General features: G+C 47.4%; 53 protein-coding genes and 2 tRNA genes (1 of these 55 running past the window's edge). 37 read left to right on the forward strand and 18 right to left on the reverse strand.

Features of this window, described 5'->3' with window-relative positions; all coding sequences use genetic code 11:
- Nucleotides 1–93: 93 nt before the first annotated feature.
- The 10 genes from xseA to VLX91_12885 all read left to right on the forward strand — a co-directional run bounded on the left by xseA (nt 94) and on the right by VLX91_12885 (nt 9,017).
- Nucleotides 94–1,383, forward strand: coding sequence for an exodeoxyribonuclease VII large subunit (gene xseA, locus VLX91_12840; GenBank protein ID HUI31092.1), 1,290 nt, complete (start codon nt 94–96; stop codon nt 1,381–1,383).
- A complete protein-coding gene (xseB, locus tag VLX91_12845) occupies nt 1,340–1,606 on the forward strand; it encodes an exodeoxyribonuclease VII small subunit (GenBank protein HUI31093.1) in 267 nt (88 codons plus the stop codon). Before xseA ends, xseB begins: the two co-directional genes overlap by 44 nt.
- Nucleotides 1,607–1,639: 33 nt before the next feature.
- Nucleotides 1,640–3,547, forward strand: a complete 1,908-nt coding sequence (gene dxs / locus VLX91_12850) for a 1-deoxy-D-xylulose-5-phosphate synthase (GenBank protein ID HUI31094.1) — start codon at nt 1,640–1,642, stop codon at nt 3,545–3,547.
- Between the two features lie 3 nt (nt 3,548–3,550).
- The gene (locus tag VLX91_12855; GenBank protein HUI31095.1) at nt 3,551–4,585 is read left to right on the forward strand and encodes a Gfo/Idh/MocA family oxidoreductase; all 1,035 of its coding nucleotides are present in this window, start codon (nt 3,551–3,553) and stop codon (nt 4,583–4,585) included.
- On the forward strand, nt 4,585–5,442 hold the full coding sequence (locus VLX91_12860; protein HUI31096.1) for an SAM-dependent chlorinase/fluorinase: 858 nt from the start codon (nt 4,585–4,587) through the stop codon (nt 5,440–5,442). The genes VLX91_12855 and VLX91_12860 overlap by 1 nt, the downstream gene beginning before the upstream one ends.
- A gap of 83 nt (nt 5,443–5,525) precedes the next feature.
- Complete coding sequence (gene ribD, locus VLX91_12865; GenBank protein HUI31097.1) at nt 5,526–6,641, forward strand: bifunctional diaminohydroxyphosphoribosylaminopyrimidine deaminase/5-amino-6-(5-phosphoribosylamino)uracil reductase RibD; 1,116 nt, start codon at nt 5,526–5,528, stop codon at nt 6,639–6,641.
- 33 nt (nt 6,642–6,674) lie between these two features.
- A complete protein-coding gene (locus tag VLX91_12870; GenBank protein ID HUI31098.1) occupies nt 6,675–7,265 on the forward strand; it encodes a riboflavin synthase in 591 nt (196 codons plus the stop codon).
- A gap of 1 nt (nt 7,266) precedes the next feature.
- Nucleotides 7,267–8,013: a hypothetical protein gene (locus VLX91_12875; GenBank protein ID HUI31099.1), complete on the forward strand. Its 747-nt coding sequence runs from the start codon at nt 7,267–7,269 to the stop codon at nt 8,011–8,013.
- 14 nt (nt 8,014–8,027) lie between these two features.
- Nucleotides 8,028–8,600, forward strand: coding sequence for a peroxiredoxin (locus VLX91_12880; protein HUI31100.1), 573 nt, complete (start codon nt 8,028–8,030; stop codon nt 8,598–8,600).
- 93 nt (nt 8,601–8,693) lie between these two features.
- On the forward strand, nt 8,694–9,017 hold the full coding sequence (locus VLX91_12885; protein HUI31101.1) for a DUF971 domain-containing protein: 324 nt from the start codon (nt 8,694–8,696) through the stop codon (nt 9,015–9,017).
- A 46-nt stretch (nt 9,018–9,063) separates the two neighbouring features.
- Here VLX91_12885 and VLX91_12890 read toward each other — a convergent pair whose 3' ends face one another.
- Entirely contained in the window at nt 9,064–10,602 is a 1,539-nt protein-coding gene (locus VLX91_12890) for a Do family serine endopeptidase (GenBank protein ID HUI31102.1), read from the reverse strand.
- A gap of 234 nt (nt 10,603–10,836) precedes the next feature.
- Between VLX91_12890 and atpD the strand changes: the two genes are divergently transcribed.
- The 8 genes from atpD to VLX91_12930 all read left to right on the forward strand — a co-directional run bounded on the left by atpD (nt 10,837) and on the right by VLX91_12930 (nt 18,646).
- A complete protein-coding gene (atpD, locus tag VLX91_12895; GenBank protein ID HUI31103.1) occupies nt 10,837–12,246 on the forward strand; it encodes a F0F1 ATP synthase subunit beta in 1,410 nt (469 codons plus the stop codon).
- A gap of 11 nt (nt 12,247–12,257) precedes the next feature.
- Complete coding sequence (locus VLX91_12900) at nt 12,258–12,719, forward strand: F0F1 ATP synthase subunit epsilon (GenBank protein HUI31104.1); 462 nt, start codon at nt 12,258–12,260, stop codon at nt 12,717–12,719.
- Nucleotides 12,720–12,854: 135 nt separating this feature from the next.
- Nucleotides 12,855–14,597 carry a tetratricopeptide repeat protein gene (locus VLX91_12905; protein HUI31105.1) on the forward strand — a complete coding sequence of 581 codons (1,743 nt, stop codon included), beginning with the start codon at nt 12,855–12,857 and terminating at the stop codon, nt 14,595–14,597.
- A 20-nt stretch (nt 14,598–14,617) separates the two neighbouring features.
- Nucleotides 14,618–15,352 carry a DUF4292 domain-containing protein gene (locus VLX91_12910; protein HUI31106.1) on the forward strand — a complete coding sequence of 245 codons (735 nt, stop codon included), beginning with the start codon at nt 14,618–14,620 and terminating at the stop codon, nt 15,350–15,352.
- Nucleotides 15,353–15,389: 37 nt separating this feature from the next.
- Entirely contained in the window at nt 15,390–16,562 is a 1,173-nt protein-coding gene (locus VLX91_12915) for a peptidoglycan DD-metalloendopeptidase family protein (protein ID HUI31107.1), read from the forward strand.
- Nucleotides 16,544–17,863, forward strand: a complete 1,320-nt coding sequence (locus VLX91_12920; protein HUI31108.1) for a glycosyltransferase N-terminal domain-containing protein — start codon at nt 16,544–16,546, stop codon at nt 17,861–17,863. The genes VLX91_12915 and VLX91_12920 overlap by 19 nt, the downstream gene beginning before the upstream one ends.
- 40 nt (nt 17,864–17,903) lie before the next feature.
- Nucleotides 17,904–18,326 (forward strand): hypothetical protein, encoded by a 423-nt coding sequence (locus VLX91_12925; protein HUI31109.1) that lies wholly within the window; start codon nt 17,904–17,906, stop codon nt 18,324–18,326.
- 8 nt (nt 18,327–18,334) lie between these two features.
- Entirely contained in the window at nt 18,335–18,646 is a 312-nt protein-coding gene (locus VLX91_12930; protein ID HUI31110.1) for a hotdog domain-containing protein, read from the forward strand.
- Nucleotides 18,647–18,690: 44 nt separating this feature from the next.
- On the opposite strand, the gene hemW is transcribed toward VLX91_12930, so the two are convergent.
- From hemW to lepA, 4 genes are all read right to left on the reverse strand, one after another.
- Nucleotides 18,691–19,890: a radical SAM family heme chaperone HemW gene (gene hemW, locus VLX91_12935; protein HUI31111.1), complete on the reverse strand. Its 1,200-nt coding sequence runs from the start codon at nt 19,888–19,890 to the stop codon at nt 18,691–18,693.
- Nucleotides 19,860–20,741: a signal peptidase I gene (gene lepB, locus VLX91_12940; protein HUI31112.1), complete on the reverse strand. Its 882-nt coding sequence runs from the start codon at nt 20,739–20,741 to the stop codon at nt 19,860–19,862. Before lepB (VLX91_12940) ends, hemW begins: the two co-directional genes overlap by 31 nt.
- Nucleotides 20,742–20,760: 19 nt before the next feature.
- Nucleotides 20,761–21,681 (reverse strand): signal peptidase I, encoded by a 921-nt coding sequence (lepB, locus tag VLX91_12945; protein ID HUI31113.1) that lies wholly within the window; start codon nt 21,679–21,681, stop codon nt 20,761–20,763.
- A gap of 82 nt (nt 21,682–21,763) precedes the next feature.
- The gene (gene lepA, locus VLX91_12950) at nt 21,764–23,575 is read right to left on the reverse strand and encodes a translation elongation factor 4 (GenBank protein ID HUI31114.1); all 1,812 of its coding nucleotides are present in this window, start codon (nt 23,573–23,575) and stop codon (nt 21,764–21,766) included.
- 399 nt (nt 23,576–23,974) lie between these two features.
- On the opposite strand from lepA, the gene VLX91_12955 reads away from it, so the two are divergent.
- From VLX91_12955 to VLX91_12980, 6 genes are all read left to right on the forward strand, one after another.
- Nucleotides 23,975–24,652 carry a DUF4850 domain-containing protein gene (locus VLX91_12955; GenBank protein ID HUI31115.1) on the forward strand — a complete coding sequence of 226 codons (678 nt, stop codon included), beginning with the start codon at nt 23,975–23,977 and terminating at the stop codon, nt 24,650–24,652.
- A 161-nt stretch (nt 24,653–24,813) separates the two neighbouring features.
- A complete protein-coding gene (locus tag VLX91_12960; GenBank protein HUI31116.1) occupies nt 24,814–25,272 on the forward strand; it encodes a hypothetical protein in 459 nt (152 codons plus the stop codon).
- A gap of 23 nt (nt 25,273–25,295) precedes the next feature.
- The gene (locus VLX91_12965; protein HUI31117.1) at nt 25,296–25,418 is read left to right on the forward strand and encodes a hypothetical protein; all 123 of its coding nucleotides are present in this window, start codon (nt 25,296–25,298) and stop codon (nt 25,416–25,418) included.
- A complete protein-coding gene (locus tag VLX91_12970; GenBank protein HUI31118.1) occupies nt 25,408–26,127 on the forward strand; it encodes an SIMPL domain-containing protein in 720 nt (239 codons plus the stop codon). The genes VLX91_12965 and VLX91_12970 overlap by 11 nt, the downstream gene beginning before the upstream one ends.
- A gap of 177 nt (nt 26,128–26,304) precedes the next feature.
- The gene (locus VLX91_12975; GenBank protein HUI31119.1) at nt 26,305–28,125 is read left to right on the forward strand and encodes a tetratricopeptide repeat protein; all 1,821 of its coding nucleotides are present in this window, start codon (nt 26,305–26,307) and stop codon (nt 28,123–28,125) included.
- Between the two features lie 296 nt (nt 28,126–28,421).
- A complete protein-coding gene (locus VLX91_12980) occupies nt 28,422–29,078 on the forward strand; it encodes a hypothetical protein (protein ID HUI31120.1) in 657 nt (218 codons plus the stop codon).
- Between the two features lie 162 nt (nt 29,079–29,240).
- On the opposite strand, the gene VLX91_12985 is transcribed toward VLX91_12980, so the two are convergent.
- From VLX91_12985 to VLX91_13025, 9 genes are all read right to left on the reverse strand, one after another.
- Nucleotides 29,241–31,652, reverse strand: coding sequence for a cytochrome c-type biogenesis CcmF C-terminal domain-containing protein (locus tag VLX91_12985; GenBank protein ID HUI31121.1), 2,412 nt, complete (start codon nt 31,650–31,652; stop codon nt 29,241–29,243).
- A 24-nt stretch (nt 31,653–31,676) separates the two neighbouring features.
- Nucleotides 31,677–32,084 carry a cytochrome c maturation protein CcmE gene (locus VLX91_12990; protein HUI31122.1) on the reverse strand — a complete coding sequence of 136 codons (408 nt, stop codon included), beginning with the start codon at nt 32,082–32,084 and terminating at the stop codon, nt 31,677–31,679.
- Nucleotides 32,081–32,266, reverse strand: a complete 186-nt coding sequence (locus tag VLX91_12995; GenBank protein HUI31123.1) for a CcmD family protein — start codon at nt 32,264–32,266, stop codon at nt 32,081–32,083. The genes VLX91_12990 and VLX91_12995 overlap by 4 nt, the downstream gene beginning before the upstream one ends.
- Nucleotides 32,267–32,935, reverse strand: coding sequence for a cytochrome c biogenesis protein CcsA (ccsA, locus tag VLX91_13000; GenBank protein ID HUI31124.1), 669 nt, complete (start codon nt 32,933–32,935; stop codon nt 32,267–32,269).
- Nucleotides 32,936–32,946: 11 nt separating this feature from the next.
- Nucleotides 32,947–33,609 carry a heme exporter protein CcmB gene (locus VLX91_13005; GenBank protein ID HUI31125.1) on the reverse strand — a complete coding sequence of 221 codons (663 nt, stop codon included), beginning with the start codon at nt 33,607–33,609 and terminating at the stop codon, nt 32,947–32,949.
- Nucleotides 33,610–33,742: 133 nt separating this feature from the next.
- Complete coding sequence (locus VLX91_13010; GenBank protein ID HUI31126.1) at nt 33,743–34,006, reverse strand: GIY-YIG nuclease family protein; 264 nt, start codon at nt 34,004–34,006, stop codon at nt 33,743–33,745.
- 132 nt (nt 34,007–34,138) lie between these two features.
- Entirely contained in the window at nt 34,139–34,423 is a 285-nt protein-coding gene (locus VLX91_13015; GenBank protein HUI31127.1) for a GIY-YIG nuclease family protein, read from the reverse strand.
- 19 nt (nt 34,424–34,442) lie between these two features.
- A tRNA-Ser gene (locus VLX91_13020) sits at nt 34,443–34,529 on the reverse strand.
- Between the two features lie 47 nt (nt 34,530–34,576).
- Nucleotides 34,577–34,663: transfer RNA gene (locus VLX91_13025), tRNA-Ser, on the reverse strand.
- Between the two features lie 128 nt (nt 34,664–34,791).
- Between VLX91_13025 and VLX91_13030 the strand changes: the two genes are divergently transcribed.
- Entirely contained in the window at nt 34,792–36,255 is a 1,464-nt protein-coding gene (locus tag VLX91_13030) for a tetratricopeptide repeat protein (protein HUI31128.1), read from the forward strand.
- Nucleotides 36,227–37,135, forward strand: coding sequence for a shikimate dehydrogenase (gene aroE / locus VLX91_13035; GenBank protein HUI31129.1), 909 nt, complete (start codon nt 36,227–36,229; stop codon nt 37,133–37,135). The genes VLX91_13030 and aroE overlap by 29 nt, the downstream gene beginning before the upstream one ends.
- On the opposite strand, the gene VLX91_13040 is transcribed toward aroE, so the two are convergent.
- Nucleotides 37,129–37,476, reverse strand: a complete 348-nt coding sequence (locus VLX91_13040; protein HUI31130.1) for a hypothetical protein — start codon at nt 37,474–37,476, stop codon at nt 37,129–37,131. The genes aroE and VLX91_13040 overlap by 7 nt on opposite strands.
- Nucleotides 37,433–40,330: an excinuclease ABC subunit UvrA gene (gene uvrA, locus VLX91_13045; protein ID HUI31131.1), complete on the reverse strand. Its 2,898-nt coding sequence runs from the start codon at nt 40,328–40,330 to the stop codon at nt 37,433–37,435. Before uvrA ends, VLX91_13040 begins: the two co-directional genes overlap by 44 nt.
- A gap of 200 nt (nt 40,331–40,530) precedes the next feature.
- On the opposite strand from uvrA, the gene VLX91_13050 reads away from it, so the two are divergent.
- Together VLX91_13050 and VLX91_13055 are read left to right on the forward strand one after the other, a co-directional pair.
- A complete protein-coding gene (locus VLX91_13050) occupies nt 40,531–41,442 on the forward strand; it encodes a hypothetical protein (GenBank protein HUI31132.1) in 912 nt (303 codons plus the stop codon).
- The gene (locus VLX91_13055) at nt 41,443–43,098 is read left to right on the forward strand and encodes an exonuclease domain-containing protein (GenBank protein ID HUI31133.1); all 1,656 of its coding nucleotides are present in this window, start codon (nt 41,443–41,445) and stop codon (nt 43,096–43,098) included.
- A gap of 16 nt (nt 43,099–43,114) precedes the next feature.
- Here the strand turns inward: VLX91_13055 and VLX91_13060 are convergent, their stop codons facing one another.
- Complete coding sequence (locus tag VLX91_13060) at nt 43,115–43,900, reverse strand: tetratricopeptide repeat protein (GenBank protein ID HUI31134.1); 786 nt, start codon at nt 43,898–43,900, stop codon at nt 43,115–43,117.
- Nucleotides 43,901–44,084: 184 nt separating this feature from the next.
- On the opposite strand from VLX91_13060, the gene VLX91_13065 reads away from it, so the two are divergent.
- The 7 genes from VLX91_13065 (at nt 44,085) to purM (ending at nt 54,499) form a co-directional block, all read left to right on the forward strand.
- Nucleotides 44,085–47,612 (forward strand): alpha-amylase family glycosyl hydrolase, encoded by a 3,528-nt coding sequence (locus VLX91_13065; GenBank protein HUI31135.1) that lies wholly within the window; start codon nt 44,085–44,087, stop codon nt 47,610–47,612.
- The gene (locus VLX91_13070) at nt 47,612–49,426 is read left to right on the forward strand and encodes a sodium:solute symporter family protein (protein ID HUI31136.1); all 1,815 of its coding nucleotides are present in this window, start codon (nt 47,612–47,614) and stop codon (nt 49,424–49,426) included. Before VLX91_13065 ends, VLX91_13070 begins: the two co-directional genes overlap by 1 nt.
- A gap of 251 nt (nt 49,427–49,677) precedes the next feature.
- On the forward strand, nt 49,678–50,328 hold the full coding sequence (gene pdxH / locus VLX91_13075; GenBank protein ID HUI31137.1) for a pyridoxamine 5'-phosphate oxidase: 651 nt from the start codon (nt 49,678–49,680) through the stop codon (nt 50,326–50,328).
- Between the two features lie 205 nt (nt 50,329–50,533).
- A complete protein-coding gene (locus VLX91_13080) occupies nt 50,534–51,811 on the forward strand; it encodes a hemolysin family protein (protein ID HUI31138.1) in 1,278 nt (425 codons plus the stop codon).
- Nucleotides 51,804–52,358 (forward strand): shikimate kinase, encoded by a 555-nt coding sequence (locus VLX91_13085; GenBank protein HUI31139.1) that lies wholly within the window; start codon nt 51,804–51,806, stop codon nt 52,356–52,358. The genes VLX91_13080 and VLX91_13085 overlap by 8 nt, the downstream gene beginning before the upstream one ends.
- Nucleotides 52,355–53,440 carry a 3-dehydroquinate synthase gene (gene aroB, locus VLX91_13090; protein ID HUI31140.1) on the forward strand — a complete coding sequence of 362 codons (1,086 nt, stop codon included), beginning with the start codon at nt 52,355–52,357 and terminating at the stop codon, nt 53,438–53,440. The genes VLX91_13085 and aroB overlap by 4 nt, the downstream gene beginning before the upstream one ends.
- A gap of 63 nt (nt 53,441–53,503) precedes the next feature.
- Nucleotides 53,504–54,499: a phosphoribosylformylglycinamidine cyclo-ligase gene (gene purM, locus VLX91_13095; GenBank protein ID HUI31141.1), complete on the forward strand. Its 996-nt coding sequence runs from the start codon at nt 53,504–53,506 to the stop codon at nt 54,497–54,499.
- A gap of 63 nt (nt 54,500–54,562) precedes the next feature.
- On the opposite strand, the gene VLX91_13100 is transcribed toward purM, so the two are convergent.
- A complete protein-coding gene (locus VLX91_13100) occupies nt 54,563–56,617 on the reverse strand; it encodes a M13 family metallopeptidase (GenBank protein ID HUI31142.1) in 2,055 nt (684 codons plus the stop codon).
- 322 nt (nt 56,618–56,939) lie between these two features.
- On the opposite strand from VLX91_13100, the gene VLX91_13105 reads away from it, so the two are divergent.
- Both VLX91_13105 and VLX91_13110 read left to right on the forward strand, forming a co-directional pair.
- On the forward strand, nt 56,940–57,650 hold the full coding sequence (locus tag VLX91_13105; protein HUI31143.1) for an SDR family oxidoreductase: 711 nt from the start codon (nt 56,940–56,942) through the stop codon (nt 57,648–57,650).
- Nucleotides 57,650–57,671: the 5' end (the start) of a GatB/YqeY domain-containing protein gene (locus tag VLX91_13110; protein ID HUI31144.1), read on the forward strand. Its footprint extends 428 nt past the window's final position; only the first 22 of its 450 coding nucleotides appear in the window; its start codon is at nt 57,650–57,652; its stop codon lies off the right edge, out of view. The genes VLX91_13105 and VLX91_13110 overlap by 1 nt, the downstream gene beginning before the upstream one ends.

Consider the following 57,671-nt stretch of genomic DNA (forward strand, 5'->3'; position numbering starts at 1 on the left):
TCAGAATGTTTATAATTCCTAAAACAGAGGACAGAGGAGGAACCGTTGTTTCTGTACCAGCAAGTTTTCATGGTCTAGATTTTGGTCTCAAGCATGAGCTATGAACTGTTCGAAAATATCCGCGGCGCAGAAGAACCGCAATCCTCGGTATCCGAAGAGCGGATTCTAAAGGTAAAAGATCTGTTGCGGCTTTCGAAGAGTGTTCTCGAGCGAAATTTCCCGGAAGTCATTGTCGAAGGAGAGATTTCGAATTTCAAGAAACACGTGCCGTCGGGGCATCTATACTTTACGTTAAAAGACGATGAAGCACAGGTCCGCGTGGTGATGTGGCGGTCTGATGCGGCCCAGGTGCGGTTCGACCTCGGCGACGGCATGAAAATTCTCGTTAAAGGAAAAATCTCTATCTATGAGCCGCGTGGAGATTTTCAATTGTACGCGTTAAGCATTTTGCCGGTGGGGCAGGGGGCGCTGCAGCTTGCGTTCGACCAGCTGAAGAAGAAGCTGGAGGACGAAGGACTCTTTAGCGAAGACCATAAGAAGCCGCTGCCCGAATTTCCGGAACGAATCGGCGTCGTCACTTCACTTGAAGGTGCCGCAATTCGCGACATCATCAGTATTATCAACAGGAGATTTCCTCTGGTGGAGCTTGTCATTTATCCTGTCAAGGTTCAGGGAGACGGTGCAGCGGAAGAGATAGCTGAAGCGATTGTTAATCTAAACAGGGTGTCGAATACCGATGTAATCATTGTTGGAAGAGGCGGAGGAAGTCTGGAAGATCTCTGGGCCTTTAACGAAGAGGTCGTGGCGCGCGCAATTTACGACAGCAGAATTCCGGTTATCAGCGCCGTCGGCCATCAGGTTGATTTTACGATCGCAGATTTTGTTGCGGACGTTCGGGCGGCAACTCCGAGTGCGGCGGCAGAATTGGTCGTGCCGGACAAGTTCAAAGTTCTCTACAGTGTGCAGTCACTGTTGCGCGGGATAACAAAGTCTGTCGAACAGAGACTGCACGAGCTCTCTCTGGAACTTGACAAATTAACTCATCATTATGCGCTCCGACAGCCTGCGTCGCTCGTTGATCAAAGATCGCAGTTTGTCGACGACTTGACGAGGAGAATGCAAGCTGAGACGGAACACTTCATTAAAGGAAGATATGAGAAATTAGCCTCCGTAATTTCACACCTTACTGCGCTTAGTCCTCAGGCAGTCCTGAAGCGGGGATATGCTTTCGTCGAGGGTTCGCGCGGTGTCATCGGATCGGTCAAAAAGATCGAAGTCGGAGAAAATGCAAAGATACATTTGCATGATGGAACGCTCGATTCACAAATCACAGGAAAATATGAGCAAGTCGAAGGTTCAGCTCGCAGGGAACGAGAAGGCTAAAGACGATCTAAGCTTCGAACAGGCTCTCAAGAGGCTGGAGGAGATCGTCGAAACTCTTGAAGCAGGTAACTCGCCTTTGGAAGAATCAGTCAAGCTATACGAGGAAGGCATGGCGCTCGCAAAGTCTTGCATGACGCGGCTGAACGAGGCTAAATTGAAACTGAAAAAAATTCAAAAAAAATCCGGCGGTGATATTGAAGAGATCGACCTTGAAGTACAATAGCGGGAAGTTCTGGGAACTACTAAGGCAACATAAATGGAATATAAATATCTTTATTCAATAGATTCTCCTGCGGATATTCGCAAGCTCAGCGTGAATGAGCTGAGGGTGCTTGCGCAGGAGATTCGCGAATTTCTCATAGACACGATTTCGAAAATCGGCGGTCACCTCGGATCAAGTCTTGGTTCGGTTGAGTTGACACTGGCGCTGCACTACGTTTTCGATACTCCAAACGACAGGCTCGTGTGGGACGTGGGACATCAAGGCTACATTCACAAGATTCTTACGGGAAGAAGAGATAATTTCCAGACGATAAGGTTGTTCCACGGCATAAGCGGATTTTTGAAACGGTCGGAGAGCCCCTATGATGTCTTCGGTGCCGGTCACGCCAGCACATCAATCTCGGCTGCACTCGGAGTGGCCACCGCTCGGGATTTCATGAATGAAAAATATAAAGTCATTGCTGTTATCGGTGACGGTGCCATGACGGGCGGCATGGCGTACGAAGGAATGAACAATACGGGCCTATTGAAAAAGAATCTTATCGTTGTATTGAACGACAACCGGATGTCGATTGCTCCAAATGTCTGGTCGATATCGAATTATTTCAGCAGCATTGCTGCCACAGGAGTTTATAATAGATTCAAGAGCAACGTCTGGGAACTTACGGGAAAGTTGGACTCGGTAGGCGATAGAATACGGAAGGCGGCGGCGAGACTTGAAACAGGGATGAAGGCCGTCGTTACGCCCGGGATGCTTTTCGAGGCGCTTGGATTCCGGTATTTCGGCCCGTTTAATGGGCATAACGTGGGACAGCTTGTCAAAACTTTTCGTGAAGTGAAAGATCTGAAAGGCCCCCTCCTGGTGCATGTGACGACCGAGAAAGGGAAAGGTTATTTGCCGGCGGAAGAAGACAAACAGAAATTGCATGGCGTGGTTGCATTTGACAAAGTTACGGGAACGCAATTCAAAAAAGATGGACCTCCGGCGCTCACGAAGGTCTTCGGCGAGGCTCTCGTTGAGATTGCAAAAAAGAACAAGAAAGTCGTCGGCGTGACCGCAGCGATGCCAGACGGGACCGGGTTGAATTTTCTGCAGAAGGAGCTTCCGGACCGGTGTTTCGATGTTGGCATTGCCGAGCAGCACGCGGTGACGTTCTGCGCCGGGATGGCCACCGAAGGATATATTCCGGTCGCGGCGATCTATTCTACTTTTCTCCAGCGGGCCTTCGACCAGATCATCCACGATGTCGCTCTTCAACACTTACATGTGGTTTTCGTTCTCGACCGCGGCGGACTTGTCGGTGCAGACGGGCCGACGCACCATGGAGCATTTGATTTGACGTATCTGCGTCTTGTCCCGGGAATGGTAGTCATGTCCCCGAAGGACGAGAATGAACTTCGGGATATGTTGTTGACTGCAGTGAATTACAAAGATGGACCGATTGCGCTGCGTTATCCTCGGGGCAATGCCATAGGATTACCTGCGAAAGAGATGTGTGAAATCCGGATAGGTAAAGGAGAGATTCTCAAGAAAGGCAGGGATGTCGCTATGCTCGCCGTCGGCATCATGGTGCAACATGCGGTGAAGGCGGCCGATCTGCTTGAGGCGAAAGGCGTAAGTGCTGAGGTTGTTAATATGCGTTTCATCAAGCCTGTGGATGTCGAGCTTGTGGGGGAAATTGCCGATAAATTCGACCAGATTGTGACCGTCGAGGACAACACCCTAAAAGGTGGATTTGGCAGTGCAATCATGGAGACTCTACAGGAAATCAAAAAGCCGCGCCAAGTTCTTACGCTCGGGTTGCAGGATACATTTATAGAACATGGAACGCCTCAGGAGTTGTACGAGCTTGTCGGGCTCGATCCTGAAGGGATCGCAAAAAAAGTAGAGCATTTCAACAAGGTTGAAGGAACAAAAAAGTCGATTATGGTTGGTGAATAGTCTATGCCTGGAATAAGATTGGGAGTTATCGGTGGTGGAGCAATTGCTCAGGTGATCCATCTTCCGCTGCTAAAAAAAATCGAAGGAGTGGAGATTGTTGCCCTCTCCGAGTTGAGCAAGCAGAGATTACAAATCCTCGGTCAGCAGCACGGCATTCAAAAGTTATATCCTGCTTTCGAAGATTTGCTGAAGGACCCCGAGATAGATGCAGTCGACATTTGCACATCCACCGACAGCCATTTTGAGGTTGCGATGAAGGCAATCAACGCGGGGAAAAATGTTCTCGTAGAAAAACCTCCGACCGTGAATCACGAGCAGTGCGAAGCTCTTGCGAAAGCTGCTGAAGAGAAAGGGAGGATTGTTCTTTCAGCAATGAACAACAGGTTTCGCTCTGATTTCATGATGCTTAAAAGCTACATCAGCGAAAAGCAGCTTGGCGACGTCTTCTATGTAAATGCGGCATGGCATAAGCGGGAACCAAGCACAAAAATGTATATCGATTCACGGCCGCAAACGAGGCGCGGGGTGATGCTCGATCTCGGAGTTGTACTTATCGATCTTGCCCTATGGTTGTTGAATTTTCCGAAAATAAGTGCGATAAATTCAGCTTTCTTCAGTCATAAATCAAAGTCCGCCGCGAAAAGAGACTCAACCTTAATAGGAAAAGCCGAGGACACTGCTCTGGTTACCATCCGTACAAAAGACGGTGCCATGGTACGGCTCGATGCAAGCTGGGGTCTTCAACAGCCGAACGAACATTTCCATTTCGAAGTCTATGGAACCAACGGGACTGCTACGCTCAGCCCGCTTGTTCTTCATCATAGAGTTAAAGATGAGCTTGTCAGCTTGACCCCGGTGCAGAATTCAAAATTTGAGAATGTTTTCAAACGAAGTTACGAGGCAGAACTTGCGAGTTTTGTTAGATATCTTGGCGGCGTGAAGTCGGATGTACCGACTATGCCCCAGATGTGCCAGGTTATGAAAGTCGTCGATGCATCTTATGTATCTGCGAAACGGGAAAACGCTGTGAAAGTTTAATGTCCCTCGTCGTTCTTCTCACCGATTTCGGGGTAAGAGATTATTTTGTCGGGGTCATGAAGGGCGTGATCGCTAAGATAAATCCCGACGTGAAGGTTGTCGACCTCACTCATGAAATTGAGCCCCAAAATGTTCGACAAGCAGCTTTTGCCTTGTGGGCATGCCGAAAATTTTTTCCGACAGATTCCATATTTGTAAACGTTGTCGATCCAGGCGTTGGAAGCAGCCGCAGAATAATTTGCGGAAGAATTGATGGGCAAATCTTTGTCGCTCCCGATAATGGCTTGCTTGATTACGTTGTGTCGGAAGCAAGGGAAATCGATCTTTACGAGGTAACGAATAAGAATTTTTTTCTGGTCTCGAAAGGAAGCACCTCCCTCGATGTTAGCTCTACGTTCCATGGCAGGGATATTTTTGCACCGACAGCCGCATACATATCACGCGGTACGAAGTTAGATGAGCTGGGGAAATTATTTGATTATCGGAGAGTTGCCCCATTTTACACTAACATAAAAAAAGGCGACAACGCTGGTGAGGTGGTCTATCGCGACGGGTTCGGAAACGTGTTCACAAGCTTTCTTTGGGACGATTCGCTCCTAAATGGAACTTCAAGCCTCAGGATCAATTCGAGGATCGTTTCGAAATTTGTCAGGACTTACTCGGAAGGCGTCTCTTCGCAAGACCGGGAGGAGCAAGAAAAGACAAAAGTGTCGACTCGGCACAAGCATGGCTCAGGAAAAGAGTTGATTTGCGTCAAAGGGAGCAGCGGCCTCGTTGAGATCGCCATCAACCTCGGTGATGCTGCGAAAATTCTGAAATCGGAAATCGGGCAAAAGGTCGTTCTCATATCAAAATGAATAGCACGAAGGAATAATTGAATACCGTCCCGTTCGTTATGGTATATGTTGTGTGCGGCGTGGATGAATAGCGGAATAACGCGATGATTACCAACGAAGAGTTAATTCTGCGCTGCATCCAACTGGCTCAAAAAGGGAAAGGGAGTGTAAGTCCGAATCCTCTGGTAGGCTGCGTCATTGTGAAGAACAACGGCATCATCGGTGAAGGTTATCACTCAAAATACGGAGATGCTCATGCTGAAGTAAATGCCATTCGTTCTTCGGCTGAAAGTGTCGAAGGCGCGGATGTTTATGTCAATCTCGAGCCATGTAATTTTTTCGGCAAAACTCCTCCGTGCACCGACCTGCTGATCGAAAAGGATGTCAGGAAAGTTTTTGTTGCGATGTTAGATCCTAATCCACGCGTAAATGGAAGCGGTGTAAAAAAATTACGGGAAGCCGGCATTGAAGTGGAAGTAGGCATCATGGAGCACCAGGCCCGTAAATTAAACGAGTCTTTTATTAAGTTTATTACGAAGAAAATTCCGTTTGCAGCTCTTAAGGTGGCCCAGTCATTTGACGGTAAAATCGCACTTTCCGGAAGAGGCAAGGGTAGAAAAAATGGGAAATCGAAATATATCACTTCGAAAGAGTCGCTTACGAAAGTGCATGAGCTCCGGGCGGAATATGACGCCGTTCTTGTCGGAGCAGGCACGATAAACGCCGACGATCCCGAATTGACCGTCCGCTTGGTGGGAGGAAGATCGCCGATAAAAATCGTTATCGACGGAAACTTATCATCCCCGGCCGAATCAAAAGTATTCGGCAGCGGAAGGACGATATTGTTCCATTCATCGAGGATGGACAAGGGCGCGAAGAAGGATCTGGCTAAGATCACGGCTTTAAAAGAACGAGGTGTCGAACTATTTTCCATGAAAGGCGATCCTCGCGGGATTATCGGGTTAAAAGACATCCTGCAAAAACTCGCCGCCTTAAACATTGCATCAGTGTTAGTTGAAGGCGGGGCATCAGTTTTCTCTCAGTTCATTGAATCAAAGCTTGCCGACAAGCTTCATCTTTTCATTGCTCCGAAAATTCTTGGATGCGGACTGAGTTTTGCCGATGACCTCGAATTGAAAGATTTGTCGAAGGCCCCGGTGCTGAAAGAGGTTGAAATTTCGCAACTGGGATCGGATTGCATGGTCACGGGATATTTCTAAGATTTCGTAGCAAAATTTAACGAAGGCCAGAAAATGTTCACGGGAATTATCGAAGAGGTGGGTGCTGTTAAACAGGTAGTTGGTTCTGCAAACGGCGCGCGAAAAGTCTTTATCGAATGCGGAAAAGTTTCTGATGATTTGAAAATTGGAGACAGCCTCGCTGTGAACGGGGTTTGCCTGACAATTGTTGAGAAAAGGAAGAACCGGGTTGCAGTTGAAGCAGTCGAAGAAACCGTGAAGAAAACAATGATAGGAAACTTAAGACCTGGAAGTTTTGTGAATCTGGAAAGATCGGTTCGGTTGAACGACCGACTCGGCGGACACCTGGTCCAGGGACACGTAGATTCTACCGCGAAAGTGATGTCGATTGAGAAATTGCCGATGGGCCGCATGTACCGTTTCAAGATTCATCATGCTCTGATGAAATATATTATTCCGGTCGGAAGTGTTTCTATAAATGGAGTCAGTCTGACTGTCGCTGAAAAGTTAACAGATTCTTTTAAGATTGCGATCATCCCGCATACTTTTGAGAATACTACTTTTAAATGCCTGCGGGTCGGCGACCTGGTCAATGTTGAAATTGACATGATCGCAAAATATGTGGAGACTCTTTTGCAGAAATAGAATGGCACGCAGGATTTTTTATCGCGTCGTGAACGATGGAAAGAATTTTATCTCAGGCGAAGAATGGGAGGAGATTCATTCTTTGCAGAGGTGGTATAATTCGGAATTTTTCTGGACGGGCGGCAAACTAAATTTCAAGCGCTTTGTCATTTTTCCGAATTATGAACTCGTCGGGGCAGCATCCGGAAAAATTCGTGAGGAGTTTTCTAAACTGGAGAAGACGGGGTATTCCGAAGAAGAAATCGTGGACAAGCTCGAGTCGCGAGGATTGATCATCGTGAAGCGCGGCGGTTATGAAGACGGCATGATAGGAAGCGGGTTCACGAGAGTCGCGGACAACGAATTCAACGCGTTCCTTGTGCTTGACTTCCTGGTCAAAGTTTCCTGCATTGCCACAACCTCTGCACTTGACGTATTTGACGAGGGGAGTTTTGTTAAAACTCATTCAATAAGCTTGAACAACGGGGGTGCGACTGTAAAAGATGTCGACCTTGCTCCGGAGGTCCTGGAAGAGATCAAATCAACTCGGAGAGTATTTGCTATCGTTAATCCCGACAAGTATGACGGGCACTCAGAGTTCACAAATTACGTTAACAATTTTAATGATCTCCGGGCCGATGAGCGCGCGAAAATTGTCGAAGATTGGAATTGGCTCGGACATGAAAGTAAAACAAGTTTCGATTTCAACGGTGACGACTTTTTCGGTTTCGATTTGAATAAAAAACTTCGTCATCTTTATTTCATATAGATAAGGAGGAAAAAATGAAGGTTACATTCTCCCGATCAGTTACAAGTATATGGACGGGATGCCGCAAAGCGGCAATAACACCATTGGTATTTCTACTACTTGGCGTAGTTTCTTGTGCCAGCGCTAAGATTACTCTCAAGGAAGGAGATACTGCCCCGGATTTTTCTTTGACAGGAAATGACGGAGAGATGCATAAGCTCAGCGACTTCAAAGGCCAATATGTGGTTCTATACTTCTATCCCAAGGACGAAACGCCGGGATGCACCACGGAAGCATGCAGTTTCAGAGACAACATATCCGACATAACTAAAACAGGCACGAAAGTGATCGGTGTGAGTGTCCAGGACGTCGCGTCGCACAAAGACTTTGAGAAGAAATACGGTCTCAACTTTCTTTTGCTCGCCGATACCGATAAGAAGGTTTCGAAAGACTACGGCGTACTGAACGAGACATGGGGAATGGACAACAGGGTGACGTTCATTATTGATCCGTCGGGAAAGATCGCAAAGATTTATCCGAAAGTGGATCCGGATGGTCACGCCAAGGAGGTTCTTTCCGAGTTGGAGACTCTTCAAAACAAGAATTAATGTTTATTCGCGGCCAATGGCCGATAGTTTTTGCTGTCGGCTGTGCGGCCGCGAGGTGCGTATTGCGGGTCATAAGCAAGAGAAGGAGAATAATTGCAGCCAATAAAATTAAAGAAAGTTAGCGAAGGAGAGATATTCGTAAAGTGGGACGATGATGAGGAATTCACGATGTCGCTGCAATATGTGAGGGATAGATGTCCTTGTGCTTCGTGCGCAGGGGAATCAGTGCTCTGGCGCGAGTACAAGCCGTCGCCATTGAAGATTCTCACACCGGGGAAATATGAATTGAAGACGGCAGAGGTCGTCGGCAATTACGCGATAGCACTTGCATGGGGCGACGGGCACAATACCGGATTATATGCGTTTGATTATTTGTATAAGATATGCAGAGAGGCGGTGCGGACTTCGGATGTGTAAAATAAAAACCATTGAGGTCTCTGAGACCTCAATGGTTTGACCATATTTATTTCTCAGGGATTTCCAACGCTAAAAACGCCTTCGTTTTATTCGAAGTCGTTACGCGGAAGAGCAATGCATCACCGGGCTTCCGGGTGCTTACTGCTTTCTCAAGATCGCCGGTGGATTTTATCGGCGTGTTGTCAACACTCGTAATCAGATCTCCTTGATGCAACTGGCGCTGGTCCGCTTCGCTTCCGGAAACCACATTGGTGACAATAACACCATGCTTCTCATCATATTTGTCCAAGGTTGACTTGTCGGCATCTTGCACGGACAACCCGAGAGACTCCAACGTGGTTGCCGTTGAGGATTCGTCCGGGTTGTTGGAAGCGAATTCTCCGCTATTCCGTTCCTTTAGCGTCACCGTCATATCTTGGGCTTTTCCGTCGCGGAGAATTTCAACATTCACCTTGTCATCCGGGCGATGTGATGCGACCATGGCCTGAAGCTGGTTGGCGTGATCAATTTTTTGCCCGTCAAATTTCACGATGACGTCTCCCGGTTTAATGTCCGCCTTCTCCGCCGGTGAATTGCTCTCCACGGTCTGAACTAACACCCCTGTCGGATCCTTCATGCCCAGAGCCTTCGCCATCGTTTGGTCAACATCTTGAATCTGTACCCCGATGTATGGACGGACCACTTTGCCGTGATCGATTAGATCCTTCGCGACTTTTTCGGCGATGTTAATCGGGATTGCAAAACCATATCCTTCGTAAGTCCCGGTGTTTGTCGCAATGGCAGTATTGATTCCTACAACCTGTCCGTGAAGATCGACAAGGGGACCGCCGCTGTTGCCCGGATTGATAACGGCATCGGTCTGTATGAAGTCTTCGATGCCGTATTGATTGCGGATAATGTTTATGTTGCGTCCCAGCGCACTTATGATTCCCTGGGTCACCGTGTAATCCAGGCCCATGGGATTTCCGATCGCTACTACCCATTCACCGACATGAACGCTGTCGGAATTCCCGAGGGAAACGATCGGAAGGTTGTCTCCGTTTATTTTTATTACCGCCACGTCCGTTGTGGGGTCGCGCCCGATCAGCTTTGCGTCGAAGGTCCTTTTATCAAGAAGGGTAACTTTGATTCCATCATGGTCCGCTTCCTGTACGACGTGATTATTCGTGATGATGTAACCGTCGTTATTTACAATTATTCCCGAACCTATCGCATGTTCTGGAGAAGGTTTTGGAGTCGGCATATTGAAATTATGAAACGGGAAATCGGGTCCGAAGAAAAATTTGAACATATCGTTCGGCTGATTCTGATCGTTCGGAACGTTAACCGCTTTCGGAGTTGCAGTTACCTGGATTTGAACCACTGCGGGAGTGACCGCATTCGCGACCGAAACGAATGTGTTGCTCAATTCTTCCGCTACGGGCGAAACCTGCGAGATCGGAGGAGTCGACGCCCCCAGCTTGACATCCTTTTCAGAGCTGCTGAACTTTCCGAATGACAATCCCATTGTCAAAGCAAAGACGATTGCTATTATACCGAGTGCCCCGGCTCCATAGACGACTCTTCTTTTCATTACTTCTGCCATATCTTTTTCTCCTTTACTTTTCTGCTGATAATATTGCGTTTCGGGAATGAAGCGGCAATTAAAACAAGATGAAAATATTTTCACCTGATCGCAGGTGTGGAGGCACAGAAGAATTGAAGAGGATCTTTCCTCTATGTGATGTTGCCGCCCAGCGCGTTCGTTATTGGATTTGAAAAAAATGTCGATAGACTCTATATTTTAAAGCTAAAATCACTTGACAAAAAGAATGGGATCATGAACGAAGGAAAAATCGTACAGATAATCGGGCCTGTCATTGACATCGAATTTGGAGGTGGCAGTCTTCCTAAAATTTTTAATGCACTGAATATTCCGAGGAAAAATAGCGACGGCGAGGATGACATACTTGTGGCCGAGGTGGAACAGCATCTGGGCGAGGATACAGTCCGCACAGTTGCGATGGATTCGACCGACGGTTTGGTTCGCGGAATGAAAGTGGTCGACACCGGTGGTCCTATAATGGTCCCCGTCGGTCCGAATGTCCTCGGAAGAATGATAAATGTGATAGGCAAACCGATCGACGGTCAGGGTAAGCTTGAAACAAAAGAGGAATATCCGATTCACAGGCCTGCTCCGAGATTTGAAGACCTGAACACACAGAGAGAAATGTTCGAGACTGGCATCAAAGTCATCGATTTGCTGGAGCCGTACTCACGCGGCGGAAAGACCGGACTGTTCGGCGGGGCAGGTGTCGGAAAGACTGTTATCATACAGGAACTGATCCATAATATCGCGACACAGCACGGAGGCTATTCGGTGTTCGGCGGCGTGGGCGAAAGGACGCGCGAGGGAAACGATCTTTGGCTTGAAATGAAAGAGTCCGGGGTCATCAGCAAGACCGCGCTCGTCTTCGGCCAGATGAACGAACCGCCCGGCGCACGGCAACGCGTAGGTTTGACTGCGCTGACTCTCGCAGAATACTTCCGCGATTCGGAAGGAAAAGACGTCCTTCTGTTCATAGACAACATTTTCAGATTTACTCAAGCAGGCTCGGAAGTCTCCGCGTTGTTGGGACGTATGCCTTCCGCTGTTGGTTATCAACCGACTCTTGCCACTGAAATGGGCGCATTACAGGAGCGGATCACTTCTACGAAGCGAGGTTCAATAACTTCAGTGCAAGCCATTTATGTTCCCGCGGATGATCTGACCGATCCTGCCCCGGCAACGACATTTAGCCACCTCGATGCCACGACGGTCTTGAACCGCGACATAGCGGCACTCGGACTCTATCCTGCGGTTGATCCGCTCGATTCAACGTCCAGAATTCTCGATCCTCTGATCGTAGGCGACGATCACTACAATGTTGCGAAGAAGGTGAAAGAGATTCTTCAGACTTACAAAGATCTACAGGATATCATAAACATTCTTGGGATCGACGAGCTTTCTGATTCCGATAAATTAACTGTAGCGAGAGCGAGAAAGATTCAACAATTCTTATCGCAACCTATGTCCGTAGCAGAGGCGTTCACGGGAAGACAGGGAAAATATGTTAAGCTTGCCGATACCATTGCCGGCTTCAAGGCGATTATCGAAGGCAGATGCGACGAATGGCCCGAAAGTGCGTTCTTCATGGTTGGAACGCTCGACGAAGCGGAAGAGCAGGCAAAGAAACTTCAGGCGGTTTAAGAGAGTGAAAAGTGAGCAAGCTGGGAGAGTCTAAGGTGGTTCCTCCAGAACAGGAAGCCTTGGCACATGGGAAATTGTTCAGGCTTGAAATTGTAACCCCGCAAAAGAGCGGTTTCTCCGGTTATGTCGAGTCATTTGCCGCTCCCGGCGCGATGGGAGGATTTCAAGTACTTCACGATCATGCGCCGCTCCTTACTATAATTTCAATCGGTGAGGTTAGGTTGAGAGATCAAGGCGGTAATGAATCTATCTATTCAACGAGCGGCGGCTTCGTCGAGGTCGGTAACAACAATGTCACCTTCCTGGCGAATACGATCGAAAGAAAAGATGAAATTGATGTAGAACGTGCGAAGGCCGCAAAAACGCGTGCCGAGGACAGGTTAAGAAGGAAGGAGCATGATACCGATATTGAAAGAGCCCGTACGGCGCTTGCTCGCGCGACGAACCGGTTGAGAATTGCGGATGCACTTTAAACCTATCATGAAGTTCATAATTGAAGCTTCTCCAGATTTTCAATTAACGGAGATCGAAGGCGGCCGGTAGCCTTTAGCTTCTTTGACTTTTTTGGGACTCTATTCAAGATTAATTTTGTTGTAAAATAAAGACGATTGCGACATTTTTCTTACATACTTATTAGTGCCACTATTGCGTTGACGGTTTTTGCCGGGTGTGCCAGCTTGGATCAATCGGAGAAAACGTCTGAGGCAGAGACTGCCCAACCTGACTTGATTGCCAGCGACCAGAACTATCGGGCTGCCATGGATCACTTCATTGATGGGAACAAGAACGACGTTCAGGGCGAATTCGCACAAGCAATTCTCGACTATCAGGATGCGCTCCGGTTTTACCGTGATGCTACGATACTGGATGCCATGGCACAAGATTACATGAGGCTCGGGAAATCCGATATGGCGATTGAAAAAGCGCATGAGGCCGTTGCACTGGACCAGCAAAACTTGATTTACCGCCGGACGCTTGCGCAGGCATTTTTGTCGGAGTATGAGGCCGATAGCGCAAGGAATGAATATTCGAAGATTCTTTCGATCGATAGTACGCAGGTGGAAGATTTAGTTATGCTCGCGCAGCTCTATCAGCGAAGCAATCCGGAAAAATCGGCAGAGCTTTACGAGCAAGCACTGAAGCTGAATGGCCCAGATATTCCAACGATGATGCAGCTTGTCGGGATTTATAATTCCATGAACAAGTTCGACAAGTCGATCAGCGTCCTTCAGAACATGTTGAAGGTCGACCCATCCAACGAAGCCATCAAAGAAACTCTTTCTGAGCTTTATCTTCAAACGGACAAGAACCAGGAGGCGTTGAGTATCATCAGGGATTTGATGCGCACTCACGGCGATGACTTTAATTTGAAGGCAAGAGCGGCAACTGTTTATCTGCGCATGAAGGACTTCGGTAAAGCCGACAGTTTGCTCGATTTGATTTTTACATCCGATTCGAGCAGGGCAGATGCGAAATTTGCAATAGCTCAATTCTACCTCGATGAGATGCAGCATGACTCTGCAGTGGTCCCTTTTGCTCAGCAAATATTCAACAGGCTCATCCTGCTGTATCCCAAAGACGCACGCACATATTTGGTGGCAGGCTTGGGAGCTTCATACTCGGGCAAAGATTCGCTCGCGGAAGTTTATCTGGATAAATCGATCTCGATCGATTCCACCAACGAAAATTCCTGGAATGCCATCGCGGTTCTCTATTATCAAAAAAACAATTTTGATAAAATGGCGGGTATGATGGCACGTGCCGTAGAAATTTTCCCTCAGGATTTCAGGATAAACCTCTTTTACGGACTCGCGCTGAATCGTGCCGGGAAAAACTCCGAAGCGGTCAAGCCGCTTGAGAAAGCCGTCTCGCTGAAACCCACCGACATGGATGCGCTGAGCACCATCGCCCTGGTATACGAAGCCTTGAACAGATATGACGACGCCTATCGAATATATGAGACCGCTCTCAAGATTGACGGGAAGAACTCACTCATTTTGAATAACTATGCTTACAGTCTGTCGGAGAGAGGACTCGAACTTGACAAGGCATTGAAGATGGCACAGCTTGCCGTGCAGCTTGAACCGAAGAACAGTGCTTATCTGGATACGATCGGATGGGTCTATTTTAAACTCGGTGATTACAAGAATGCAGAATCTTACATCAAAGAGGCGCTGACTCTCAGGACGGAACCGGGCGACGGTTCGCCGGCAACCCTCGAAGAACATCTCGGTGACGTTTATGCAAAGATGGGTAATGTGAAAGAAGCGGTCAGGTATTGGGAAAAGGCTCTCGGACACAACCCTCAGAGCTCGGAGCTCAAAGAAAAAATAGCGAAAGCAAAATCGTGATCAGATTTGCCGGTCTTTCGATGGCTTTCCTGTTCGCGGCTTGTTCCACGATGCATTACGTAGCGATGACTAATGTGACGGCCGAGGATGTTGCCCGCAGCATCGGGGAGCAGTCGGAGTCTTTGCACCTGTTCACCTCGAACGGGTATGGAGATTTCAACACTCCTCAAGGCGAGTATAGCGCCCGATTCGATATCTCCGTCAGGAGGCCATTCACCACGAACATTCGGCTTTACGGACCCTTCGGAATTAAAGTGGCGCAGGCGAGGCTGAGCTCGGACACAATGCTGGTTTACAACAGCCTCAACAACGAAGTGTTTGTCGGAAAGCCTACGGAAGAAAATCTGAGGCGCTTTCTGGTTGTTGCAGCGGACGGAGCGTCATTATCAGATATTCTGCTCGGCTTGATGGCTCCCCTCACGCATTTAGACAGCTCGCAGGCCTCTTCGCGGTTTGAAGGGGGACATTTGAATTTCGTTTATGCAAACAGAGACACCGTCGAGAATTATACCGTCGATGAAGAACACATGCGAACCATCGGGTATGAGGAGATGGTTAACGGCGGAACCATATTAAGAATAACGTACTCAGATTTCACGAATGTCAATAACATTTACTTTCCGAAAACAATATTCTTTGAAGACTTAAAGCACAGCATCTCTGCAAAACTGTTTTATCAGGACATTGCTTTAAATGAAAAAGATGAAGTTCAAATAACCGTCCCGGCAGATGCTAAAGAAATCTTTCTTAACTAGCGCCGTTTCCGCTTTCATCTTAGTCTCGGGGGTTTTGATGTCCATATCATCCGGACAGGAGAAGCCGAAGCTTAATACGAAGAAGCAGGAGCTCCAGCAGCTTCGCGGGAACATAAAACTCTACCAGAAAGAGATCGAGGAAAGCACAAAAAAAGAATCCTCATCTCTCGAAACGCTCGATAGACTTGAGAAACAGAATCTCCAGGCTCACCAGACAATAAAGAGAATCTCCGATCAGATATCAGCGAATTCAAGAAATGTCGGAAACATAGAAAATCAAATTCAGTTCGCGGGCAACAAGCTATCTTATCTCTCAAACGAGTATGCGCACTTTGCGCGGAGTTTTTATGAACGTGGTACGATGCATGATCTGGAGCTCATTCTTACGGCTTCCTCGGTAAATGAGATGTTGATTCGTTACGAATATTTAAGACGGTTCTCAGAGCAGACAAAAGCCGATATGGCTTCGATATCTTCCGAACGGGATAAACTCTCTCAATTGAGAGAGCAGCTTCACCAGCAGTTGAATCGGCAGGAGAATTTTCTCGCACAGAAGAATACCGAGGAAGGCAAATTGTCATCGCGGATCAAGGAGCAAAAGGACTTGATAACAGTTCTTCGGAAGAACAAAGAAGTATACGCAGAACAGTTGAAGAGGTCTCAGGACGCTGCGGCGGAGCTTGAAAAATTGATTCAGACCCTGATTGCCGAGGAGGAAGAAAAAAAGAAGCAGGAAGCCAGGCTGGCGGCAAAAAAGATAAATGAATCCAATCCTCCGGCGACTTCCGAACCTGTGAATGAGAGCGAAAGGTCCGAAATCAAGGGCCGGCTGCCATGGCCTGTTTCAAACGGCAGGATAGTCGCAAAATTCGGAGAACATGAGAATCCGGTATTGAAAACCGTAACCCTGAACTACGGAATTGATATTGCCGTTAAGGAAAATTCAGAGGTTAAAAGCGTCGCCGATGGAGAAGTCTCCAGAATATTTTGGCTGCCTTCGTACGGGAATCTGGTAATCATAGATAACTATAAAGGCTTGCGTACGGTCTATTCTCACCTCGCCGATATTTTCGTCAAAGAAGGCGACAAGGTAAAAGCGGGAGAGGCCATCGGGACAGTGGGAGAATCTCTCAGCGGTTCGGTTCTCCATTTTGAAGTCTGGCTGGAGAAGGACAAACAGGATCCTGAGACGTGGCTAAGCAAAAAGTAGAACACGTGTCAACGAAAGTCAGGGTGTTTTATTCCTTCTTTTTCATTCCTCTCATGCAGTTTCTTTTCTTTGTGTCGTCCTTTTTCAATTCAAAAGTGAGGCGCGGTTACCGCGGAAGAAAAAATCTTTTTTCTGATCTGGAAAGAAAACTTTCTACAGTTCCAGAGGGTCCTAGAGTATGGTTCCACGCGTCTTCTCTCGGTGAGTTTGAACAGGCAAAACCGATCATTGAAATTCTCAAGAAATCGGGGTATAGAATCATCGTTTCATTTTTTTCGCCGTCGGGGTATGAGCACTCGCAGAGATATCCGAACGCCGATGTCGTCACGTATATTCCGCTGGACAATAAGAAGAATGCCGCAAGATTCGTTAACCTTGTCAAGCCGCGCGTAATGGTGGTGATGAGATATGATTTGTGGATGAACCATATACTCGCCGCGAAAGAGTCAGGCGCGAAGGTTATTGTTGCCGACGCAACGTTCTCGATGAAGCTTCTGCATCGAGCGCGGTTCTTGAAAGATTTTTACAGGCAGCTCTACCGACTTGCGGATTCAATACTCACTACCACTTCTGAAAACAAAAAAATGTTCGATTTCTTCCTGGGTTCAAATGAAACTTCGGTCGTCGGCGATACGAGGTTTGACCGCGTCCATGGCAAAAGCGTTTCTAATAATGTCGGCGATGTTATCCCGATAAAGATTGATAAATCCAAACGTATCGTAATGATCCTCGGAAGCACCTGGCGCAGTGATATGGATATCGTCGGCGATGTGGTCAGCAGACTTTCAAAAGAGTATTCCAATTTATCGGTGATAATAGTCCCGCATGAGCCGACCGTCGAAGAAATTAGAAAGCTTAAGTCGCAATTTTCCGACGCCAGGGTATTCTCGGAAGCAGACAAATCCCAAATTGACGGTGCACCGGTTCTGATTGTGGATCGAGTCGGGATATTGACTCAGCTCTATGTCCTTGGTGACATCGCTTACGTTGGAGGCGGCTTCGGTGCCGGCATTCACAGCGTGCTTGAACCTGCAGTGTACGGCATGCCGATAATTACCGGTCCCCGCATCGAACGATCAGACGAGGCGATGGAGTTGATGCAAAATGGTGCACTGTTCTTCGTAAAGAATTCTGCCGGCGCTTATGAGATCATGCTCAAGATGGTACAGAACGAATCAGCGCGAAAAAAAGCGGCGAAAATCGCGAGAGAATTTGTGGACAAGAACATCGGTGCCTCTTCCGTCGTGGCGGAGCAGATCATGAGGTTTTGTCCCGAAGTAATCAATTCGGACGGCGGTTGAACTTTTAAAAGGTTCAGACAACCTTTCTAGATTGAAGACGATGCCAAGCGGAAGTGAATTCGTGATCCGGGTTGCAGCCTCGCTGGGGAAGAAGTTAATATTTGAGAAGTGGATAGAATTGCTGTACGATGTTTGTGAATCAAGGGATGAGAGCCGTACCTTCGAGGAGCTTGCGTTTGAAGCGAAGAGCTTTCGGAGATTGATGCGGTTGTTGAAGTCTGGCATTTCAGATAGGGAAGCAAGGGAAAAGGTCGAGACCGAAATTCAAAACACGCTCAAAAGGTTTTCTGCTCTTGTCGAAAGCGCATCTACAGATTTCAAAGAAAGCGAGAGAGAGCAGTTCGAAATTCAATTTTTCGGATCGGCGTCAAGCTCATTTGAAAACCTGACGAAGCTTCTGGATGATTTTTCTAGAATAAAAGACTTTTATCTCATGAAGCGAGATTCGGGAGAAAGACGCTGAAGAGGGGATTGGATACCGGGTCGAAATCGACGGTCACGTTTGAAGTCGATAAAAATATGACAGCCGACTTCGAAGGAAAGAGGATTCATGACGTTCTCTCGACGTTCCATCTCGTATATTATGCGGAGCTCGCCGTCCGGAAAATGATTGAACCGTTTCTCGAAGATGGTGAGGAAGCGGTAGGTTTCGAAATAAATCTGAAGCACCTCAGGCCGGCAAAAATCGGCGATAGAGCGGAAGTGACCGCGACGCTAATCAAGAAGGACGGAAAGAAATTGGTTTGCGAAATAGAAGCCGTCAATTCCAAAGAGAAAATCTGAATCGGCTCACAGACGCAGGTTTTGATTAGGAAAGGTGATCTTGATTAAGCCTGTGATGTTTCTGAAACCTTCGCGAGATTCGACGAAAGCATTTCTTCCGCTATTTCGTCGCAAACCGTATATCCGCTTCTTGTCAGGAGAATCTTGTGGTCTGACAATTCAGCATAGCCGTTCTTCTTCAAATCCAAAATGAAGCAAGGATCCAGGCGGATCTTGAATTTCTCATCCAAATCTTTCAGATCTATTTTTCCCTGCCGGAGCTGAAGCATTACGAACTCATCGATGAGTTGATTCTCGGTCAACTTCTCCTTTGCCGAGACCGGAAGTCTGTTTTCTGAAAGCTCGGAGATATATTTGCCTAAGCTTGAGACATTCCACCATCTTGTCTTGTTCAAAAAGGAATGCGCGCTCGGACCGAAACTCAAATACTCCTCACAGTTCCAGTATTTGAGATTATGCCTGCATTGAAATCCCGGCCGCGAGTAATTCGATATTTCGTAATGTTCGTAGCCGTTTTCCTCCAGGAAAGACATCGTAAGCTGGTACATCTCCGCTTCGATTGATTCGTCGAGAGGTTTTACCTGTCCTGACGCGACAGAGCTGAAAAGCGGCGTGCCCGGTTCAACGATCAAGTTGTACGCCGAGATGTGGGCAGGATTCAACGCGACCGCCTTTTCAAGATTGGTAGCGACTCTATCTATGGACTGCCCTGGAATACCGTAAATGAGATCGAGATTTATATTTTCGAATCCGCACTTTCGCGCAAGCATGAGTGCCTCAACCGCTTGCCGCGAATCGTGGATGCGCGAAAGAAATTTCAGCTCATCGTCGAAAAATGACTGCACTCCGAAACTCAGGCGATTAACGCCGAGATGTCGATAACCCGACAGCGATTCCTCGGTGACTGTACCAGGATTACATTCAACCGTGAATTCCGCTTCGGCAGAAATGTCAAAGTGTTTGTGGAGCGTTTCGAGTATTGAACCTATTTCCGCCGGTGATAGAAGGGAAGGAGTCCCGCCGCCGAAAAAAATTGTATCGGCTTCGTATCGCTGTGAGAGGTTCTCGGAGGATAGTTTTATTTCCTTGACAAGAGAAGACAGGAAAGCCTTCTGCTGCGATTGATTCTCCACTGAGTAGAAATCGCAATAAAAGCATTTCTTTTCGCAGAAGGGGACGTGAATATAGATCCCTACGGCCGCCGAATGCCCACCTATTTCACCAGAATGCCGATTCGATTCCATGCTATCGATGCAATTTTACTCGGTATGTCGTAGAACGGAATATTCGGATCCCACGACCAGTATACAATCATTGCCTTTCCGATAATGCTCTGTTCCGGGACGAATCCCCAAAACCTGCTGTCGAGACTGTTCTCGCGATTGTCTCCCATCATGAAGTAATAATTTCGCTCGATGGTGTAAGTCTTGACAGGGCTGCGGTCCACAAGCACGTGCGAGCCTGAAAGCTCACATGAATGTCCCTCACGCTCGATGAACGTCTGCCACTTCGGGAATGATGTCTCATCAAGTTTTATGATGTCGCCTTTTTTGGGAACTACTATCGGCCCGTAATAATCTTGATTGAAGTCGGACCTTTTCGGGAAAATTCCAGGATCGGGGTAGCCATCAGGATAAACTGCCGCGGTTTCGAATTTAGTATCGGGCGGGAAAGGAATTATCACGTGATTAACAAAAAGAACGCGGGCCTTTATCTGAACGGTGTCTCCCGGTGTGCCAATGCAGCGCTTGACGTAGTTTTCATGATCATCCGGTTTCACCTGGTCCCTGTATCCGGGCCAGTCAAATACCACGATGTCGCCCGTCTTCGGATGAGCGAACGCCGGCAACTGGAAAAAAGGGATGCTGATGTCTGTGAAAGGAAAATACTGAGGAGACTTCGCTCCGTAGATGAACTTATTTGCGAAAACAAAATCGCCGGTCATCACGGTATTTTCCATCGAGCCGCTCTGGACGCCGTAACCCTGAACGACAAAAGTAGTGAGGAGCAGGACAATTATGACGGGAGAAACATAAGTGCCTATCCAACCATTGGAATTCTCGTCGCGTCGTCCTTTTTTAAACTTGAGTTTCATAATTACTTCTCTTGACTCTCTAGTTTATCAGCATTCCAATTCTGCTGAACTGGATGCTTCCTAATTTTGCGAAGACATCGTAGAACGGGATATCCGGGTTCCACGACCAGTATACTATCATGGCTTCACCGACTATATTTTGGTACGGTACAAATCCCCAGAATCTGCTGTCGAGACTATTTTCCCTGTTATCACCCATCATGAAGTAGTAATTTCGTTTCACCGTGTATTCGGCGGAAGGTTTGTCGTCGACAAAAACCGTCTCACCTCGTAAATCACAAATGTGTCCTTCGCGCTCGATGAAGATGCGCCACTTCAAATAGTTTCTTGTACTCAGATGAATCACATCGCCCTTTTTGGGAACGACGATCGGTCCATAATAATCCTCATTGAAATCCGATCCCTCCGGAAAAATTTGGGGGTTCGGATAACCTTTCGGAAGATTGGAAACGGTTTCGAATTTTACGCCCGATGGATATGGAACAACTTGTCCGTTCACATACACGACCCGATTCATCACCTGGATGGTATCTCCCGGAAGGCCGATGCACCTTTTGATGTAATTCGTCGGCTCGGATGCTTTCACCTGATCTCTGTCCCCCGGCCATTCGAAGACGATGACGTCGCCGCGTCGTGGATACCTGAGTGTGGGAAGCTGGAAATAAGGAAGTGAGACGTCGGTGAAGGGGATATATTGCGGACTTTTGGAGCCGTAGATGAATTTATTTACCAGAAGAAAATCTCCTACGAGAAGCGTGTTTTCCATCGAGCCAGTCGGTATCCTGTATGCTTCGACGACGAACACTTTCAAAAGCAAGGCGGCAATGATCGCGAAGACCAGACCTTCAATTGAATCTTTGAGTTTTTTCTTCTGAGGTTTTGGTTTTGCTGTTGTGGTCTGTCCCGACTTTCCGGAACGGGCCGATGCTGGTTGACTCAATTTTTATTCTCCATTTCGGTTGCCAGTTATCAGTCTTCGGTTTTCATCTGGGTATGCCTGAGAACTGGCAACTTTCTTAAATTCAATCTTCGTCATTCAATGATAACACGGCAAGGAACGCTTCTTGCGGAACTTCTACTCTTCCAATTTGTCTCATGCGCTTCTTGCCTTCCTTTTGTTTTTCAAGAAGTTTTCTTTTCCTAGTGATGTCGCCGCCGTAACATTTCGCGAGAACGTTCTTCCTGATCGGCGAAATACTTTCGCGGGCAATCACTTTGCTTCCGATCGCGGCCTGCACGGCAACTTCGAAAAGCTGTTTCGGAATCAGCTTGCGAAGCCGCGAGCAGAGTTTCCTTCCCCAATCGTAAGCCTTATCGCGATGCACCACGGATGACAGGGCATCCACAACATCGCCGTTCAAGAGTATGTCCAGCTTGACGAGCTCCGATTCGCGGTAATCTAGATATTCGTAATCGAACGATGCATATCCGCGTGTCAGCGATTTCAGCTTATCGAAAAAATCGAATACAATTTCTGCCAGTGGAAGCTCGAATCTTATGTCGGCTCGTTTTGGGTCGATATACGTCGTGTTCTTGTAAACTCCTCGTCGGTCCATGCAAAGCTTCATCACGTTGCCAATATATTCAGACGGACAAATGATCTGTGCGGTTACATACGGCTCCTCGATGTGATCGATCTCGGCCGGCGCGGGCATGTTTGCAGGATTGTCTACAAGGACCGTATCACCCGTACTCTTCACGACCTTATATTCGACGTTCGGAACTGTCGTGATGATTGTCTGGTTGAATTCCCGCTCGAGCCTCTCCTGGACAATTTCCATGTGGAGCAATCCGAGGAAGCCGCACCTGAACCCGAAGCCGAGTGCAGTCGATGTTTCCGGTTCGTAGACTAATGCTGCGTCATTTAACTTGAACTTTGCCAGCGCATCTCTCAGTTCTTCAAAGTGTTCGCTCTGTGCAGGATACAATCCGCTGAATACCATCGATTTTACTTCACGATAGCCGGGAAGAGGTCCTGCAGCAGCATTATCGACCTCCATCACGGTGTCGCCGACGCGGGTCTCGGTGAGTTCTTTGACCCCTGCAATGAGGTAGCCGACATTTCCGGCCTCGAGCTCGCCGGTAGGTACGCGGTCCATTTCAAGTATCCCGACTTCTTCCGCGAGAAATATTTTGCCTGTCTTGTGGAACAAAACTCTGCTGTTTGTGCGCAGCGAGCCGTCTACGATTCTTATGTACGTCACCACTCCGCGATACGAGTCATACTTTGCGTCGAAGATCAGCGCGCGGAGCGGAGACTCCGAATTACCCGCAGGTGCAGGAATCCTCTGAACGACGGATTCGAGGACATCTTCAATTCCTATTTTTGCCTTTGCACTCGCGAGAAGTATTTCGTCCTCTCTGCAGCCGATCAGATCGACAAGCTGTTTCCTGACATCGTCTATCATGGCACTGGGAAGGTCGATCTTGTTTATCACGGGAACAATTTCGAGTCCCGCATCGATTGCCATATAAACGTTGCTTATCGTCTGCGCCTCAACTCCTTGCGATGCGTCGACGACGAGGATTGCGCCTTCACATGCGGCGAGCGATCGGGAGACTTCGTAGGAGAAATCGACGTGGCCCGGCGTGTCGATCAGATTGAGCGTGTAAGAGTTTCCATCGCGCGCTTTGTACTTCATCTGGATGGCATGGCTCTTTATCGTGATGCCGCGCTCGCGTTCGAGAGGCATGTCGTCGAGAATTTGATCGACCATTTCCCGTTCGGTGATCGTGCCCGTGTGTTCGAGCAGCCTGTCCGCGAGAGTCGATTTTCCGTGGTCTATGTGGGCTATTATGCAGAAGTTTCTGATAAGCTTCGGAGAGAGACTCATTATTGTTTTGTTAATTCATCACATCCATTCGCGTATCAATATACGCACCGGGCCGCGTTTTATCAATTTACGAAAAGGGAAGATGGTGGAGATTTGCAGACTTTGATATGTTCAGCTTCGCGTCCCCAAGAACGCTTGACAATACTTTACGGGTATGCTACATTTTAGCCGAGGCAAGATTAGGAATGATGTCGGAAGGGACAATTTCGGGAGGTGCACGGAAACGAGACCGGGATGTTCAAAGACCTGCAGCGAAAATTGAATTTGCGAACGTACTCACACAAGAAGCGTAATAATGTAATACTCTTTTTGTCCATATACGGGCATAATAACGTAATACGTAATTACAGTAGTTGTCTGCCACCTCCTTGAGATGATTTGAAAGAAAGGACGGATCGTATGAAAGGATTTTGGCTGCTCTGTTTTGCTTCTATAGGCATATTGCTATTCGCCAGCCGTTCTCAAGCGCAGGATACCACCGTTGACCTGCGTGTTCGCGTTATGATGACTTCTTCAGGGCTCTTGGGCGATAGCCTTTTTGCCGATGAGTATCCCAATGATATCCAATTCAGAAGTGCCGCTAGGTTTGTCAATCGTATAATGGCTTATGGGGGAGCATTCAAGGTCTGGATTGGCCCGCGTGGTTGGACTGGTTCCAGTGCTTGCGGAGCTGATGGAAACGTTTGGGTTGACTTAAATCCTCAGAATGGAACAGACAGCACAGGGCCATATATCCATTATTGGGAAATACCTGCGTGTGCAGGCTGTATTTTCAGCGCGGCAGCCCCATACTTCCCTGACGCAATGCGTGGATGGAACCTTGATTTCAATCGAGATGGGAAGATTCCAATCAAAGTTCCGCACGGTCTCAAGATTACCTCGGTATCGCCGACGCTCATAACTTACACCCTTCCAGACTCGAACGGTCTAAAGGTGGAAGGAGTTGCGTATTACAATAGCGGCGGAGAAGACTCCGATGCCTCATTCTCCAGTGCTGAGTTTGCGATGCCTGCCAAAGACTCCGTTCTGACGAGCTTTCTATTGAAGACCTTCATTCAACGTGAGGGCTTGAAGTGACGTATCGCGGCGCGGCGGCGGCAGATAACAACGAGAAAAGAGAAGCTCGAATATTGTATATGATGGTGCTCGCTTCACGGCGCACACATAATAGGCTGCGAGGAGTGCGCCGCGACTCTTTTCTCGCGGACGTTAGGTGACATTGGCTAAGGGCTTCACTAATGAGAAATGGTTCTAAGAAAGACGGACTTGATTGGATGGAGGCTACAGGCTTCAGTATATCCAAAGACCGTCCAGGCTTGACGGCTGCAAAACATGACTCGATTCCAACGGATGCGGGCAAGCGCATCTATATGGTGAAAGAGGACCTTAAAGATTATCGAGGTCATGGAGTTCTCCTATACTTTGCGGATTGGTCTGTGTGGCCCTCAGGCGAGTGGTTCCCGCTGTTCGAGCGATTGCAGTCTGCATGCAAATTGGAGGGCAGATTGATAGATAAGCCATCGTACTTCTTCGGTGCGAATGAATACGATGATATGCTGAACTTCGTGATGATCGGTGTCATTTTTCTATGGGACTTGTATGTGATGTCAGACGATGGTCGAGTCGTATTCTACTCGCATGACGAAATGAGAGATATTGGTGAAAGGGCTTTAGATGGGCACGCCAACGTCACCTAGAAACCAGAAAGAAGACACTGATCATGGTATATGATATCGAGTCGCTTCATGGCGCGAAGCGCGCCACGACTTTTTCTGTGATGGACATCGGGTGTCATTGGTTTGTGTTCGCGCTCATAAACAAAGGAGAATCCTATGAAAACTAGTCTTCTATTACTTTTGACCGTCGTATCATTCGGATGTCAGAGCAACCCGCCTCAATATATTGCAGTCAATGGGACTGCAACTGTCAAAGTTCCAGTTGATTACTTTGAGGTTCGTATCTCGATCAGGAACCAGAATGCAGACTTGAATAAGGCGAATGAACAAAATAAGGCGTTAGTGATGAAGATGTTTGGCATCCTAAAGAAGTTCTCTATCACGGACTCTGACTTTGTGACGAAAACCAGCGAGACCACAGAGAGCCTTCTCCCGTCATATTTGAGGTATGATCTGGAAAAACATATACCTGGAATTGAATATGCGGGGGACCTGATTCTCCGGAATACTGCAGACTACGACGCTTTGTTCAAGGAACTGATTGCGCTCGGCAACGTAGAGGTTGGGGTTTATAATTTTGGTTCTTATGATATCAAGAAGTACAAGGAAGAGTCGTATCAGCAGGCTGTCATTGATGCCAAGCGGCGTGCAGAACTTTTACTTTCTGGTACTGGAAGCAAGGTTGGAAAAATATTCAAACTTCTTCAAGATGGGCAAGATAGATATAAGGAATACGACGATATTGAAGGACTCTTATCCTCTAGACAAGCCTTGACTAGAACAGCGGCGATGCTTGCCTTGCCGATGCCTAATACTTTTAGGAAAAAATATTTCGATCAGACCGCCGCTGTCACGGTTATCTATGAAATTGAGTAGCCTGGTACACTACCTTCATGCTTTGATGCGCAATGCATTGAGTGCACGATAGGAGGAAAAAAGTGAATCTCCGTTGTATATTCAAGAAGATTAGTTAACTCCCAATGGAGTATGCCGCAATCGGGAGTGAACGATGCGGTGAGATTTCTTTTTGCATTTGCATATAAGGATAAATAAATGGAAGGAAAGACTATGAAAATTGCCACTGCATTATTGATGGTCGTTGTAATTTCTCTCCCCGGCTATTCGCAGTCAAAGACTTTCATTCGCGAATATACGTACACGGCAGGCGATGCCGACAGCAAAGTGACCTCACGCGCAATAGCGCTCGATCAGGTGAAAAGGATTCTGCTCGAAGAGATCGGAGTTTACCTTCAGAGCACATTTGAAATGACGAAGCAGGAAGAGAACGGGGGGCTGAAAGACCTGACCAAGGAACAAATACAGAGCATCACAGCCGGAGTCACCGAGACAAAAATTCTCGAGGAGAAATGGAACGGTGAAACCTATTACATGAAGGCTTCGATTACCGTCGACCCTGAAGAGGTGGAAAAAAACGTCGCGCGTATTGCAAACGACGAGGGTAAGGTAAAAGAACTCGAGGAGACAACGCGAAAAGCCGACAGTGCCTATGCAGAAATTGCGGAGCTGCGAAAGCAGCTGGATGAGGCAAAAAATGAAAATGAAAGACTCAAAGCTCGAACGAACTATGAAGAAGCCTCCAACAGACTTTCCGCCAGCGATTGGTTCCAGAAGGGGTACAACGCTGCAGACATGAAAGATGATGATAACGCGATAGTTTATTATGAGAAGGCAATCGAACTCGATCCGAATTATTCGCTTGCATACAACAATCTCGGAATCTCCTACTACAATAAAGGCAACATCGTCAATGCCATGACCGATTACAAGGAGTCGATTCAACTCGATTCCCACTTTGCACTGCCGCATTACAATTTGGGCATCGCGTACTACGCTAGGGGCGACACCGAGGACGCCATTGCGGAATATGAAAAGTCAATCGAACTCGATCCGCAATATTCGAATGCCTATAACAACCTGGGTCTCGTCTACTATGACAGGGGCCAGAACGACGATGCAATCGCAGAGTACGATAAAGCGCTGGCGGTCGATTCGAGAAACCCGCTTCCTTATTACAACCTCGGTCTCGCTTACTGTGCGAAAGGCGATACCGAGACCGCCATTACGGAGTACGAAAAGACAGTTGAGATCAATCCACAGTATTCAAATGCCTATAACAATCTGGGACTGATCTTTTACGACCGAGGTGAGATCGACGAGGCAATCACGGAATACGACAAGGCTGTCGAAGCCGATCCAAGTAATTCGCTCGCTTACTATAATCTGGGGCTTTGCTACGATGATAAGCACAACACCGATGAAGCTATCATGGAATACGAGAAGTCGATCGAACTCAATCCTCAGTATGCGAACGCCCACTTTTATCTCGGGCTGATCTACTTGAATAAAGGCGATAACGCCAGGGCGGTCACGGAGTATGAAAAAGTGATTGAGCTCGAATCGAATAATTCGCTCGCCTATTACAATTTAGGACTTGCCGAATACAATCAGGGGGACAACGATGATGCCATAACGCACTATGAGAGATCAATCGAGGTCGATCCGCAATATACGAACGCCTATTATAATTTAGGCCTTGCATACGCTGCGAAAGGCGACAACGATGAAGCGATCATAAACTATAAAAAGGCGGTCGAACTTTCCCCGCAGTACACAGATGCGTATAATAATATAGGGCTTGCATACTACTCAAAAGGCGACAACGACCTGGCTTTGGAAAATTACGAGAGGGCGGTCGGGATCGATCCCAATTACGGACTCGGCTACTACAACATCGGAATTGTTTATTATCACGAGGGAGATAAAGAGAAAGGGATCAGGTACTTCAAGAAGGCAGCTCGGCTCGGAAATTCCAATGCGCAAGACTGGCTGACTAAAAATGGCTATTCATGGTGATGGAAATTATGGAGAGGCGGATCTCTAAGAAGACCGATAAGCCCCGGTAAATTACTCAAATTATATGACCAGCGGATACTGCGCATAGTCATTCGTTTCCGTTCGCTCTGACGGGATGTGAGAGTTGCATTCTATGAGTGAATGAAATAAATTTGGGAGTCATATGGGCAGTGTCCTAGATGATGTCGAATTAGTACATGCTTCATATTCGGAAGGAATGTGGTCGATGGGGATAGGCAGCATGGTACAGGAATGAAATAGTTAGTGATCATTTTATGAGTTAGGAGGTTTATAAAATGAACAATGAACTATCGACTCTTTACTCAGATCTTGCCTCAGTTTTCTTTCGGTATGCGCATATTTCAGGGGCACTTGAAACGTACATGACGGTTCTCGAGGATCGAGATCTCCAGAAAGCCTTCAGCAAAATCGTTTTAGGCACGGAAACGGAATGGAAACAGATTCATCGCTTCATGAATGTGAAGGGGATAAATGTGAAATGGTATCCCGAACTTCCCGTTCATAGTATCATCGGGGAAAAAGAGTCCCTGTTTAATTTCTTATATGGCGTTACGCTGAGTCGCATGGTGGATCATCTTGATTTTTATTTTTCTTCCATACTGCGGAATTGTTACAAGTTGACCGAACCGATCAGCAGCCCTTTTACGCAGTTTATGCTGAGAACTGGAATTGATTTGCATGCGCGCAAGCATGGGGCTTTCATGTCCAAGCTGGTGCAGGACAGACGTAAGATCGAACATAACAGGGCGCAGATTGACCGCGACCTGCTTAACGAAATGGTCAAGCAGCATGTCAATCATGTCTATAAAGAAGGTGATACAATTCAGAAAAACCATATCGATGTGGTGCTCACTTATCAGGTTATTCGGGAATTCGCACAAGATGTCGAGGCGGAACTGGCAAAAGTAATGAATAAACAGAACGCAGTTTAATCTGCCGTGCGGCGGCCATGCGGGGTGCGTAGAAATCGATTATCGTGGTTCCCATAAAGGGAGGGCTGTACTAAACCAACGAGTTTATACTTCATCCATGAAATAAATCCGAGGGGCAAACTGCCATTGATCTCATTTGTTCAGAATTCGTGCGCAGAAGCTTCACGCACCCAGCCTTACTAAATCTTCTTTCCTTCTCCGCCACGTCACAACAAATCCAATCACCATTATTATCACTCCGCCCCAGACGAGATTGATGAATGGCTTGATTGTAGCTTCGATGACCAGCACCGGCTTCTTGTTTAAATTGCTTTGCTGCGCTTGAGCAAGAAGTGAAACATCGGACGAGTTCTTCGCCGGGATGTAGCCAATCATAATGGATGCCTGTTTCGTCTTGTCGTCGACGTGGACGTCGGTAACGGTGAACTGATCCCCTGACTTTGTGGTTGCGGTGTTAAGCTCGTTCTGCCCGCCGGGTACTATCTTGTTTGACGGCATCACCATTTCCGTTTTGCCGTCGGCATTCGTCAGTTCGATCAATGAAGCAAGATCGAACGCTTTCCCGTCTATCATGGCCTGTCTCTGATCATCTGCAACCTGAAACCCTTTAAACTCCATGGTATATTTCCCGAGCCTGACGGGTTCGTTCAAGTTGAGCGCGACCTGGACGCCGTATTGACTCGCTTCGATTCCGCTGCCGCTGCTTTCTTCGAGCGCCTGCGGGGACAAATAGAGATCGCGTGTCAGCATGTTCTTCCCGATGAACGCGAGCAATGATGGCTGACTGAAGATATCGTAGTTGACAAGGCTGAAGATATACGGATGACGCATGATTGCGCCGCCGTTATAGGAGCTCGCATACATGACGAGAGGTGCGTTGAATTTGCTTCCGCCGTTATCGACGGTGACGTTGTAAGCGGTTTTCTCTTCGTCGATCTGCGAAGTCCCGACGTATGTAAGTTTGTATCCGAATGCATCCGCAGGTTGGCCCAGCGGGAGACTGAGTGTGACGTGTTTATCATAATGAGCCGACGCGATGATCCCGATGAACAGCAGCGACACGCCCACGTGAGCAACCGAAGCTCCCATGAACTTCGGATTACCCTTGGCAATTTTATAAGCGATCTCCAGGTTCACAAAGAATGCGAATGCGCTCGAAATGAAAAACAAAACCATCATGATGTCGTGCATCCCTGCAAATATCACGATCACCGTGAGTATCGTGGCCGCAGATGCAGGAAGCTGCATTGTCTTGAGAAGAGTCTGAGAGTTAGACTTTTTCCACCAGAAAAGTTGTCCGAGGCCGATCATGGCGGCCATGAGAATTGCGAGCGGGAGATTTGTCTTGAGATAATAGCTCGTGTCGATCGCGCTCGCCTGGCCTTTCAGAATATTTGTGATGAGTGGTGCGCTCGTGCCGATCAAGGTGAAACCCGCGACGATGACGAGCGATGCGGCACCCAGGAAAAGGGCGAACTCCCGTGAAGTAAGTGTGTAATGAATTTTTTGTCTCGGAATTTCTCTCACTCGCAGGAAGTACAAGCTCAGGCCCAAGATCAGGAAGAATCCGATCAGCGCCACGAGGAGAATATAGACCCACATTCCGGGTGTCTCAAAACTATGAACCGATGTATCGCCGAGAACCCCGCTGCGTGTGAGAAAAGTACTGTAGAGAACCAGGAGGAACGGAAGCATTCCCATGATGAAATTTGCTCTTAAGAAACCTCCCGTGCGCCGCTGTACGAGCAGCGTGTGAACGGAAGCTACCGCTACGAGCCATGGTATGAACGATGAATTCTCGACGGGGTCCCATCCCCAAAATCCACCCCATCCTAATGTCTCATATGCCCAGAAGCCGCCGAGTGTTATTCCGAATCCGAGAATTGCCGACGTGAAGAGTGTCCACGGCACGGCGACATTTGTCCAGTTCCTATAGTCTTTTCTCAGCAGCCCGGAGATCGCATGCGCGAACGGAACCGCGGTTGATGCGAAGCCGAGGAACAAAATCGGCGGGTGGATCACGATCCAGAAATTTTCCAAAAGCGGATTTAATCCTCTGCCGTCATCGGGCATCATGCCCGGGTGCGCGGTCTGGGGCCACGTCTGCCAGACATACTCGAAAGGATTTTTCACGACGGCCAGCAAAATCAGAAATGAAGCTATCGCAGAATAAATTCCCATCACGGACGACTCGTAGTGATGCCTTCTCGAATAGTTCATCAGGATCAGACCGATGATGCATGTGTACATCGTCCATAACATGAAACTTCCTTCCTGTCCCACGTAGAAAGTCGAAACCAAAAGTGCCGAGGGGAGGCTGAGAGAACTGTAACTCCAAACATAAGTATATTGAAATTGATGGGTGAGGAGCATGTTCATCAGGTAACCCGCCGTCAGTATAACCGAAGTTGCTCCGATATGGTATCCTGCACGCGCAACCTTCAAAAACTTTTTATCGTCCACGTTTCCGCCAGAGGCGGATGCGCCTTTGGCGTGGAAGAAACTATAGACGTACCCGAACGTCGCAATCAACATTCCGGCGAACCCGACCAGAATCAGAACATGACCGATCATATTATTCTTACCTCAACTTACCAGTTATTGGTAGTCTGTAGGAGCTTGTGCTGAAGATTGAGGTCCCGTTTTCGACTGATATTTTGAAGGGCATTTTGTGAGGACATCGCTTGCATAGAACACACCGTTTTCGCAGCGTCCCTTCGCCACGATGTCGTTTGCTATCTCAAAGTTGTTCGGCTTCGCGCCCGCGAGCACGACAGGCAAAACTGTCTTTTCGTCGTCGGCCATGTAGAAATGGAATGTGTTTGTGTGCGGGTCATAGTATGTCTGCATGTCTTTTACCCAGGAGCCTTTCACTTGCACGGTGCGGTGCGTTTGTGCAGCCGCCTTGGCCGAAACGTATTCTATGTTGTTCTGCATGAAAGAAATTGCGCCGAAAATTATAAACGCAACTATAACCAGCCCGCCGACCACGTACTTAGCTTTCATCTTGCTGCTTTCTCCTTGTCAGATTCGCTCCCGCGAGCCGGATCTTCGATTTGCTCGTATAGCTTATTCACCTTCTTATCTAACCGAAACAAATAGAGAAAAATTCCCAGCCATATAACCAATACGATCGCCAAAACCACATAAAGCGAATGTTGATCGAGGAAACTGTAGAGTGAACTCATTTAATTTTCTCCGCTCAATTGTCTGTTTGCCATTAAATTTATCCTCGTCTTTAACTGGAACAGCCAGATGTACAGGGCAGTGAACCCGATCAGAGATGAATAGAAGACGTATCTCATGTTCATATCCATATACATTTTACCATTAGCATTTACAATCGGTGCAGGTGAACCTCCGCCGCCCGGATGGAGACTGAAAGTTATTCTTGGCATGATGAAAACGAAGAACGGAACGGTGACAAATGCCACTATCGAATAAACCGCCGAAAGAGATGCTCGTCTCTCCTCGATCTCCAACGCGCTGCGAAGAGAAAAGTATGCTCCGTAAATCATGAGGAGAACGAATATGGAAGTTTCCCGTGGATCCCAGTTCCAGAAACTTCCCCAGTTAAACTTCGCCCATATAGAACCCGTGATCGTTGCGAGGACGCTGAAGATGAAACCCAGTTCGGCGGCAGTCGCTGACTTGACGTCATACGTCATGTCTTTTTTCCTCAGGTAACCGATGCCGTACCACATCGACATGAAAAATGCGAGGACCGCGAGCCACGACATGGGGACGTGAAAGAATATTATCCGTGCCTTGGGACCCAACCCCGGAATCTCGCCGATCGGCATAGCGAAACCGAATGCGGCGACCGCAGCAATCCAAATTCCTATTAATATTTTCATCCAGCTTTTCATCAATCTCTCCAGACAAAATCAAATAAAAGAATCGAAACCGTCGTAACAACGACGGCATATGAAATCATTATCTTAAGATCATCGGCGGCGCTGGCGACGGGGGCACCTTCAACCGAAAGACGCGTTGCGTCGATGACACTCATCAGTAAAGGGAGCAATATTGGAAACGATAGAACGGGGTAGAGTGTTCCCTTCGAGTTTGCTTTTGATATGATTGCTGCGATGAAAGTCGAAGCAGATGCTAGTCCGAAACTTCCGATCAAGATCGTGAGCAGAAAAATCACGGGCGACTGGATTGTGAACGTCGGCATGGTCAATAGATAAGCCGTGGTTATCATCGCATTCAGGACGTAGATCAGCAGCGCATTGAATGCCAGCTTCCCGAGGAGGACCGACGTCGGTTTGACCCAGAGCTGCAAGGTCATCGTAGTTCCTCTTTCTTCCTCACTGACAAATGACCGCGAGAGACCGCTCATCGCCGCGAAGAAAATTATTATCCACAAAATCCCGGCGGAAAGGCTCGGTGAAACGGTCTCTCCTGTCGTAGAAAAGAGAACAATTGAGAGTGTGACCACGACGAACATAATCAGCGCGTTCAGCGCATAGCGTGTACGGAGTTCTCCATAAAGGTCTTTGGTGAATACAGCGGCGGCTCCTCTCATGCGATGAAGATAGCCCGATGGAGATACATGTTCAAGGAAGGGATTCTCAGATGGTCGGAAGCGGAGAGGGAGGCAAACTACGTCCCGCAAAGAGCGGCGGAACTTCGTTTGCTTGAGGATTCAAAATGCACTCTTAAATATGTTCGCTCAGGATCCTTTTCTTCAGAATCGCTTTGCACGACCCGGTCTTGAAATATTTTTCTAATTTTCTCGCTTGCTGTTCTGTTTCGACTCCGATGAGCCCAGCGAACTTTAGGGGTCTGTAGACCTTTGTAGATTGCACCATGCCGTCGTTATGTTCAGCAAACCGTCTTTTCAACGAATTTGTTGAACCAACATACAGAAAATCCTTTGAGAGACTTTTCAGAAAATACACAAACCAGAAGTTGTTGAACATTAAATCCCCCTGACCTTTTTAAAATGAGCCTGCCAGACGAAGTCCCACTCCAGGATTTATTCTAGATTTGGGTAATCATGCGGGACGTAGTCTGGCGGAGAGGGAGGGATTCTGCGCCAGAGGCGCATGAGCCTACGGCTCAGAACCCTCGATTGATTTAGGCTTAGAATGTGGTGGCGCCACGTGTTCGTCGAGCCACTTACGACCGACGCCGGTTTTGAGAAACGACTCACGTTTTCGAGCTTCGACTAGTGTCGGGTAGGATTCAACGTGGACCAGTACCCAAGTTGTGCCTCTTGCAGTGAAAGTTGTCTTCTTCTTGTTGTGATCTTTAAGCCTCTCCTCTGGAGACCTCTCCGTTGAACCGACATACCGTTTTTGAAGTTTCTCACTCCAAAGGACGTAAACCCAGCTCATTGTTGAGCACATATCGAAGCGGAGAGGGAGGGATTCGAACCCTCGATACCCCGAAGGGTATTCCGGTTTTCGAGACCGGCCGATTCAACCACTCTCGCACCTCTCCAGCACCTTTTTCGATCACCTGCAAGACGAAGCTCAAGCCCGGTCCTGCGGAGAGGGTGGGATTCGAACCCACGGTACAGTCTCCTGCACACACGCTTTCCAGGCGTGCCAATTCAGCCACTCTTGCACCTCTCCAGGCGAATTTGTCGTTAAATTTAACACCTTGGCACGATGGCCACAAGAAATATTTCCACCGGTGGCTAAGCATAATTCTTGATTTTTACTTTAGACCAGAATATCTTGCAATCAGATTAGGAACACGAATGAGCACTGATGATTTTGATTTTACGTTCGACGACGAGCAATTCGACGAGTTCGAAAAGCATAACATCGACGAGGAAATAAGACGCCTCCGCAAGGAGGAACCAACCTTTTCGAACATCGCCGCATTGGAAGAAATAATAGACTATTTCATGAGTCAGGATAAATACGAAGATGCCCTTTTCTTTGCGAACAAATTAGTCGCGATCATGCCTGCAAGCGCCGAGAATCTGGCACGAAGAGGGGAGATAAACGAGGCGCTGGGGAAATTTGAAGTCGCGCTGGAAGATTACACCAGAGCGATTGAATTGAATCCGGTGGAAGTTGACGCATTGATCGGAAGGGCAAGCTGTTTGCAGATGCTTGACATGTTCGAAGAAGCCCTTGATAACATAGATCGGGCTCTTGATATCGAGCCCGGAAGTTATGAAGCCTTGATGAATAAAGGGGTGATTCTCGAGAAACTCGGAAAATACGAGGATGCTTCGAAAGTTTTCAAGTATCTGACAGAGCTTGATCCTGAGGATAAAGACGCGTGGTTCGAGCTGGCATATTGCTTTGATTATCTCGAGGAACCGGACAGATCTTTAAAATGCTACGACAACGTGATAGAGCTGGATCCGTACAATCACAGAGCATGGTACAACCGCGGCATCGCATTGAGTGCCCTTGGAAAATATCAGACTGCAGTTGAGAGCTACGATATGGCAATTGCGATAGATGAAAAGTTCAGCGCGGCATGGTATAACCGGAGCAACGCGCTTTTAAGCATGGGCAAACTGCAGGAAGCGATCAAGAGTTACAAGACGACATTGAAGTATGAGCCCAACGACGTCGCAACATGGCACAACATGGCAACGGCTTATGAGGAGCTCGGCGAATACAAGGAAGCAATTCGATGTTATACGGAGGCGTTGAAAGGCGATACGAATCATATCGAATCCCTTTTCGGCAGGGGAGTGTGTTATGATGCGATCAACATGTATAAAAAGGCGCTCGTTGATTTTAACAGGGCATCGGAACTGGACGGCTCCGACCATGATATATGGCATGCAAAGGGCGACGTGGAGTTCACGCTGGAGCTCTTTAAGGATTCAGTGGAAAGCTACCGGCGCGTCACGGAACTGAAGCAGGATAATGTTGACGCGTGGGTTGATCTCGGGGATGCTTTGGTCGAATGCGATAATTTTAATGAAGCGCTGCAATCTTATGACAAAGCCATTGAAATTTCTCCCGACTGGGGAGAAGCGTATTATCAAAAATGTAAATGCTGCCTCCAGATCGGCGCTTATGACGACGCAATCAGAGGTGCCAAGAAAGCTTTGGAGTTGGAACCTCATAAGATCAATACCTTCTTTCAGGATTTCGGACAGATCCAGCACTCAAATCCTGAAATCTTAATTAAATTTGTTTTCCCAGTTTATCAATGGTTGGTGAATGAAAAAAAATATAAAGAGTCTCACTAAGTTAGTCGGGATTATAGGTCATCCGATTGCGCACAGCTGGTCTCCTGTAATTCATGAAACGGCATTCAAGCTTGCCAAACTGAATTATTCTTATTCTGCATTTGATGTCCATCCGAAGCGCCTGGGCGATGCGTTGAAGGGAATGTCGGCTCTCGGGATAGTCGGGGTAAATGTGACGGTTCCTCACAAAGAAGCCGTCATGGAACATCTCGATGAAATCTCCGCCGACGCAAGACTCGTCGGAGCAGTAAACACTATCTACGTCCAAAATGATTCGTTGGTTGGCCATAATACCGATGTGGACGGAGCAGTAGCCGCATTGAAGCCTTACCGCGACCAGATTGCGGACGAAAACGTGACGATTTATGGCGCGGGCGGCGGAGCGCGCGCAGTTGTCTATTCGCTTATCGCACATTTTAAGCCGGCTCAGATTTCGGTCATCAACCGCGATACGTCGCGTGCCGAGTTGTTAAAGAAATTCTTTTTCGATTCGCAGAATTATAAAAATATCAGAGTGGTTGAGCTGCACAATATCAATGAAGGAACTGTGGTGGAGTCAAGCAAACTCATCGTAAATGCGACTCAGGTCGGGATGTCTCCTGCGGTGAGTGAGAATATAATGGTACAGGACGACCGTGACTATGATGGAAAAATCTTCTTCGATCTCGTCTATAACCCGGTTCACACAAGTTTTCTCAGGGCTGCCAAGAAGAAAAATGCTGTCACGATCAGCGGACTTGAAATGCTCTACAATCAGGCCGCAAGTGCCTTTGAGCTCTGGACGGGAGTCGCAATGCCTCTGGAAAGAGTACGCGCCAAGCTTGACGAAAGATTTTTAGGAGAGGGTTCTCGGAAAAAGCAAAAAGTCTCAGCTCATTGAGGATTTGAAAAGAGTTCCTCGATAATCAGAAGCGCGTCGTCGACAGGTCTTTTTGAAATTTCCTTTTCAAGAACGCTTGCCGAAAGCCTTCGGGCAGCTTCCCTCACTCCGGCAGGGAATTCTTCTGTCACCGAGATCAATTTCAGAGTTTCGTTTGCATCAAGGACTCTCATCCCGGAAGACCCCGGGCGCAAGCCTTTTGCGTGTCCAAAAGCCTGAAATGCTTTTCCGACAGATCGTCTCGCGCAGACTCTCGCCTTGCCTTCATTACCCAGATTCATAGCATCTTGAGCCAGCCTAAGCTCGCCTTGTATTTCTTCCGGCAGATCCGTCAGTTCCATTCTTTAAATATTCCTCTAGATAGCGAGCGGTGTGTGAGTTCCTATTTTTCATGATCTCCCTCGGCGGACCCTCGGCAACAATTCTCCCGCCGGCTTCGCCGCCTTCCGGTCCTAGATCTATTATCCAATCGGCGCACTTGACGACATCGAGATTGTGTTCGACCACTATGGCTGTATTTCCTCTATCGACCAATTTTTGCAGCAGATCGAGAAGTATTCTGATGTCTTCAAAATGAAGTCCAGTGGTCGGCTCGTCGAGGATGTAAAGAGTTCTTCCTGTGGAGACTTTGGAGAGTTCCGTGGAAAGTTTTACGCGCTGCGCCTCGCCGCCGGACAATGTAGTGGAAGACTGGCCGAGTCGTATGTAACCGAGTCCGACTTCGTTCATGGTTTGCAGCTTTCTCTTTATCGCGGGGATTTCAGTAAACAATTGGAGAGCGTCTTCGACCGTCATCTCCAGTACATCGGAAATGGATTTCCCTTTGTATTTGACGTCGAGGGTGGCCGCACTGAATCGCTTTCCGTTGCACACTTCGCATTTGACGTAAACATCCGGAAGAAAGCTCATCTCGATTTTCCGCATCCCGTCTCCTTCGCAAGACGGACAGCGGCCGTCTTTTACATTGAATGAAAAACGGCCCGGTTTGTACCCCCGGATTTTCGATTCAGGAAGCTGCGCGTAAAGATCTCTGATTGCCGTGAAGACCCCGACGTAAGTCGCAGGATTGGATCTCGGAGTCCGGCCGATAGGAGACTGGTCGACGTTCACGACTTTGTCGATGAACTCAATTCCGGAAATCGATTTGTAGGGAAGAGGCTGCTCGGCGAGTCTGTAAAAATGTTTGCCGAGAATTCTGTACAAAGTGTCGTTGATAAGACTTGATTTGCCCGATCCGCTCACACCGGTGATGCAGATGAAAAGTCCGAGTGGAAATTTGACTTTGATTTCCTTGAGATTGTTTCCGGAGGCTTTCTCGATCACCAGAGACTTTCCGCTAGGTTTTCTCAAATTTTTGTCGGGCCTGATCGGAATTTCTTTTTCGTTGCGGAGGTAAGCGGCGGTCAGCGATGCCTTTCTTTCGGATAAAAGCTCTTTCAGCGTTCCCGCTTTCACGACGTAACCGCCATGTTCTCCTGCACCCGGGCCGAGATCTACGATGTAATCGGCGTTTTCCATCGTCTCGCGATCGTGTTCCACGACTATTATGGTATTCCCTATGTCCCGAAGCGACTTCAACGAATTGATGAGCCTTTCGTTGTCGCGTTGGTGGAGTCCTATTGAAGGCTCATCTATGACGTACAATACGCCGGTCAGCTGTGACCCGATCTGGGTTGCCAGCCTAATCCGCTGCGACTCACCGCCTGATAAAGTTCCCGACGGGCGGTTAAGATTCAAATAATTCAAACCGACATTCAGCAGGAACGCGAGTCTCGTCTTGATCTCGTGGAGGATAGGTTGAGCAATTTTCTGATTTCTTTTAGGAAGAGTCAAGTTCTTGAAAATATTTTCTACTTTATCGATCGAGCCGCTCACAACGTCGTCAATTGTTGTGGACCTGCCATCGCCGTCGATGACTCTTACAAATCTGCTTTCAGGTTTCAAGCGCGTGCCGTCACAGATCTCGCAAGTTGTGAAAGGCAAGTGAGCTTCGATGTCTTTATACATATCTCCGAAGTACGCCTCGAAATCGAGGTTACGAAGCATCGGGACAAGTCCCTCAAATTTTGTCCCGAGATTTGAAATTGACACCCCGGCGAACTTAATCCTTTTCTGCGAACCCTTTTGATTTTTGCCGAAGAACAGAAGGTCGCGAATCGTAGAGTCAAATTCCTTAAACGGCGTACCGGCATTGACGCCGTGAGGTTCAAGCATTCGGTTCAAGATGCTCATCAGGAAAAAATCATCGCGTCTTGGAAACAATAATGCACCTTCGGTGATCGAAAGCCCTGGAGCGGTAACGATGGCATCCGGCGTGATATTTCTGCTGAGGCCGATTCCGTTGCAGTTGCGGCACATTCCGAATTTTGAGTTGAACGAGAAAGAGTTAGGCGCAAGGTCAGGGTAGCTCGTTCCGCATTTTGGACATGATCTTAGCCGGCTGAAAAAAATATCTTTTTTGAGATCATAATCATGGATGATAACTGTGCCCGCTCCTCTTTCGAGCGAGAGCTTCAGCGAGTCTCTTAGTCTCGGGGAAACCTTTTTTTGGATTTTTAGTTTGTCGACGACGAGCTCGATCGTGTGGGTTGAATAACGTGAAACTTCCATCCCCTCATTGAGGTCGCGCAAGCTTCCGTCGACTCTCACTTGAACAAATCCTTCTGCCATCAGCTCTTTGAAAAGTTCACGGTAATGTCCCTTTCTCCCGATGACGAGCGGTGCGAGTAGCAGAATGTTTTTATTGTTGAGATCGCTCAGGATTGTTTGCAGAATCTGCTCATGCGTCTGTTGCTGCACGGGAATATTGCAATTTACGCAGAATTGTGTCCCGACTTTTGCGAAGAGGAGCCGGACATAGTCGTAAATTTCGGTGACCGTTCCGACCGTAGAATGAGGATTGGTGCTGATGGTTTTTTGTTCGATTGCCACAGAGGGACTCAGCCCTTCAATCAAATCAACATCCGGTCGTTCAAGTATTTCAAGGAACTGCCGGGCGTAGGCCATCATGGTCTCCAGGTAACGCCGCTGTCCTTCGGCATAAATTGTGTCGAAGGCCAGAGATGATTTTCCGCTTCCGCTGAGCCCGGTGATGACTATGAATTTGTCCCGGGGCAAATCTAAATCTATTGACTTCAGATTATGCTGCCGCGCGCCGCGGATCGTGATGTTGCTTGTATCGGGTTTTTCTTCCATTCGAGTTCCGAATTTACGCCGAACCGTCGCGAGATTCAATTCAAAAAGTGAGACACGACGTTTCGAAGGCGTGTGACTTAGACTGCACGGATTGGTCGATTTTTGCCGGTCATTATCGAGCCCGGATATGTGCGCCGCAAAAGCTCGGGGATGTTAATGTGCTGGTTCTTTACCCTCAAGAAATATTAAATTTGTCCCGGATGAGAACCTTAGACTGCGGCATATTTTACGAATGGGAATACGATAAAGATTTTGTGTCTATCCTCTCGAACGAATTGAAGTCGGCAAATCTGTCGAATAAGATTTTCGCGCGGGACGAGTTTGGTCCCGTTCTCGAGAAGCTGCATCGCAAAACTCTGGCGTTCAGAACAATTGTCGACCGTGCATCGGACGTTGATGACATCTGTGAATCGATAGTGAATTTTCATAAGTGCCGTCAGGGCTTCGTCTTGAATGATCCCGAAAAAGTGCGCCATTCTTCCGACAAGGCTTCGATGCATCTCGAATTTATGACGGCCGGAGTTTACGTCCCTTATACAATCATAATCTCGCCGTATAATGCTCAACAGGAGATCAAGCTGAGCATTGATGAACTGGCTTGCCTGGGCAGGCCGTTCATAATCAAGCCGGCGAATACAACCGGCGGAGGGATCGGCGTCATCACCGGTGCTGAAAGCCTGCGTGAAGTGATAGATACCCGGCAGCACAACAAGGACGACAAGTATCTCCTGCAAAGAAAAATTGAGCCTACGATGCTCGAAAATCGACGCGCCTGGTTCAGGCCGTTTTATGTGTTTGGGAAAATCTTTATTTGCTGGTGGGATGATCGGTCCCATGTTTACTTCGAGACGTCGAACTCTGAGATCGAAAAACATAACCTTCAGGAGATCGAGAGAGTTGCGAGGAAAATTCATGACGTGTGCGGGCTGGATTTTTTTTCAACCGAGATTGCACTTTCGACTTCAGGGCAATTTATTGTCATTGATTATGTCAATGAAATGTGCGACATGCGAGTGAAGTCAAATCACTTTGACGGCGTTCCGGATGCCGTCGTTGAAGCAATCGCGAAGCAAATAGGATTTGGATTATCGAATCAATGTCATAAGGAGTAAATGATTAAACCTGAATTAGCAGATGAAGGCCGCTTTGATGATGCTGTGTTCTCCGTCGTAGACGTCGAAACAACCGGCTCCGTGGCATCGGGAGAAAGAATGATAGAATTCGCAGCTTATAAAGTCCGTAATGGCAGAATTGTCGACGAATATACCACTCTGCTGAATCCCGGCAGACATATTCCGAATTTCATCCGAAACATGACCGGCATAAGCAACGAAATGGTTTACGACGCTCCCTCGTTCGGAGAAGTTGCCGGCAGGATATACGATTTTTTGTCGGAGACGATTTTTACCGCCCACAATTCACACTTCGATTACTCCTTCGTTAGAAACGAAATGGCGATGGCAGGGTTCGATTTTGATATGCCGCAGCTTTGTACCAGGAAATTGAGTTCTAGAGTTTTCCCGCAGCTTCCAAGGAAAGCACTGGATCATGTATGTCGTCACCTTGGAATAAAAATAAGTGCAAGACATCGTGCGTATGGCGATGCACGGGCGACTGCACATTTGTTGATAGAATTGCTGGAGTTGATTGCCGAACGACACGAGGTCGTTGGAGTTGATGAGCTTCTCCGCTTTCAAAATGTCTCGGCGAGTATTGATCGCCACAAAAACCAGAATGTCTTCAAGAATGCAATGATGAGGGCGCCGAATTTACCGGGTGTTTATAGAGTTCATGGTGCTGACGGTGAGATTGTTTATGCAGGCAAGGCGAAGAATCTAAAACTCCGACTTGCGTCTTACCTCACGCAAAATGAAAAAGATTCAACGAAAGTCAGGAAGATGATTCAGGAAGCGAGGGGGATCGAGTTTGAAATTGCCGCGTCCGAGTTGGCCGCGTTCATGAGAGAACTCCAGCTTATCAGGCAACATCAGCCCAAGTTTAATTCTTTGCTGGTGAACCCGAGGCGGTTCCCGTTCATCAAGCTCTCGACCGAAAGCAAGTTCGACACATTGGATGTTGTCTATGAATTGGACGGAGCCGGAAGATATTATGGACCGTTCGAAAATTCCTTCATTGCCGAACAAGTTCTCTTAGCCGCCGACAAATATTTTAAGCTGGTAAAATGTGAAAATGATTTCGCCAGGCCGTTCGATCCTTGTCTTTATTTCCACATCGAAAGATGCATGGCCCCATGCCGGGGGGATATCGGCATTTCTGAATATGAAAGGGAAGTCGAGGCGGTCGAAGAGTTTCTTTCGGGATCGTTTGAGAAACTGACATCCGAATTGAGGCTGAAACTCGATGAGCTTTCAAAGAAGCTTGAGTTCGAGGAGGCGATTGAGATGAGAGATTTGATTGAGGTCCTTGAAAAAACCTCTTCTCGCTTGAAACTCCTTGATGGTCCGCTAAGCAGGGCGAATTTTGTCTGCGGCTGGCTTCGTGAAAATGAGTATGAACTTTACGCCGTGCGGCGTGGATTCCTGACAGGGCCCAAAGTTGCTGCCGATGCTGAACTCGAGTCCGGATTGAAACTCCTGCTCAGCGGGTCTCCTATTGCGGGTGATTTTGTCCCCTTGCGAATTATTCTGAACTATGCGCTAAAAAATCCTCAAGGTTTTTTCAAGATCGACGCAAAGGGAACGGAGTCTGAGCTGGCCCAAAAAATAAAAACCGCTGTCGGTCACGTCTCAACAGCGGTTCACAAATAAAGATTGCTCTAATATTTTACAATTGGCTCAAATATTTCTTCGCCTGAGTAGCGTCTTTGGAATTCGGATATTTCTGGCCGAGCGATTCCCAGGTGGATCGTGCATTATCTTTGTCGCCCAATCGCACATAAGCCAGTCCGAGCATTAAGTACGCATCCTCTGCCTTCCAGCTTTTCTGATAGCTAGTAGTCTTCTGAAATTCCTTTACAGCCTTGTCATAGTGTTTGGTAGAATAGTAAGCCATGCCGAGCCAATAATGAGCATTGCTCATTAAGGGGTCATCGACTGAACTTGCAGTCAAACTTTCCAGCTGGGGAGTTGCTTGTTTATATTTCCTTGCTAGACAAAGTTTTACCGCCGCATCGTAAGATTTCTTGAATTCGGTGTTCGACGTGACCGGAGATACAGTCCCCAGTTTTTCGGATTCGGCTCCTTTTGCCATCAAGTCGCGATTAATTTGTTTCTGGACGGCAAGTTCAGAATCCAGCGCGCTGACGCGGGCCTGCAGATCCTGAAGATCCTGCCACTGCTGGCTGCTCTGTCCGAGCTTCGAGGTGATATCGGCCACCTTTGCATTCAAAGCCTTCTTGTCCTGGTCAAGCTGCGCATTCGTTTTTGTCAATTGGTCGTTATCGGCCTGTAATCTTGCATTTTCCGTGCGTAAGGAATCAATCACCGAATCCGGCGGTGTTTGACCCGAATCCGTCGTCTGCACTTCGCTTCCACAGCCGCTGAGAACCAGGTTTGCTCCGAAAAGGAAAGCGATTAAAAGAAATGATGCCCCTTGCAGTAACTGTTTCATATATTTTCCTCCTCGATTTTAGTTAACGAGTCGAATGAAATTAGATAAAGCTGGCTTAAAAGTCAAGAAAATCGACCCCGAATTTTTCCTGCTCGTTTTGCTGACGCCGAGTAACTTGCGGATGGCTTTTATCGCCCTCTTTAGATAGATTTAAAATAATTTTAAAAACGGCGGAGTAATTTATTTGTTCGGGAAGTCGGTTCCACAAGTCGCTGAATTTCATATCTCACGAAAGGCGCGGGAACGTCTCAATTTTGATGACTCTCTCTTCGCATCGTCGGGCGATGTTATTTTCCCGAATTTTCGGGCTATCCAGAGTTTTGCAGACAAGATTAATGCAGAAAGCTTTCGAGCGAGAGGTTTTAGAAGAGACTCATCGGTCTCTCCCGGCGAGATTAGCGCGATGGGGCTATTCCATGAAGTGCTCCATTTTGTGATCAATTCCTATGTAGATGAAATCAGTCCCAAGGCGTTTGTTCATCTTGAGGATCATCTGAAAAAAAGCATCGGTGCTTCGGAGTTTGAGGACGCCGCTCACAAGTTTGTTGAATTATTTCCCCCGACTTCGGTATATCGAGGAGAAGAATCGGTTGATGAATATCTCCGCAAATCGGATGGCGGCAAATCGAATCGCCAGATGATTTTGGTAGAATCAATTTTGCTCTGGTTGGAAAATCTTAATCCCGCATTCGTTTCAATCTCCTCGCTCATCGATGATAAAGAACTGAAGAGCGAATCGAAGTATGACCGTATCATAGCTGATGCAGACAAGTTCTTTGATACGCAGCCCACATTCTCATCAGTAGGACCGCCGCTTTTAAAAATGCTTCGCGCTCCGATGGAGGTTCATCCGAACTCGATTTCCGAACAGCTTCAGTTCATTGCAAAACATTGGGAGAAAATTCTATCGAAATCCCCGTTTCTTCTCAGGCTCCTTACAGCGGTCGATATTTTAAAAGAGGAGGGAAAATATTTTTTGATGCTTGCCCAATCGCAGGCGGATAAGAGTAAAGTTCCAAAAGTTAGCCACTCTCAATTCGGCGGCCTGGGTGAAAGTGTGTATCAGAGTGTCCCACAATTCAGAGGACAGGAGTTTGAAAGCGAAAATTTCAGCGCTGACTTGAACTGGATGCCAAACGTTGTGTTGATCGCAAAGAGCGCATTCGTCTGGCTCGACCAGTTGAGCAAGAAATATCGAAGATCGATCACAAGACTTGATCAAATCCCGGACGAAGAGCTCGATATTCTGGCGAGTCGCGGATTCACCGGACTATGGCTGATAGGAATTTGGGAACGAAGTCATGCATCAAAAAGGATCAAGCATCTCAATGGAAACATCGATGCGGTTGCCTCCGCTTATTCACTAAACTCATATGATGTTTGCTCGGATCTTGGCGGGGACGCTGCGTTCGCGAATTTGAAGGACCGGGCAATGAAACGCGGCATCCGATTGGCGAGCGACATGGTCCCGAACCATATGGGAATTGATTCGACATGGGTAATAAATCATCCCGATTGGTTTCTGAGCACAGATTATCCTCCCTTTCCGAATTACACCTTCAACGGACCTGATTTGGGCAATGACGATCGCGTAGGAATATTTATCGAAGATGGATATTGGACAAAAAAGGACGCGGCTGTCGTATTCAAGCGGCTTGACCGTTGGACGGGAGACGTAAGATATATTTATCACGGCAATGATGGTACACACATGCCATGGAACGATACCGCGCAGTTGGATTTCACAAGACCCGAAGTCAGGGAAGCAGTGATCCGGACGATATTGCACGTCGCACGGAAGTTCCCGATCATTCGCTTTGATGCAGCCATGGTGCTGGCGAAGAAGCACATTCAGAGACTCTGGTTTCCCGAACCGGGAACCGGCGGAGCGATTCCTTCCCGCTCGAACTGCTCCATGACAAAGGAGCATTTCGATTCCGTTATTCCGAATGAGTTTTGGCGAGAAGTTGTCGACCGCATACAAAAGGAAGTTCCGGATACGCTGCTTCTTGCCGAAGCATTCTGGCTTATGGAGGGTTATTTTGTGCGCACGCTCGGGATGCATCGTGTTTACAACAGTGCATTCATGAACATGCTTAAGCGGGAAGAGAATGCTAATTACCGGCAGGTAGTAAAAAATGTTTTGGAGTATAATCCGCAAATACTTAAACGCTACGTAAACTTTCTAAATAATCCCGACGAAGAAACTGCGATTGCACAATTCGGAAAAGACGATAAATATTTTGGGGTATGTCTGATGATGGCGACTATGCCGGGACTTCCGATGTTTGGACACGGACAAATCGAAGGGTTCACCGAAAAATACGGCATGGAATACAGCCGCGCTTACCGCGATGAATCTCCTGATAACAATCTTGTGTCGCGGCACGAGCGGGAGATATTTCCGCTGCTGAAAAAGAGACGCCTCTTCAGCGAAATGGATAATTTCCTGATGTATGACCTTGCCTCAGGAGACGTTAACGAAGATGTCTTTGCTTACAGCAATCGATTCGGCGACGAGGGATCTCTTGTGGTTTTTAATAATCGTTATTCGCAAGCCGCGGGGTGGATAAAAAATTCCGTAGGCTTCCGCGACAACAATGGGAAAGTCGTCCAAAGAACTCTCCAGGACGGACTCCAACTCAAGGGAGGCAAAAACGATTACTTGATTTTTGAAGATGTGACGACTCATCTCGAGTACATAAGGTCGGTAACATCGTTAAAGAGGGATGGACTCTATGTCGAGCTTGGCGCGTACAAGTACAACGTGTTTATGAATTTCCGGGAAGTGCGTGCTACCGACTATAAACCTTATGGTGAATTATGCAGCGCGTTGAACGGCAAAGGGACTAGTTCGATTGAAGATGCTCTTCAGGATTATAAGCTGCGGGATGTCCACGCCGCTTTTTATGAAGCCATGAACGCGGGGAGCTTAAGGCACATTGTGGGCGGCACTGAAGATGGAAGGCTAAGAAAAGAGAGGGAAAAGGTTCTCGCAGAAAAGAGTGAGAAACTTATTTCTGCAGTCTCGGCATATGAACATCTGAAGGGTAGTAAGACCGGCGCGAACAACGAGATGACCGAATTTCGTGTGCTGCAAGATTTGAGAAAGATTCTGGATGAGTTGAAGGCTCAGAGTCTGAGCGCCAGACTTCCATCAATAGAAGATTCCCTGTTCGGATGGCGGGTGATAATTCTCTGGCTTTTGCTGGATCGAATTAAAGAGATTTTCTTCGACGAAAGAAGAGTCATTCATCCTTTTGAAGATTGGCGCCTGATTCCCCAAGTCGTATCATGTTTTCGCGAACTTGGCTTGGAAGAAAGGCTTGCGGAGTATGAATCGAAGATAGTAGGAGAAATGATCGAACTCATCGGCAACGAGGAAAATACCAGTCTTCTCCAGATGATTATCCGGGCAATGAAGAGAGATTCCTTTCGCGGTTTGATTGGCGTGAATGTTTATGATGGAATAAGTTGGTTCAACAAAGAACGGTTCGAAGATTTTCTAGGTTATTTGACATTAGCCGTACTGATCAAGGAAATTGCCGGTATATCTAAGAAAAAATCGGACGCGATAAAACCAGTTTTAAAGAACACAGTTAATGCTTCGTCAAGGATTGAAAGATTAGCGGCAAAAACAAATTACAGGCTTGATGATTTTTTCGAAGCGTTGCTTGACTTTCAGAAGATTCCTAATAAAGTGAGGTTTTGATGCAGCTTACTTACGTGGACTGGATTGTTATAGCTCTTTACTTCGCCTTTAACCTGGGTGTGGGGCTCTACTATCGGAAGAGGGCGACACAAAGCGTGAGTGATTTCTTCGTCTCCGGCAGAAACGTGGCATGGTGGCTTGCCGGGACGTCGATGGTCGCGACAACCTTCGCTGCCGACACTCCGCTCGCGGTGACCGGACTCGTCGCACGAAACGGCATTGCGGGAAATTGGATATGGTGGAGCATGTTGTTCAGCGGGATGCTGACTGTGTTCTTTTACGCACGTCTATGGAGAAGGGCAGGCGTGCTTACGGACGTCGAGTTTGCGGAAATAAGATACGGTGGTAAGCCGGCGAGTTTTCTCCGCGGCTTCAGGGCGTTGTACCTGGGATTGCCGGTAAATTTAATCATCATGGGCTGGGTCAATCTCGCAATAGTAAAAATCATGATGCTCACACTCGGAATTTCCAAAGTTGAGGCTCTTGGTGTCGCGATCGTGATAATGTTCATAACGGCGTCCATCTCCACTTTGTCGGGCCTGTGGGGAGTTCTTGTCACCGATCTCTTCCAGTTTGTTTTGAAAATGGGGATGGTGATCGTACTGGCAATATTTGCGGTACAGGCCACCGGCGGAATGGGCAGTTTGATATCGGGATTGCATCAAATCGACCAAACAAGACAAGCAGCTTTGCATACGGGAACACCGCCCCTTCATGGTACGGGCTCGATTTTGTCTTTCGTTCCTGATCTAAGCTCGGCGTGGATGCCGATGATAACCTTCTTTGTCTATATCGCGGTCAATTGGTGGGCCTCCTGGTACCCCGGCGCCGAGCCGGGCGGAGGCGGATATATCGCCCAAAGAATTTTTTCCGCCAAGGACGAGAAGAACTCGCTTTTAGCCACCCTGTGGTTCAACATCGCCCATTATGCGCTCCGTCCGTGGCCCTGGATTATTGTCGCGTTAGTCGCGGTCGTCAGATTGCAGCATGACCCAAATTTCATCGGCGATCCGGAGTCGGGTTACGTTCGGATCCTTGTTTCGGACTTGCCTGCGTCGCTTCGCGGGTTAATGCTCGCAGCGTTTGCGGCAGCGTATATGTCGACAATCGGCACTCAATTGAATTGGGGAGCAAGCTATGTCGTTAATGATTTTTACAGACGCTTCCTGGTTAAGAAGAAAAACGAGAAGCACTACGTGAGCGTGTCTCAGCTGGCCACTTTAGTTTTGATGGTGCTATCTGCGATCGTGACTTTTTATATGGATTCAATTGCCAATGCATGGAAGTTCCTTATCGCTCTCGGCGCCGGCACAGGCCTGGTTTATATTCTTCGATGGTTCTGGTGGAGGATAAATGCATGGAGCGAGGTATCTGCAATGGCGGCAGCGTTCGTGACTTCACTCACGCTGCAATATTATTTCCATATGAGTGATTCTGAGCCGCGAGAGTTTGCCTACCTCGTTTTGATTACTGTGCTTGTTACAACTGTCATTTGGTTTGCAGCGACTTTTCTAACTGCTCCGGAGAAGAAGGAAGTCCTTACGGCGTTTTATCGGCGGGTTCATCCTAGTGCAAGGCTGTGGGGTCCGATTGCAGAAGAGGCAGCCGACGTCCGGCCCGACAAAGATGGAATTTTCAACCTGATAGATTGGTTATGTGGAGTAGCGATGATTTATTCAGTTCTCTTTGGAACAGGCGACATAATTTTCGGCAAAACTTTGGTCGGCACACTCATGGTTTTTATCGGCATTGTTTTCGGATCGGTGATTTTTATCGATTTGAATAGACGCGGCTGGGCGTCGCTGAGTAAATAGGGAAAGTCTGGATTTTGAATTAATAGCCCGAATTGCGCGCCGTACTGTTTCAATCAAAAAGTACCTTGAAACGCCAAGCACCTCCCGCCAAGAATCATCTGAATGCCGGAGTCAGGCTTCATCTTGATCACAAGAAAGACTGCCCTCTGCGGCATCACGGCCCGACCTGTTAACGGCATTTTGTTTTCCCATTGGTATCAGTTCCTGGCACAACTTTTACTGTCAAATGACGAAGATCGAAAATTATTCAAATGTCGATTGAAGAACACATAAAGAATCTAAGACGCGAATATTCCGGCGAGCCGCTTGACGAGGCCATGGTTGATCCTGATCCGTTTCGGCAATTTGAAGAATGGTTTAATGAGGCGATCGAGTCGGAGATATCCGATCCGCATGCCATGGTCGTCGCAACCGTTTCGCAAACGGAGAGACCGTCTGCCCGGGTCGTTCTGCTTCGCGGCATTGACGGAAACGGATTTGTATTTTATACCAATTACAGGAGCCGTAAGGGCGTTGACATTCTACGAAACCCAAATGTCGCTGCGGTTTTTTTTTGGAGCGAATTGCATAGGCAGGTTCGCGTTGAAGGCTCGGTTGAAAAGGTAAGCTCTCGAGAGTCCGATAATTATTTCCATTCCAGACCGCGAGAGAGTCAAGTTGGGGCCTGGGCCTCGATCCAGAGTGAAATAATTTCGGATCGAGAAGAGCTGGATAGACATTTCAAAGAATACGAGAGGAGGTTTGAAGGCAAGCTTGTACCGCGACCTGACAGCTGGGGAGGATTCAGGATTATCCCGGAGGTCTACGAATTTTGGCAGGGGAGACCGAACAGATTGCACGACAGAATCCTTTACAAGCTTGATAAATCTGGCGGATGGAAAATAAGCAGGCTTGCACCGTGAGGCACACAATGCAAAGCCGGATTTCCCAGCGCTCCACTGACCGCGTGCAAATTTTTCAGTGCGAAGAGCGGTCGAAAATAATGTTCATGCGAATCGACCAATTTGCATCATCGTTCCTTTTGCAGTAGGAAGAAACTGGCAGTGACATTTTTCACAGTAATAGATCTGGAATTTTCACTTTTTATTCCACAATTTAAAGCAAAGAGTGGCTACCAAGTTATTTATCATAATCGGCTTATTGATTATTGCGTTCGTTTTATCCGCGAGCGAAGTGGCGCTCTATTCACTGATTCGCATCCACCATTTCGGAGTAAGCACAAGCGAGTCTTCGGAAGGTGAAATATCTTCACGCTTGTTTAAATCACCGCAGCTTTTGTTATCGACCATCTTGGTATCCAATGCGATTGCCGTTTTTTTATTTTCTCTGTTGGGCGCTTCTCTTGCCGTCGAATTCGCGTCGCGATTCTCTATCAACAAGACTATCGTTCTCTCGATTGAAGTCGTGGTGTTCTCCGGACTGCTGATCTTATTTGCAGACACGGTTCCAAAAATTGCCGCGTCGCGCAATCCGAGACTCGTTGCCCGCGCCACGCTGCCGCTTCTTGCAATCCTTTTGCTGGTGGAAAGTCCGATTGTTTTTCCGTTGAACTCTTTGCTTACAAGAGTAAACCGGAGAAGGAAAAAAGCGCAGGTAATTATCGACGATGATAGATTGAAAACGCTTTCGGAGATTGCTGCAACTACCGGAGTTATGGATGAAAACGAGGCCCAGCTGCTGAAGAAGATAGCCTTTTTTGGAGAAAAGACCGTGAGCAAGGCAATGACACCGAGATCGGAAATAATTAGTATTTCTGAAGATTGTGAGTTCAGGAAGGTACTTAAAGTGTTGGAACGTTGTGAACATTCCAGGCTCCCGGTCTATTCCGGTATGCCGGAGAATGTTGTCGGTGTGCTGTATGCGAGGGATTTTTTGAGTGTCTTCAGAAAGCAGACTTCTCGAAAAGAATTTCGCGTGAGCGCTGTGATGCGGAAAGCGTTGTTTGTTCCGGAGACCCAGTCGCTCGAAAAACTCATCGAGGCTTTCAGAGAAAACAGAGTCCACATAGCTTTGGCGGTCGATGAGTTTGGCGGCTTGGCAGGAATCGTAACTCTTTCAGATGTTGTGCGCGAAATTTTCGGATCGAGTGCCGAAGAACCGAAAGAGAGTCAGCGAATAATTAAGCTCCATGAATCGACCTATGCGGTTAAAGGGTCGACCCGATTAGACGAGATTGGAGCAGAAATAAAGGGATTTGATCCTGGAGAAAGATCGACCGAAACGGTCTCTTCGCTGTTGACCGAAATCCATGGTCATGTGCCGAGATTGGGAAGCAGGATAAAATTCGGCAATTTTGAATTTGAAATCGAGCAGGCAACTCCAAAAACTGTTTTGCAGGTCAAGCTTCATCAGTTGAATTCGATGCCGGTCGTTGAAGATGAATAGAACCAAGAATATCGTTTTTCTTTCCGGATTCATGGGAAGCGGCAAAAGTACTATAGGGCCACGGCTGGCGAAAAAACTTGGCTATGATTTTATAGACGTGGATTACGTTATCGAGGAGAACGAGGGGATCACCATCCCGGAAATCTTCGCAAGTCATGGCGAAAAACATTTCCGAACCCTGGAAAAAGAAATACTGACTGTCATTTCGAGGGAGAGGAACAACATCGTGGTCGCTCTTGGCGGCGGTACCTTGACACACAAAGATAATAGGGAGCTCGTAAAGAAAGACGGCATACTGATTTATTTGAAGGCGGCTCCGGAAGAAATTCTCGAGCGGGTCGAAGGCGGGAAAATTGATCGTCCGATGCTTCTTGCAGCGGATGGAAGGAAATTGTCAGGAAAAGAGCTTTCATTGAGAATTGAATCGCTCTTAAAAGAACGCGAGGAACATTACACCGAGGCCAGCATAATAATAGAAACTTCGGGAAAGAGTGTCCGCGGAACAATAGAGGAAATAACCTCAAAACTAAAAGGTAAAATCTTATGAAGGTGTTGGATTATCGTATCAATTCGCTGCGGGTACCGATCTACTTAGGAGACTCGGCCGCTCAGATTGCCGTGCAGCTTCGTTCAGTGACCAAGCCTGCTGTCGTGGTAGACTCAAAGGTGGCGGATATCCACAAGGATCTGATAAATGAGATCGGAAGTACGAATGGCAGTGTGATTGTTGTTTTTCAGGCCACCGAGGAAAATAAATGTCTCGAGAAAGTGCAGGAGATACTGACATATTTCCTGGAAAGAAATATCAAACGAGATTCAACGCTGTTCGCAATTGGGGGGGGGATAACAGGAGACATGGCGGGATTTGTGGCCGCTATTTTCCAGCGCGGAATAAATTACGTGAATGTTCCGACGACCCTTCTCGCGATGGTGGACAGCTCGATAGGGGGAAAAGTTGGTGTAAACCACGACCTTGGAAAGAATATGATCGGTGCATTTCATCAGCCTGTTTCCATAATCATGAACACGAAATTTCTGGAAACTCTGCCGAAAGATGAGCTTGTCTGCGGGCTGGGTGAAATCGTAAAGTATGCGGTTCTGCGAGGGGATCGCTTTTTCGATTTTCTGGAAAAAAATTACTTGAAATTACTCAATAAAGACCAGAAAACTTTCGAAAGAATGATCAAGATGTCTATTGAGACAAAGAGGCTTTTCGTGGAAAGGGATGCGAAAGAGTCCGGCATCAGGGCGCACCTAAATCTGGGTCACACAATTGGACACGCGATCGAAGCCGCGGCGAAATACAACAAGTTCAAACACGGCGAGGCAGTGCTGATCGGTCTAGTCGCTGAGTCCCATATAGCGATGCACATGAAACTTCTCCGTCCGACAAATTTCGAGCGAATACTAAAGATGGTGCGGCAAATTGCGCCGAGAAGAGAAGACAAGGTTGTGCTTGAAGATGTCGTGAGTCACTTGAAGTATGACAAGAAAGTGAAGGCGGGAAAGGTAAGATTTGTGCTGCCAACAGGAATCGGGAAAGTAGTGATCCGCGATGATGTGGCCCACAGGAATATTGTCGACTCAATAAAGTTTGTCGCAGATGACGGGCTGTTGAGTCTAAATTAATTTTGGATTTTGAATCCTCGATTTCGGATTCAAGGCTTAACGTTTAGAATTTAGAATAACAGAATGACAACTTATAAACAAAGCGGTGTTAATATAGACGAAGCGGAAGAGCTCGTAAGAAGGATCAAGCCGCTCGCAAAGAGGACGTTTAATAAGAATGTTTTGTCGGAGATAGGATTCTTCGGAGGCTTTTACAGCGGTAAGTTTTCGGGATATCGGAATCCTGTGTTAGTTTCGAGCGTCGATGGAGTCGGAACAAAGGTCAAGATCGCGATTGAAATGAATAAGCATGATACGATCGGTCAGGATTTGGTCAATCATTGCGTGAATGACATCGCAGTGGGCGGGGCGAAACCGCTTTTCTTCCTGGATTACTTTGCGTGTGGAAAGTTAAATGTTGATGTTGCCGAACGAGTCATCGAAGGATTGTCAACCGCGTGCAGAGAAAATGGACTTGCTTTGATCGGTGGAGAAACGGCGGAGATGCCGGGAGTTTATTCGGAAAACGACTATGACCTTGCGGGGACCATCGTCGGAGTTGTGGACAAATCGAAAGTGATCGACGGCAGCAAAGTCAGAAAGGGAGATGTGCTGATCGGAATCTCATCCGCTGGGTTGCACACGAATGGATATTCGCTTGCGAGGAAGACTCTTCTGTCAAAATATAAAGTTGATAGTTACGTTGACGAACTTGGAGAGACAGTCGGTGAAGCGTTGATCAGAACACACAGGTCCTATTTCAAGATAATCGAATTTGCCGTGAAAAAATTTTCTATTCATGGCATGTCCCATATCACCGGCGGTGGAATTGCAGGAAATACGGTCAGGGTAGTTCGCGCACCGCATGAGTTCAAAATATTTTGGGAAAACTGGGAACCGCCTGCGACTTTTGAACTGATACAGTCGATAGGAAACGTCCCCGATGAAGATATGAGAAGAACTCTGAACATGGGCGTAGGGTTGGTGTTGATCGTTCCGAAAAATGAATCTGACGCTTTGATTGCGGGCTTGAAGAAGAGAGGGGAGAAATGTTTTGTTGTTGGGGAAGTGATGAAATAGAAGGGCGAGAGTGGAGATGTGACCGCCGCATTCAAAGTGACGGTCACATTTCGCAACATTAATCTACCAGATCTTTGCTCTTTCGTCTTCGGATCTGTACATCGGGTCACCGGGCTTGCAACCGAACGCCTCGTAGAACGCAGGAGTATCTGATAACGGTCCGTTACACCTGTACTCATTAGGTGAATGAGGGTCAACAATTATCCGCTGGCGCAAAGCCTGCGGAGTGTCGTTCTCGCGCCACATCTGTGCCCATGCAAGGAAGAAACGCTGCTCTGCTGTGAAGCCGTCAATGGTTCCCGGACGCGGGTTGTCTTTCAAGGTGTTCTCAAATGCATCGTAGGCTATTGAAACACCGCCGAGGTCGGCGATATTTTCTCCCTCAGTGAGCTTCCCATTTACGTGAATTGAGTCGAGAACAGTATAACTATTGAACTGGTTTACAAGAACTTCTGCTTTCTTTTTGAAGTTCGTTGCATCGGATTCCGTCCACCAATTTTCTAAATTTCCTTTTGCGTCAAACTGACTTCCCTGATCGTCGAACCCGTGTGTCATCTCGTGTCCGATTACGGCGCCCATCCCGCCATAGTTGACCGCGTCGTCAGCGATGGGATTGAAGAACGGCGGCTGCAAAATTCCAGCGGGGAAAACTATTTCGTTCATGGATGGATTGTAATAAGCGTTGACGGTCGGAGGAGTCATTCCCCACTCAGTCCGGTCGACCGGCTTGCCTATCTTACCTATCTCGAAATTGAAATCGAATTCGTTCGCTCGCATAACGTTCATGACATAAGTGCCGCGATCGATCTGCAGTCCTTCATAACTTTTCCATTTATCAGGATAGCCGATTTTATTGATGATCGCATTTAACTTTGTCAGAGCCTGCTTTTTTGTCTCGTCGCTCATCCAATCGAGCTTCTTGATTCTTTCTGCCAGCGTTGCTTCAAGGTTGCGAACCATTTCCTCAGCACGTGCTTTTGCTTCAGGCGAGAAATAATCTTTGACGTACAGTTTTCCCAATGAGAATCCGATCTCATTATCCACGGTGTTAAGGACTCGTTTCCATCTTGGCTGTAACTCCTTTGCTCCCGTAAGAACCGTGCCGTAGAACCTGAAATTCTCGTCGACATACTTTTTAGAGATGTAAGGTGCCATAGAATGGATTAGATGCCATCTGACGTAAACCTTCCAATCCTTGATAGATATCTGCTTCAATATCTTGCCGATTTCCTTGACGAACTTCGGCTGGGCAATGTTTATGCTTTTAACCTTTGGTAAACTAAAATATCTGAGATATGCATTCCATGAGAATTCGGGTGTTAACGCGTTGACTTTCGCAAGGGCCATCATGTTGTAGGTCGCTTTTGGATCGCGTCGCTCGGTCCGCGTCATCGATGCTTCCGCAAGTCGACGCTCGAGCTTCATCACGACCTGGGCCTCGTCTCCGGATTTCTTTTCATTATCCCCCAGAAGCTCGAACATGTTTATCAAATGCGTGTTGTACTCCTGCAGGATTTGCTGCGATTGCGGATCTGTTTTGGTATAATAGTCGCGGTCCGGTAGACCTAATCCAGCCTGTCTCACTGTGGCTATCATCGTTTCACTATTCTTGAAATCCTGCTGCGAGGAAAAGTAGAAAAGGATATTCACTCCAAACCGCTGAAGTTCCGGGATGATTTTTTGCAGACCTTTGAGATCTTTAACTGCGTCTATTTTCTTGAGATACTTTTCCAGCGGCTTCATTCCTTGTAATTCGATGTTTGAAGAATCCATTCCGCTGTAGAAGAAATCCCCCACGAGCTGAACGTCGCTTCCTTTCGCAGCGTTCGTCTCCGCTGCTGCGCTGTCTACGATTCCATGAAGCTGTTCCATGTTGCGGTCATAAAGCTCGGTGAAGCTTCCCCAGCGGCTGTATTCCGGTGGTATCGGGTTTCTCTTCAGCCACCCCCCGTTTGCATATAAGTAAAAATTTTGTCTTGGAGACGCGGTGGTGTCCAAATTCGCCGGGTCTAGCGGCAATATGCTCTCAGTTTTCTCCTGTGCCATCATTTCAGTAACTCCAATTCCTATGGCAAAGGAAATAAAGAGCAGGTATGGTGTAGCATGATTGATTTTCATGCGAACTCCTCTCCCTTTTTCTTATTGAGAAATTTCGTTTGATGTACTCAGAGCTCAAGGTGTTTTGTTTAGCGAGCACCGGTGACTTTTGCCAAACGCTTTCGTCGTAGGTGCGAACCATTTTACTACTCATAAATTTAAAAAACCACTAATCAACTGTTGATAGGTGTTTTTGAGGATTACTAAACGACGATACGTGAAGGTCGTTTAGTCATTTCTATCCTTATTTTTAGCTTTTTGTCATGAAAATATAATGTAATTTATTTAGTCATTTAGTGAAAGTTTGCAAATTGCTTTTTAAAGCCGTCGGGGATAAATTTTTATGATGGAAGGATTTCACGGAAAAACCGCCCTGGTGACCGGTGGGTCGGTCGGAACCTCGGTCGCCGAATCTTTCTTGAAGTCTGGTGCCAGCGTTGCATTTGTTTATAGAAATTCTGCCAGGTTGGCATCTCTTAACGAAAGGTTTACTGAGTTCCGTCATCTGTTTCTGCCAATCGGCGGGGATCTGTCCGATTTCAATTGTGCCGTTGAAATCGTCGAACAAACCAAAAAAAGATTTGGCCGGGTAGATTTCCTGATCAACAGTCTGGGCGGGTGGACAGGTGGAAAAAAATTGCATGAGCATTCGGCAACCGAATTACATCAAATGTTTTCCGTCGATGTCGTTCCGACATTTAACATCATGGCTGCCGTTCTTCCTGTTATGATGGAACACAAATTTGGAAAAATCGTAAATTTTGTTTCAATGCAAGTGTTCGGGACGGGTGCCGGTAACGCGATTTACTCAGCCTCTAAATCCGCGGTGCTTGCATTGACAAAGGCTGCCGCGGAAGAATACAAAGATTTCGGGGTATCTGTTTACGCGGTCGCGCCTTCGGTTATCGACACCGAGAGCAACAGAAAATCCATGACAAAGGCTGACGTGAACAAGTGGGTGAAAATTGAGGAGATAGTCGATGCAATTTTCTTTTTGTGTGGTGCGGGTGACTCTTCTAACGGAACAATCATAAAATTTCCAGGAAAATTATAATGACATTAAAAGAAACTATTG

The sequence above is a fragment of the Candidatus Acidiferrales bacterium genome (assembly GCA_035515795.1).
GTDB lineage: Bacteria > Bacteroidota > Ignavibacteria > Kryptoniales > JAKASW01 > JAKASW01.

What these genes read in the sequence shown, in the direction of transcription:
- xseA (HUI31092.1), top strand. Translation starts at nt 94, where the DNA reads ATGAGCTATGAACTGTTCGAAAATATCCGCGGCGCAGAAGAACCGCAA.
- xseB (HUI31093.1), top strand. Translation starts at nt 1,340, where the DNA reads ATGAGCAAGTCGAAGGTTCAGCTCGCAGGGAACGAGAAGGCTAAAGAC.
- dxs (HUI31094.1), top strand. Translation starts at nt 1,640, where the DNA reads ATGGAATATAAATATCTTTATTCAATAGATTCTCCTGCGGATATTCGC.
- VLX91_12855 (HUI31095.1), top strand. Translation starts at nt 3,551, where the DNA reads ATGCCTGGAATAAGATTGGGAGTTATCGGTGGTGGAGCAATTGCTCAG.
- VLX91_12860 (HUI31096.1), top strand. Translation starts at nt 4,585, where the DNA reads ATGTCCCTCGTCGTTCTTCTCACCGATTTCGGGGTAAGAGATTATTTT.
- ribD (HUI31097.1), top strand. Translation starts at nt 5,526, where the DNA reads ATGATTACCAACGAAGAGTTAATTCTGCGCTGCATCCAACTGGCTCAA.
- VLX91_12870 (HUI31098.1), top strand. Translation starts at nt 6,675, where the DNA reads ATGTTCACGGGAATTATCGAAGAGGTGGGTGCTGTTAAACAGGTAGTT.
- VLX91_12875 (HUI31099.1), top strand. Translation starts at nt 7,267, where the DNA reads ATGGCACGCAGGATTTTTTATCGCGTCGTGAACGATGGAAAGAATTTT.
- VLX91_12880 (HUI31100.1), top strand. Translation starts at nt 8,028, where the DNA reads ATGAAGGTTACATTCTCCCGATCAGTTACAAGTATATGGACGGGATGC.
- VLX91_12890 (HUI31102.1), bottom strand. Translation starts at nt 10,602, where the DNA reads ATGGCAGAAGTAATGAAAAGAAGAGTCGTCTATGGAGCCGGGGCACTC.
- atpD (HUI31103.1), top strand. Translation starts at nt 10,837, where the DNA reads ATGAACGAAGGAAAAATCGTACAGATAATCGGGCCTGTCATTGACATC.
- VLX91_12910 (HUI31106.1), top strand. Translation starts at nt 14,618, where the DNA reads ATGGCTTTCCTGTTCGCGGCTTGTTCCACGATGCATTACGTAGCGATG.
- VLX91_12915 (HUI31107.1), top strand. Translation starts at nt 15,390, where the DNA reads ATGTCCATATCATCCGGACAGGAGAAGCCGAAGCTTAATACGAAGAAG.
- VLX91_12925 (HUI31109.1), top strand. Translation starts at nt 17,904, where the DNA reads ATGCCAAGCGGAAGTGAATTCGTGATCCGGGTTGCAGCCTCGCTGGGG.
- hemW (HUI31111.1), bottom strand. Translation starts at nt 19,890, where the DNA reads ATGGAATCGAATCGGCATTCTGGTGAAATAGGTGGGCATTCGGCGGCC.
- lepB (HUI31112.1), bottom strand. Translation starts at nt 20,741, where the DNA reads ATGAAACTCAAGTTTAAAAAAGGACGACGCGACGAGAATTCCAATGGT.
- lepA (HUI31114.1), bottom strand. Translation starts at nt 23,575, where the DNA reads ATGAGTCTCTCTCCGAAGCTTATCAGAAACTTCTGCATAATAGCCCAC.
- VLX91_12955 (HUI31115.1), top strand. Translation starts at nt 23,975, where the DNA reads ATGAAAGGATTTTGGCTGCTCTGTTTTGCTTCTATAGGCATATTGCTA.
- VLX91_12960 (HUI31116.1), top strand. Translation starts at nt 24,814, where the DNA reads ATGAGAAATGGTTCTAAGAAAGACGGACTTGATTGGATGGAGGCTACA.
- VLX91_12965 (HUI31117.1), top strand. Translation starts at nt 25,296, where the DNA reads ATGGTATATGATATCGAGTCGCTTCATGGCGCGAAGCGCGCCACGACT.
- VLX91_12970 (HUI31118.1), top strand. Translation starts at nt 25,408, where the DNA reads ATGAAAACTAGTCTTCTATTACTTTTGACCGTCGTATCATTCGGATGT.
- VLX91_12975 (HUI31119.1), top strand. Translation starts at nt 26,305, where the DNA reads ATGGAAGGAAAGACTATGAAAATTGCCACTGCATTATTGATGGTCGTT.
- VLX91_12980 (HUI31120.1), top strand. Translation starts at nt 28,422, where the DNA reads ATGAACAATGAACTATCGACTCTTTACTCAGATCTTGCCTCAGTTTTC.
- VLX91_12985 (HUI31121.1), bottom strand. Translation starts at nt 31,652, where the DNA reads ATGATCGGTCATGTTCTGATTCTGGTCGGGTTCGCCGGAATGTTGATT.
- VLX91_12990 (HUI31122.1), bottom strand. Translation starts at nt 32,084, where the DNA reads ATGAAAGCTAAGTACGTGGTCGGCGGGCTGGTTATAGTTGCGTTTATA.
- VLX91_12995 (HUI31123.1), bottom strand. Translation starts at nt 32,266, where the DNA reads ATGAGTTCACTCTACAGTTTCCTCGATCAACATTCGCTTTATGTGGTT.
- ccsA (HUI31124.1), bottom strand. Translation starts at nt 32,935, where the DNA reads ATGAAAATATTAATAGGAATTTGGATTGCTGCGGTCGCCGCATTCGGT.
- VLX91_13005 (HUI31125.1), bottom strand. Translation starts at nt 33,609, where the DNA reads ATGAGAGGAGCCGCCGCTGTATTCACCAAAGACCTTTATGGAGAACTC.
- VLX91_13010 (HUI31126.1), bottom strand. Translation starts at nt 34,006, where the DNA reads ATGTTCAACAACTTCTGGTTTGTGTATTTTCTGAAAAGTCTCTCAAAG.
- VLX91_13015 (HUI31127.1), bottom strand. Translation starts at nt 34,423, where the DNA reads ATGAGCTGGGTTTACGTCCTTTGGAGTGAGAAACTTCAAAAACGGTAT.
- VLX91_13030 (HUI31128.1), top strand. Translation starts at nt 34,792, where the DNA reads ATGAGCACTGATGATTTTGATTTTACGTTCGACGACGAGCAATTCGAC.
- aroE (HUI31129.1), top strand. Translation starts at nt 36,227, where the DNA reads ATGAAAAAAAATATAAAGAGTCTCACTAAGTTAGTCGGGATTATAGGT.
- VLX91_13040 (HUI31130.1), bottom strand. Translation starts at nt 37,476, where the DNA reads ATGGAACTGACGGATCTGCCGGAAGAAATACAAGGCGAGCTTAGGCTG.
- uvrA (HUI31131.1), bottom strand. Translation starts at nt 40,330, where the DNA reads ATGGAAGAAAAACCCGATACAAGCAACATCACGATCCGCGGCGCGCGG.
- VLX91_13050 (HUI31132.1), top strand. Translation starts at nt 40,531, where the DNA reads ATGAGAACCTTAGACTGCGGCATATTTTACGAATGGGAATACGATAAA.
- VLX91_13055 (HUI31133.1), top strand. Translation starts at nt 41,443, where the DNA reads ATGATTAAACCTGAATTAGCAGATGAAGGCCGCTTTGATGATGCTGTG.
- VLX91_13060 (HUI31134.1), bottom strand. Translation starts at nt 43,900, where the DNA reads ATGAAACAGTTACTGCAAGGGGCATCATTTCTTTTAATCGCTTTCCTT.
- VLX91_13070 (HUI31136.1), top strand. Translation starts at nt 47,612, where the DNA reads ATGCAGCTTACTTACGTGGACTGGATTGTTATAGCTCTTTACTTCGCC.
- pdxH (HUI31137.1), top strand. Translation starts at nt 49,678, where the DNA reads ATGTCGATTGAAGAACACATAAAGAATCTAAGACGCGAATATTCCGGC.
- VLX91_13085 (HUI31139.1), top strand. Translation starts at nt 51,804, where the DNA reads ATGAATAGAACCAAGAATATCGTTTTTCTTTCCGGATTCATGGGAAGC.
- aroB (HUI31140.1), top strand. Translation starts at nt 52,355, where the DNA reads ATGAAGGTGTTGGATTATCGTATCAATTCGCTGCGGGTACCGATCTAC.
- purM (HUI31141.1), top strand. Translation starts at nt 53,504, where the DNA reads ATGACAACTTATAAACAAAGCGGTGTTAATATAGACGAAGCGGAAGAG.
- VLX91_13100 (HUI31142.1), bottom strand. Translation starts at nt 56,617, where the DNA reads ATGAAAATCAATCATGCTACACCATACCTGCTCTTTATTTCCTTTGCC.
- VLX91_13105 (HUI31143.1), top strand. Translation starts at nt 56,940, where the DNA reads ATGATGGAAGGATTTCACGGAAAAACCGCCCTGGTGACCGGTGGGTCG.